This window comes from Cognatundibacterium curvum, from assembly GCF_014284235.1.
In the GTDB taxonomy this organism is placed as follows: Bacteria; Pseudomonadota; Gammaproteobacteria; order Burkholderiales; family Burkholderiaceae_D; genus Undibacterium; species Undibacterium curvum.
Window position 1 is genome coordinate 1 of record NZ_JACOGD010000002.1, and the last position, 57,671, is coordinate 57,671.

Genomic DNA, 57,671 nt, shown 5'->3' on the forward strand with positions numbered 1-57,671 from the left:
CCTACAAAGCCGGGATGAAACTGATTGCAGCAAATGGGGATGTGGATATCAAGGCGCTGGAAAAAAGCATTCATGTGCTGGCCAGACTGCGCATCACAGAAACGGCACAAAGCATCACCATCAACGCGAGTAAAGAAGTGCTGATCAATGGCGGCGGCAGCTACACCCGCTGGAATGCGGCTGGGATAGAAGACGGCACCAGTGGCGTGTGGAGCGCGCATGCGGCGGGACACAGTCTTAGCGGGCCGCAAAGTTTAGCCCAGGTCGTACAAAGCTGGCACGGTCTGCCATTTGATCGCGAAGCCGTGTTCCATGATGTGGCCGGCAATCCCGTGCCAGCTCAGGAATTTCAGCTCACACATATGGATGGTGGCGCAGCCGCCGTTCAGACCAGCCCCGACAATGGCAGCACCCAGACCCAGCAGGCACTGGGACCGGATGCCTATCTGGTGCGTTGGACAGGAGGTAAGCAATCATGACTCAGTCAGATGCAGTTCCCGACAATATCAACCCCAACGATGAATGGGTGGATTTCACCTGGGGCGTCGATGGCAGTGCCCAGGTCGCGGTGCAAATGACACCCATCAAAGACCGCAGCAAAGTGCGCATGCGCATACCGCCTGCCAAGCTCATCCCCATCGTTTTTTTACCCGGCATCATGGGCAGTAATCTGCGCATGACACGCAGCCGCCAGCAATTAATGGAGCGAAAAAATAACAGCGCCTGGCGACCGGATGCGATCAAACCATTTGATACACATGACTTTCCGGCCAAGGAAAGACAACTGCGGCTGGACCCCGATGCGACCGAGGTGGATTACTATGAAATGACGAATGCCAATGGCGAGTTTGATGCCACCGGCGACCTCACAGAAAGCTCGGATAAACGTCACAGTAATGTACCCGATGATCTGCCAGATATCGGCCTGTTGCGCTCCGATCCGCATACCGGCAAAGTCTTTTTCAGCGCCGCCCAGAAGGCGCGTGCACGTGGATGGAGCGAGGTCATGTTTGGCTCTTATGGTGACATCCTTAAGCTGATGGAAGCGCAGCTCAATCAGATCCTGGAAACCCGCGATGGCAAGCGTCAACCCAAAAAGAGCTGGTTAGATAACAATCCCTTCCTGCATCGCGGCGGCGAGGTCTTAGGGCGTGCCGGGTTCAAGATGGGCAATGCCAACCTGCCTCCGATAGAGGACGAAGAAATCCTCAAAATAGGCGAGTGCTGGTATCCGGTACATGCCATGGGCTACAACTGGTTGAGAAGCAATGGTGAGAATGCCAAAGTGCTGGCTCAGCGCATCCGCGACCTGATCAACAATTACCAGCAAAAAGGACGCGACTGTCCGGGTGTGATCCTGGTCACGCATAGCATGGGCGGCTTGCTGGCACGTGCCCTGATCCATCCTGATTACGGCAATATTGCCGACAAGGTGCTGGGTATTTATCACAATGTGATGCCCACCGTAGGTGCGGCGGCCGCCTACAAACGCATGCGCGCTGGCTTTGGCGGAGAAGGTAGCGGTCTGGTCGCCTCGGTCGTAGAAAAAGAACTGGGTAACAATGCCCCCAAATGTGTGGCTGTACTCGCCAATGCGCAGGGTGGGCTCGAACTGCTGCCATTTAACTCTTATGGCAAGCACTGGCTCAAGGTCGTGGATGCCGATGGCAAGGAATTAGGTAGCTGGCCAGCGGAAGACGCTGTTCAGGAAGTCTATACCGACAATCAGGCCTGGTGGCGCTTGATTAATCCTGACTGGATTGATCCCGCGCAGCAAGTAAGTAAAGATCCTAGTCAGGGAGGGAAGACTGCGAAACAGATTGGAGCTAATGCGACCAACAATCGAATCGAACGTGCACGTGATTTTTCTGAAGCGATTGCCCAAACCTTCGCCAAACCCAGCTATGCGAGCTATGGAGTAGGAAACTTTTATCCCGCCTGGGGGAACATCGTATGGCAAGTCAGCAAGGGCAATCCTGTCAGCGCCGGTGATCCCAAACAATGGACCCTGCTCAGTGATACCGGCAACGGCACTGTGATGGTCAAAGGGGTCGATGGTCAGCCGCTAAGCCTGAGCATACAAGCGCCGCAACAACTCGGTGATGGCACCGTCCCCAGTGAACGAAGTGCAAAACGGGTACAAGCCCAGCTCTGCTTTGAACAAATAGGATATGACCATCAGGGCAGTTACCAGAACAGCAGTGTGCAGGACTCCACCCTGTACAGCATCGTCAAAATCGCCAGTGCCTATCAGCCAGCCTGGTGGGCCAAACCCAATTACAAGGAAAAACCATGAGCCGCCATCCACGTATAGAAGCCTTGTTCTCCCAAACCAAACTGCTTGGTTTTGGACGCTATGTATTGACGGTGCCTGTCGATTCGCGTCTGAGCTTTGGCTATGACATTCCTACCTTGCCGAATCAAGCGCAAAACCTTAATAAAATCATTGAAGCAAAGGTTGCGGAAATCAAAGCCAAATATAAAACGGCTGAGGTTAACTATGTGGGTCCGGGGCCTGCACCACATGTGACATGGATCAGATCATTTGAGGACAAATACGCAAAAGCATCAGGTTTGGAGGGATTTGATATCTACTATGTGTTGCCGCCTCATATTTTTAACCCTGGTGATGCCGTCTCGTCAGGCGAACGCAGTTATGAACAAGTGCTGGCACACACCCTGCATGTCGCCAGGGCACTGCGTTTGCGCCAACCCGATGAACTGCCTTTGGAAGAAGGTTTATGCCACGAATATGCATTTCAACGGCTCGCGGGTGCCCAGCATAGCCTCAGTAGCGCCGGGCTACATATGGCCGCCTTGCCCGATGTGGTGTTCAGTGTGCTCAGCAATACCAATGCCAGCACCGAAGGAGAAAATGGCTATGGACTGATCCAGCTCATGGAAAATCAAAAGAAAAAGCTGGGTCGTGATTATCCCAAAGTCACCGTGTTACGTGCCGCCAAACGCAAGGTACACGACTGGGAAGGCGAAGAAACGCTGCTGCGCGATGAGGATGGCTCACATCAATTCCGTTGGATGCTGGTCGATAAACGCGCCAGCGTCGCTTACCCCGCCTGGTTAGATGTCACGCTATACGACAAAGTCAGATACGACATGATAGGTGGTGCCGACCAAGCCTCGCTCAGCGATGAAGAGGCCTTAGCCCTGTGGGACAAATTGCTGGAGAGCCTGAAATTCCGCGTCGCGGTGCCAGGTGCTCCGGATTCGGCAGTGCAATTCAAAGGAGTGTTCTGATGTCAGATACGATTTCTACACAACGTCGCTTGCTACTCAACACCCTGCTGCTGAGCCTGACTGCTTCCAGGGCGACAAAAATCTTGGCGATGCCAGTGTCATTGCCAGCATTCGCAACTGTGCCTGCGGCGACTACGACGAATCGCTTATGGAAACCCATGCCTTCCGCTAAGGGCAGCCTATGGGACTGAGCCGCCATCCACGTATAGAAGCCTTGTTCTCCCAAACCAAACTGCTTGGTTTTGGACGCTACGTATTGACGGTGCCTGTCGATTCCCGTCTGAGCTTTGGCTATGACATTCCTACCTTACCAAATCAGGCTGAGAACCTTAAAAAAATTGTCGAGGCCAAGGTAGCCGAAATTAAGGCGCATCACAAAACGGCTGAAATTAATTATGTTGGGCCAGGGCCAGCACCACATGTGACATGGATCAGATCTTACTCAACCATATACGCCAAAGAATTAGGCTTAGAGGGATTTGATATCTACTATGTGTTGTCGCCACATATTTTTAACCCTGGTGATGCCGTCTCGTCAGGCGAACGCAGTTATGAACAAGTGCTGGCACACACCCTGCATGTCGCCAGGGCACTGCGTTTGCGCCAACCCGATGAACTACCGTTGGAAGAGGGTTTATGCCACGAATATGCATTTCAGCGACTCGCGGGGGCGGAAGGCAGTATCTCCAGTGCGGGGCTACATATAGCAGCCTTGCCTGATGTGGTCTTCAGTGTATTTAGTAATACAGGCGGAAGCGTTGATGGAGAAAATGGCTATGGACTGATCCAGCGGATGGAAAATCAAAAGAAAAAACTCGGTGCCGACTATCCAAAATGTACCTTACTGCGTGCTGCTAAACGCAAGATACACGACTGGGAAGGCGAAGAAACCCTGTTTCGTAATGAAGATGGTTCACATGATTTCCGCTGGCTGGCAATCGGTATCCGGAATAGCGTCGCCAGACCTGCCAAATTAGACGTCACGCTATACGACAAAGTCAGATACGACATGATAGGTGGTGCCGATAAAGCCTCACTCAGCGATGAAGAGGCCTTAGCCCTGTGGGACAAATTGCTGGAGAGCCTGAAATTCCGCGTCGCGGTTCCAGGTGCTCCGGATTCGGCAGTGCAATTCAAAGGAGTATTGTGATGGCAAATACGATTTCCACACAACGTCGCTTGCTACTCAACACCCTGCTGCTGAGCCTGACTGCTTCCAGGGCGACAAAAATCTTGGCGATGCCAGTGTCATTGCCAGCATCCGCAACTGCGCCTGCGGCGACTACGACGAATCGCTTATGGAAACCTTTAGCACCTGCGAATGTGCTGCACTAATGTGCGCGTTGCTGTACCAGTATCCAGGGTTTGACCACCACTGTCCATAACTGAGCGTTTTGCTCCAGCCAGAGCTGGGCCTGGCTGTCACTGACTTTCGCTACCTGTCCGGTTTGCAGCAGGGTGGCGAATTCGCTGGCGCGGTCGTCGGCCATCATGGCGGCGACTTCGACCAGATCCAGTTCACTCGCTACGGCGATCACTTGTCCGGTCGCGAACTGGCGCTGTAATTCCTGCCAGGGATAAGTAGCAGTTTCCTGATTGATTTTTGTTCGTAATAAAGCGGATTCGGAAGTTGTCATGGTGTTTTTATGCATATTAAGCAGTTTTGCTGCACGGGATGTGCAGCCACATGCTGCAATTTTGCCTCAACTTGCCCGAAAGCATAAAAAAAACCGGTTTTTTAGCGTAAAAATGGTATTTTCTTGCTGCTGAGTATGGAATTCTCCATTCGCCTGTGTGCCATCGCCTCCTTTACGCTCGTCATGACCTTACAACGCCAACTTTTGATTGCGATTTCCCTGCTGTTTCTTGTGGTTTTCCTGGTGGTGGAGGGCCTCAGTATTGTGACTACCCGCAACTATCTGCAACAACAACTGGCTTCGCATGCGCAGGATGCCGCGACTACGCTGTCCAAGTCCTTGGAAAAAGCCATGGCCAGCAAGGACAGCACCCTGGCCGAGGTAGAAATTGCCTCGATGTTTGACCGAGGCTATTACCAGAGTATGCAGGTACTCGATAACCAGGGCCGTCCATTTGTCAGCAAAGAGTTGAGCAGTGACAGGGCGCAGACACCGGGCTGGTTGCCGGATTTACTCAATATCCGCTTACCAGCGGCAGAAGCCTTTATCAGCTCTGGCTGGCGTCAGCTCGGTAAAGTGGTGGTGCTTAGTCATCCGGCCTATGCCTATGCTTATTTATGGCAAAGCATGAAAACCATCGCGCTGTGGATGAGCGTCATGTATCTGGTGGTGCTGGCGCTGAGCATGCTGATGCTCAGACTGATATTGAGACCGCTGGAAAAAATTGAAGCGCTGGCGCATGCCGTGCAGGAAAAACGCTTCGAACCGATAGCGCTGCAACCGCGCGCGCCTGAATTGCAAAAAGTCGTCACCGCGATGAATCAGATGGCGCAGCGTATCTCGCATGTACTGGATCAGGAGCGTGCAAATGCCGAGCAGTACCGGCGTGCCGCATTTCAGGATAGTGTGACCGGGCTGGAAAACCGCCAGGGCTTTGACCTGCGTCTGAATCAGTTGCTGGCGCAGGATGAGCGCAGTGATCAGACCTGGCTGGCGGTATTCGAACTGGATGGGCTCAAGACCCTGAATCAACGCCAGGGTTACGCACGCGGTAATGACTTGTTGGTACAACTGGCGCAATGCCTGAAGCAACAGCTGCATCCTGAACGGGATTTCGCCGGCCGCATGGGTGGTGCCGCGATCGCCTTGGTGTGCACCGGTGTGGATGCGGCGCAGATGCAGGAAAAGCGGGTGCAATGGCAACAAGGCTTGCAGCAATTAGTGGCTGCTGTGGATCACAGCGTACAGCTGAGCGCGGCCATGCTGGCGTGTGCACCGGGTCAGAACCGCAAAGAATTACTGAGTCAGGCCGATCTCTTGTTGGAACAATCGCGGCAACAGGGGCAAGGCAAGATCATCTGTGCTGAGGAAGTCCCGGGCACACGTATCGTTGAGGGCTCACAAGCCTGGCGTTTACTGATCGCCAATGCCTTACATGAAAATCGCTGGGTACTCTACACCCAGCCGGTGGTGCAGCTGGACAGCCGCCAGCAAACCCAGCATGAATTGTATGTGCGTTTGCTGGATGAGAAAGGCAGTGTGCTGACTGCGGCGGAATTCATGCCTATGGCCGTGCGTCATCAGCTGACTGCAGAGATCGATCAGGCCGTGATCAGTCTGGCTTTGCAGGCGATTCAGGCTGAGCCGCAGCGTTTCAAGGCGCTGGCCGTGAATGTGTCTATGGCTTCGGTCAGCCAGCCTGCATTCTGTCTGTGGCTGGCGCAAGCCTGTCAGGCGGCAGCGCCTTTGCCTGTGCCTTTGTATCTGGAACTCAGCGAATTTGCCTGTGTCAAACAACGTGCCGAGAGCCGCCAGTTCTTCCGTATGTTGCGTGAGCTGGGGCTGGGCTTTGGGCTGGATCATGTCGGGCTGGACCCGCTGGCCTTGCAATTGATACGCGATAATCCTCCGGATTACATCAAGCTCGACAGCGGGCTGATTGCACAGATGGCGACTCAGCCGGACATCTTTGTCCACGTCGAGGCACTGGTGCGTTTTGCGCAGTCACTTGAGATTCCATGTATCGCGCAGGGCATAGAGGATGAAGCGCTGATCGATCTGCTCAGGCAGGCGCAGGTGGAGGCGGGCCAGGGCTATGTGTTTGGCATGCCGGAGAAGCTGGAGCGCCGTTTTCAGCCTTATTTGTGAGTCTCAACGTGCTTGTGAGCGCGCGCTGCATAGCCTACATGCGCCGTTCACGCTCCATTTTTTCTATCACTTCCTTCCACAAGCGCACGGTGGAAGCTGCGCCTTTGCGGTTATTCCCACCCAGCCATAAGTCATCATCATTGAAGCTGTAGACCGGAATCAGATCGCTGCGCTGGGATGCGGGCTGGACCTCATCGACCAGATTATCCAGTATCCAGGGGTCGGCATTCAGGGTCGGGTAATAGGCCAGTACCATATGGGTTTCACCGATCTGGGTGGCGCGCACATAGGTGATGCGCATTTTGTCTGCTGGCACCCCTAGCTCCTTGAGCGTCATGTATTTGGCAATCGCATAATCCTCGCAATCGCCACCGGCTGAGCCGACAAATTCCACCGGCGTGGCCCAGTAATCGGCTTGATTCCAGTGCTCCTGATCGGTGAAATACGGTACCCGGTTATAAAAATCATTCACGCGGCGCAGTATCGTCATGGCGGGCTGCACATCGCTGGCTTGCTGTAAGCTCTTGCTAAAGTCTTTACCGGCAGTCGCACGGAATTGATGCACGGCCTGCTGCATTTGTAATAAGCGTTTGGGTGCTTCTGCTCCAAAGCGTTGCCTGACGTGGTCGAGCAAGCCTTTGGAAAAATCGACCAGTCCTGAATAGGCGGGGGTACTCAGCATCAGCAGCGCTAGCAAACCAGCGCACAATAGCACGCCAGTCAGCCCCGGGCTACGCAGGCGTCGTGATCGTGGAAGGCATAATTTCAGGGCTGCTGGCATAGGAAAAGTAGTGATGTCATCAGCCCGGTTAGTGTGTCAGCTGCGATTTATGCTTGCGCAGTGTCGTCGGAAAAATGGACCTGGCCTTTCAATGCCGTGATCAGATCCGCCGTTAAGGCAGCGGCATCCTTGTCTTTCACGCTGTAGCGTATACAAGTTTGCTGCGCATAGCTGACCTCCAGGATTTGTGCCTGATATTTGTCCAGCCAATGGCGTGCCTGAGATTCGTCGGCATAGGCGACTTCCAGACTTGCTTCACGCCGGCTCTCGACTGCGATTAACTGCGCCTGTTTAAAGGCTTCAGAAATCGCCTGCCCATAGGCGCGCGTGAGCCCACCGGCACCGAGTTTGATTCCGCCCCAGTAGCGCACCACGACCGCCAGGACATTGGTCACATCTTTATGCACCAGCACGTTATACATGGGTTTAGCCGCTGTGCCTGAGGGTTCACCGTCGTCATCCAGACCGGATTCCCCGGCACAGATCAGCGCCCAGCATACATGCACCGCACCCGGATGGGCACGGCGCAGGCCATCCAGCGTCTGACGTGCTTCTGCGCGGCTGTGGAGGGGATATAGCTGACCGAGAAAACGGCTTTTTTTGATTTCAATTTCCGCAAAAGCGGGGGCGGCAAGTTGATGCATACTCAGCGATGCTGGCAATGCGGCGCAGCACGCCGCAGTACCTGTTATTGAATGACGAAATTGACAAAGAAGACGTCAGTCACGCCATTCTTTTCTTTGGTTTCCAACACTTTATTGACTCTTTCCTTGATCTCTTCGATCAGGTCGTGTTTGCCATCAGCAGACTGAATCTGGGAAGATTCTTTACCGCTCAACAGCATGATCATATTGTGTCTGACCATAGGCATGACAGCCTTGATCTTTTCTGCCACTTCCGGACCCGCCACCTGCAGTGTGACACTGACTTGCAGATAACGGTCAAAACTGGACAGATTCACGGTGAACGGTTCCAGCGCAGCCGTAGCGGCACCACCGGCACTGGCACTCGCGCTGCCGCCGCCGGAATTGGCAAAGGCGGCTGGCGTCAGGCTGCACAACACGCACAGCAAAGCGGAACAGAACAGTTTCAGAAATGAGAATTTTTGCATGGTTTCACCTGGAAGCGACACAAAGAAAGCGGGGCTCAGCCAGAAAACAGCCGGAAAACAGTTTCCGGCCGAAGCTGTACAGTATGCCCCGCCAGCTTTATACCGTCAAAGGTTTGTAGCGGATACGCTTAGGTTTGGCACCTTCTTCACCCAGACGCTTCTTCTTGTCGGCTTCATATTCCTGATAGTTACCATCAAAGAAGACAACCTGAGAGTCTCCTTCAAACGCCAGAATATGAGTAGCGATACGGTCCAGGAACCAGCGGTCATGTGAGATCACCATCACGCTGCCAGCGAATTCCAGCAAGGCGTCTTCTAATGCGCGCAGGGTTTCCACGTCCAGATCATTGGATGGTTCATCCAGCAGCAGCACATTACCACCTTGCAGCAGGGTTTTGGCCAGATGCAGACGGCCGCGCTCACCACCGGACAGATTGCCCACGATTTTTTGCTGATCGCCACCTTTGAAATTGAAGCGGCCCAGATAAGCGCGCGATGGCATTTCGAAGCGGCCTACGGTCAACAAGTCTGCACCATTGGCGACATCTTCAAACACGGTTTTGGTATTGCCCAGATCTTCACGCGACTGATCCACCAACGAGATTTTAGCAGTCTGACCCAGCACCACTTCACCGCTGTCCGGCTGTTCCAGTCCCTTGATCATTTTGAACAAGGTGGATTTACCGGCACCGTTAGGGCCGATGATACCGACGATGGCGCCAGGTGGAATCTTGAAGCTCAGGTTATCGATCAGCAGACGGTCGCCAAAGGCCTTAGAGACATTCTTGAATTCGATGACTTCATTGCCCAGACGCTCAGCTACCGGAATAAAGATCTCCTGGGTTTCATTGCGTTTCTGGTATTCGTGCTCGCTCATCTCATTGAAACGGGCCAGACGTGCCTTGCTCTTGGCCTGACGCGCTTTCGGATTCTGACGTGACCATTCCAATTCTTTTTGCAGTGCTTTCTGGCGCGCTGATTCGGTCGCTTCTTCCTGCTTCAGACGGGCTTGCTTCTGATCCAGCCAGGAAGAGTAGTTGCCTTTCCACGGAATACCGGCGCCACGGTCGAGCTCCAGTATCCATTCAGCGGCATTGTCGAGGAAGTAGCGGTCATGCGTGATCGCTACGACAGTGCCCGGGAAGCGGCACAGGAATTGTTCCAGCCAGTCCACCGATTCTGCATCCAGATGGTTGGTTGGTTCATCAAGCAGCAGCATGTCGGGTTTCGACAACAGCAGACGGCACAGTGCGACGCGGCGTTTTTCACCACCAGACAAGACGCCGATTTTGGCATCCCAGGCGGGCAAACGCAGCGCATCCGCTGCCATTTCCAGCTGCAGTTCGACATTGTCACCCGCTGCAGTCGAGATGATCGCTTCCAGTCTGCCCTGTTCTTCAGCCAGTGCATCGAAGTCAGCATTTTCCTCTGCATACGCGGCATACACTTCTTCCAGTCTGGCTTTGGCAGCGAATACTTCGCCCAGGGCCGACTCGACTGCCTGGCGCACCGTCTGCTCCGGATCTAACTGCGGTTCCTGTGGCAGATAACCGATGTTCAGATTCGGCATAGGGACGGCTTCACCCTGAATATCGGTATCCAGACCTGCCATGATTTTCAGCAGCGAGGATTTACCTGAGCCATTCAGCCCGAGCACGCCGATCTTGGCACCCGGGAAGAAAGACAGCGAAATATCTTTCAGGATCTGACGTTTAGGCGGCACGATTTTGCCGACGCGGTTCATGGTATAGACGTAATTAGCCATTTTTCTGTTGTTTTCCGTGTACAAATGAATGAACGCAAGGATACCTCATTGCCGCTCTGGCTGACAGGTTTTCCCTGATCTGTATCAAATTTGTGCTGCGCACCAAATTTGATCTAGCACAACTTGTCGCATTCTGCAGACGCCTACACTTGGTTCATCAATTTCGACAACCAAGGAAAACAAAATGAAAAAGCTCGCATTGGCTCTCTCTCTCGCAGCAATCGGTTTGACCGCAACCCAGGCAATGGCAGCAGAACAAAGCCCATGGCAGGTACGTGCACGTATCGTCAATATCTCGCCAGCGAATGGCTCTGATCCTGTTGGTGGCGTTGGCGCAGCAGATCTGATCACTGTCAGCAAAAAAACGATTCCTGAAGTGGATATCAGCTACTACTTCACACCAAATATTTCTGCAGAACTGATCCTGACTTACCCACAAAAACATGATGTGGAACTGGCTGGCAAAAACATAGGTGCTTTCAAACACCTGCCACCAACCTTGACTGCAAAATACCATTTTGCACCAGAAGCACAATTCAGCCCATATGTAGGCGCTGGTGTGAACTACACCCGCATCTCTGATGTAAACCTGCTCAACGGCGCAGCAGATCTGGAAAAGAGCAGCTTTGGTCTGGCTCTGCAAGCTGGTATCGATTACAAACTGGATAAAAACTGGTCTCTGAACTTTGACGTGAAAAAAGTACAGATCCGCAGTGATGTGACTTTGTCTGCAACTGGCGCGAAAATCAGCGCAGTGAAAGTAGATCCATGGCTGGTCGGCGTAGGCGTAGGCTATCGCTTCTAAGCCTGTCCCTGGGACATCGGATAAAAAGCCGGCAACTGCCGGCTTTTTTTATACTGCATCTGTGGTTCCGCATTCAGAATGGCTGATCAACAGCCACGCTAGGCCCGGTGAACCAGCGCGGGCCTTGCTCGGTCATATAAAAATGATCTTCCAGCCGCACGCCGAATTCACCTTCTATGCAGATCATCGGTTCATTGGAAAAGCACATGCCTGCTGCGAGCGGACGGGTATTGCCGCGCACCAGATACGTCCATTCATGGATGTCGAGCCCGATGCCGTGGCCGGTACGGTGTGGCAAGCCCGGTAAGGCGTAGTCGGGGCTCATTCCAGCGGCGGCCAGCACACGACGCGCGGCAGCATCCACCGCTTCGCAGGCGACACCCAGTTGTGCGGCATGGAAGGCGGCTTCCTGTGCTTCTTTTTCCAGGTTCCAGATGTTGCGCTGACGTGCGCTTGGTTGGCCAAAAACATAGCTGCGTGTAATGTCGGAATGGTAGTGCTGTACTTTGCAGCCGGTATCGATCAGCACATTATCACCTTCGCGCAGAGTCTGTACCCCATCCGGGCCATGTGGAATCGCGGTCAGTGCGCCGAAGCTTACGATACAGAAGGTCGATGGACCAGCGCCATAGGCACGGTGTGCGCTGTCGATAAAATCGCTGACTTCAGTAGAGGTAATCCCTTCCCGTAAAATACGCGCCGCCCGTCTTTGTACATCCAGGGTGATTGATTTAGCCGTTTGCATCAGGGCGATTTCCTGCGCGGACTTATGCATACGGCATTCAGCGGTGATCACCACGCCATTGATCAGCGGCTGCTCAGGCAGCGCCTGACGTAAGGCATCTGCCACGAAGAAAGGCGTACTTTCGTCGATGGCCAGCGGGCCACGGTCACAGCCCAGATCCTTAAGCCACTGACTGACCAGCAGGGCCGGGTTTTCTTCTTCCTGCCACAAGCGTATGGCAGCCTGTTCACCCAGCGTTTCACGCAGCTTGGATTCTTCAAATGCCGGTGTGACGAAGACGACCTGAGCATCCGGCGTCAGGATAGCTGCTGTCAGACGTTCGCTGGGATACCAGCGCAAGCCAGTGAAATAATACAGACTGCTGCCGGCTGGAAGCAGCAGCGCGGCGATGCCCTGTTCGCGCATCAGCCGCGCTGCTTTGTTGACGCGGTCTTGGAATTCTTGCGGCGTAATGGGCTGCACTTGCGACAGCACAGGCTGCAACTGCATGCGCGCGTGGATGTCGGCTAATTCGAGGGCGGCGCTGGAGCCGCCAATTTGTGAGGATGGCATGGTCGTATCGGTAGCAGAAAAACGGATGAATTCAGCACAGCTTACCTGTGACTCAACAAGTTGTCTTGCCGTGTTTGCCGGTCTGGGGTGTGGAAATCCGCATAGCAGCGCAGGCCGCACGCTTACTCGCGTATTGCTTCTATGCTGAAGCGCAGTGTGATGTCATCGCTGACAAAGGGTACGTAACGGCCTAAATCAAAATCACTGCGCTTCACGGTCGCCTCGCCATTGGCGCCGCAAGCCTGTTTCAGGTACAGCAGCATGAAGCGGCAATGAAAATGAGTGATCTGTAGTGTCACAGGCCGGGTTATGCCCTTGATGCTTAACTGGCCTTCAACCTGGCGCAATTGTTCGCCTTCAAACAGTAGTTTGTCGGATTGAAAACGGATAGCCGGGAAGCTGGCTACGTCAAAAAAACTGGCAGAACGCAGCGTTTTATCGAATAAGTCTGAGCCGGTATTAACCGAGGCAGCACCGATACTCAGGTCGATACTGCCACTTTTAGCGCCGCCATTCTGGCCAGCTTCAATTTGTATGCTGCCGCTGTTTTTATCAAAGCGTCCGCTCTGACGTGCCAGGCCCCAGTGCAGATACTCGAAACTGGAAAAAGTATGTTCGCTGTCGATACGATAACGATCTGCTGCCAGCAGTGGTGTGCTGACAGCGATCAGCAGCGCGATGAGCGGCAACTGCCATAAACTAACATGTGAGCGCAACATCCCGGCCTCCATCAGTTTTTATTCCTGAGTGGCAGCCGTGAGTTTGCGCGGCAGGCGTATCAGGCGATCAGGGTTTGATAAATTTGAGCGTCATACGGTCACTTTCACCGATAGACTCATAGTTTGCGCGGTCTTTGTCTTTGTTGGCATAGGTCGGTGGCAAAGCCCATACGCCGCCTTCGTGATCGGCCTTATCTTTGGGATTGGCATTGATCTCGGAACTGCCAGCCAGCTTGAAGCCAGCGCGTTCTGCCAACCTTATCACATAACTCTGATGCACATAGCCGCTGCTGGCTTTCTCATCCTGAGTGCGGGATGCCGGCAAACGGTGCTCTACGATACCGAACACACCGCCGGACTTCAGACTACGGTAAGCGCTGTTAAATATCTCCTGCACATTCGCTTCGCCAGCCGGTATCCAGTTATGGATGTTACGGAAGGTCAGTACCATGTCCACGCTGCCAGGCGCGGCGTAGCTGATTTTCTTCGGTGGTTCAAAGATGCCGGTGCTGACCTGATCATAGATGGCCGGATTGGCATCCAGTTTCTGACGCAGACGCGCATACGCACGTTTGCCATATTCACTGTCCGAGGCCGGATCATTGGCGGCTGCGATCAGCTTGCCGTTTTGGCGCAGATAAGGCGCCAGGATTTCGGTGTACCAGCCGCCGCCGGGTGACAATTCAACCACCGTCATGTCGGGACGGATACCAAAGAATTGCAGGGTTTCCAGCGGGTGGCGCGCCGGATCGCGTGCGACATTGGCCGGGCTGCGATGGCTGCCACTGATAGCGGTTTGCAAAGCCTGATCGGCATGGGCTGACAGGCTGATAGTTTGCAATGCGGTGCCGAGCAGGGCGGCGCTGAGTAACAGTTTGTTCATGGAAGTCTCCGGTGGGCTGAGTGGCTGTCTGACCGTATTAGTGCTCAACAGTTCCCGGCGGCGGCACAAAGGTCTGTCCCTGTCCATGTTGAATACTGTGCTCAGGGCGCCGACACCACGATATCTTTTTTCATTACGGCCAGTCTGGCCAGCAAGCGGTTCTGGGTAGCGAAAGGGATATGGTTTTTGTGCATCGCCGCTTGTAAGTCCTCGACCAGTGCATTGAAAGCCGCACTTTTAATCCCGAGTTGTGCATGCACAGTCAGCATGTCGTCGCCGCTGTATTGGCAGGGGCCATCGCTGACCACGCAGAGCTGTTCTTTTAACAGTTCCGCCAGCCGCTTCATATTGGTTTCTTTAAATTGCGGACTGATGCGTGCATCCTGCTGAATTTCGACGATGAGCTGATCGACCACGCGGGCAATACCGGGGCTGCCCCCCAGCGCCTGATACAGGTTGTCGGTTTGGGTCTGCGCCGACGCGCTTAGTGTGAAACTCAGGGCACTCAGGCCAGCGATAAAAAAACGACGCATACGCGATCCACTTATTAGCTATTTAGTTGGCGAGTTGCAGGGACAAATACCAGCCCTGTTGATTCCGCGGATTGAATACTGTGATGTCGCCCAGACTGACATAGGCCAGCGTCAAGGACAGCTGCTTATTCGGGAAATAAGCCAGGAACACATCTTTTGCGGCTTTCTCACGATCGATCACCAGATTCGACGGGCGTTGCCGGTATTCGGCACCGGCTACCCAGTGTGGGCTCAGCAAATAAGCGACGGAGACTTCAGGCAGAATCTGATAGCTTTGCGATTGCGGCCCACCGAAACCCAGCAAGCCTAGCTGATTGCCTTTGCTCAGGCGCAGGGTGCCGTTGAGTAAGAGGCTGTTGGCTAACAGCAGTTTGGTCGCAGACACATAGTAATCCACGCCCTTACTGTCAGTCGCACCTAGCTGTGTCACAGACGTGACGCCTAAGGCAGACAGTCCTTCGACAGCCCGCGTTTGTTTGAACATCGCGCCGACCGCCAGCTGCGGCCGCCAGCTGTCCTGATCGGCAATCAGGTCGCCGCTGAGTTTTAGCTTGATACCCACGATATCCTGGCTGAGTCTGAGCTGGTCCAGCGGTGCTTCACTGCCAGTGAATTCCTGCCTTGCCAGCGATACCTCCAGCTTATCGTGCCAGCCCAGCGCGACGCCGCTGCTGCGCAGACGATAATCGCGGGTGTTTAGCTGAGTCAGGAAGGCAGTGGCACCTGCACTGTCTTCGCTGCCATAGCCTGCGATCACAGCCCAGGGCACCAGGCCGCCACCGGCCGCGCCTTCTGCCTGACTCACTCCGGCAGTTGCGAGCAGTTTGCCGCGGTCAGAGACGGGTAAATCCAGCGCATGAGCCGTATGGTTCAAGCCTGTACTCAGTAAAGTCGCCACACTCAGTTGAAAAAGTTGAAGTCTGCTCATAGTGGTCATCAGCGCGTCATCGCGATAGCTTAATCTTAGTTGATTTTAGGAAATGATGCTTTTTGTATGGTTTTTCATCGTATTTTGTTGCATCTGCCGCATAAAGTAGAAAAAAGATGTGAAATCCAGATTTTTACTGTCTTTGCGGCAACACTCCATAGTATGCTTAGCGATTTGTGTGAATTTGTAACAAAGTTGGTTGTTGCCGGATTACTCTGGTCACTTGCAGAAACGAGACAGAGTGCGCATGATAAGGCTCATGCGGAGCTTCGGTGATCCACAGTTAAAAAGAAATAACGAAAACAAGAACGTCACACCCTAGTCGCTATCCATTCTTTATGAGTCGCTCCTCTTTACGCCGCGAGTTAGTTATCCCTATTACGGTGCTGGTCATCAGTGTATCCGCGGCGATTGCCTGGGTATCGATGAAGGCGGGTACGGATGCGGTCTACACGCTGACCCAGCGGGTACTGGTTGATATGGTCAACCGCATCAATGTCGCCTCGGAAAAACACCTGGATGGCGCCCTGATTGCACTGGAATCAGTTGCGCCGAGTTCGGCCAGGGTACCGAAAGAGCATGACTTCCCGGTTGATCTGCACGTGCTGGAGGATAAGTTCTGGACCGCCAGCGGTTTATTCATGGATGTGAATAATTATGTGTATTTCGGCGGCAAAGATGGCCGCTTTGTCGGGGTTTATCGTATATCCCGCAGTGAAGTACAGTTGTTTTTACGTGAACCTGATTCCGATCACCGTGATGTCTACCGCGTCACAGCCATCGGCGACCGCTCGGTCAAAATCCGTCAGGATCAGTTTGATCCGCGCAAACGGCCCTGGTATCAGGCGGCGATGAATTCGGAGGCACCGGTCTGGTCCAAAATTTACAATAACTTCTCATTTCATTATCCGACCATTACGCTGGCTAAATCGGTATTTCAGAAAAATCATGAGTTTGCCGGCGTGGTTGCGACTGACGTAACACTTAAAGAATTGTCGAGTTTTCTGAGTCGCCTGGAAATCAGTAAAAACAGCGTGGCATACATCGTCGATGCCGATGGTTACATCGTGGCGACTTCCGGTAAAGAATTGCCGGAACGCGTAGTGAATGGCTTGCCTGAGCGTATGCGGGCTTCGGATATGAAAACCAGCCTGATCAGCGAAACCTTTAAAAAAGTCGGCAACCGGGCGCTGACCCAGCAGGAAACCCTGTCGCTGGAACTGGAGCAGGGAACGGTAGATGTCGCAGTGTCTCCGCTCGGCAATAAGCAGGGACTGAACTGGCAAACCGTGGTCGCGGTGCCGCGTGCCGATTTCATGAACACCATTAATCAGGGTTTTTTCCAGAGCGTGGTGATCGCAATAGCCTGCATTATTTTTGCGCTGACCATAGGCCTGACCATCGTAGAACGCGTGATCCGCGATATCCGCAAGCTGACCGCAGCGGCAGAAAAATTCGGTAATGGCGAACCGATGCCGAAAATGGATATACGCCGCACCGATGAAATCGGGATACTGGCGGAAACCTTCAGCGAAATGGAGAACAAGCTGCGTTTTGATAAGCTGACCCAGGTCGCCAACCGTGAATCGCTGTTTGCACAGATTACCCATATCCAGCGCATGGCGGAAGACAATCCTGAGCAGATTCAGGGCTACACCTTACTGTTCGTTGATCTGGACCGGTTTAAATTTGTGAACGATAACTATGGCCATGACGCAGGCGACAAGGTGCTGGTGATCACCGCCGCCAGATTGCGCGCTGCGGTGCGCGATAGCGATGATGTGGCGCGTTATGGCGGTGATGAATTTGTGTTGCTGATCAAGGATGTGCGCAATGCAAGCGATATTCACCATTTGGTCGACAAAATCTCTGCGGTGGTGGAAGAGCCGATTGCACTGGAAAATGCTATGGTGGATGTGGGTGCCTCTATCGGCTGGGCCAGTTATCCGGAAGATGGCGATGATTACATGCGTCTCATCAAAATTGCTGACAGTCGCATGTATAACCGCAAACGCGACCGCAAATTACAGCGCGTGAATCGGGCTTAAATCTTTGCAGGCTTAACACCTGTTCTTCAGGCTAAGTCCTGGTTCTTCTGCAGCTGTGCGGCACGCTGTTCCCAATCTTGCTTCCAGGCCGGTAACTGGCTGGCTGGCATCGGTTTACTCAGGAAATAGCCCTGTACCTGATCACAGCCCAGCTCCCTGAGTAGCTGCATCACCTGCTGATTTTCCACCCCTTCTGCGACTACCCTTAGCTGCATATTATGAGCCAGATCGATGGTGGATTTGACGATGCGGCTGTCGGCATTATCCTTATCCATTTTCAGCACAAAAGACTTATCAATTTTCAGCTCATTGACCGGCAGCTGCTTCAGGTACGCGAGTGAAGAGTAACCGGTGCCGAAGTCATCTATCGACAAATCCATGCCCATCGCGTGCAGATTATCCAGCGTCTGATGGGCACGAACAGGATCATCCATAATTGCGCTTTCTGTGATCTCCAGACAAAACTGTGCTGTTGCAAGCGCATGTTTATCGAGTATGGCTGCAAATTTTTGCGGTAAATCCTGATCCATTAAATCCATGGTGGAGATATTGACCGACATTTTCAGAGCGATATCCTGTGCCTGCCACTGCTTCAGAGTCTGCGCCGCCTGGTCCATGATCCAGTGCGTCAGGCTGCGGATAAAGCCGGATTGTTCGGCAAACGGGATGAATTGATCAGGAAATACCATGCCACGCTCAGGATGGACCCAGCGTACCAGCGCCTCTACCCCGATCAGCTTATAGTCAGACAGGCTGACTTTAGGCTGCACCCACAGCTGAAACTGATTTTGTCCCAGCGCTGCGCGCATATCTGACAGTAGTGACAGATTTTTCTGGCTGGATTTGTCGATCTCAGGCGAGTAAGTGACGGCACCCTGACGTGCGCGTTTAGCCGCATACATCGCGACTTCGACCCGGCTCATCAGACTGGCTGCGTCGCTGGCATGGGCCGGATAGGCGGCGATGCCGATGCCGGCACCGATATCCACATTTTGCTCACCAATCGCGATCGGACGTTCAAACGACTGTGCGATAGCGCGTGCAGTCTGTTGTGCTTCTTCCAGTGTACTGGCTGGCAGCAGTACCGCGAATTCATCACCACCGAGCCGGGCCGGCTTCGGTTTTCCTGCACCCAGCTGCTGGCTCAGACGCTGCGCGACTTCGGTCAGCAACTGATCGCCAAACTCATGCCCCATCAGGTCATTTACATATTTGAAACGGTCCAGATCCAGCATCAGTACATGCACCGTATCGCCGCGTGTGGCAGCCGCAGCCAGTGCATCATTGAGCATGGACGTGAACAGCGCACGATTGGGCAAATGCGTGAGCGTATCCCAGTAAGCCAGCCGGCTGATTTCTTTTTCACGGGTGGCGATCGCATCGCGCATATGGCTGAAGCTCTTGGCCAGAGCGCCGATTTCATCACTGCGCCGTATCGCAATTTCACCTTGATAATTACCTGCTGCAAAGCGCCTGGCCGTGTCCGACAACTGGCGTAAAGGGTTAGTGATACGGCGTGCGGTGACGGCACTGATGATGATCGCCAGCAGGGTAGCCACGATGCTCAGTATCAGCAGATTGCGTTGCAGCAGTTTATACGGTGCCACCGTATGGCTGAACGATAACTGCAGTACCGCGACAGTACGCTGGCCTTCACTGGCATTCATATCGACCAGTTGTGAACTGTATTCATCCTGATCAATTTTCGTGGTCGTGATCAGCTTATTGGAAGGCAGCGCGCGTGGCAGTGCTGCAAGCAGCTGTTTGCCCTGAGCTTCAGTCAGACTGGTGCTCTGCATTTCCCAAGCACCGTCTTTGGCAGCGCTGACAATACTGACCTCTAACGGAGACAGTTCGTGCATTTCCCTGACCAGCACCTGATCGACCGGTACCGCCAGTGCGACCCAGCTGATTGCCACCGGTGCCAGTATCGGTACCATCACCAGCTGATAAGGACGGCCATTCAGACTCACGATGTTCGCTGCCCCTCCTTTATTACTGGCGGCATGCATCAGCTGCTGTACCCGGTCTTGCATCCCATGCGCCAGCGTATCGCTGCTGGCAGCGATAATTTTTCCATCCAGTCCGACCAGCATAGTCAGATCTGCATTGATACGTTCGCCATGATTCAGCAGTGCGGATACGATGGTCTGGATGTCGTTACTGCTGATGGCGTCACGCAGCGCATAGTCCTTAGAAACGACGGTCGCAGCCTGTACCAGATTCTGTGCATTTTTTTCTATGAGTCGCTGAAAGAAGTTTTCATTTGTATGCAGTTCTTTGTTTAGCGCCTGGCGCGCATTTTTATCTATCGCCTGGTCGATAAAGCCATACGCAACCAGTTGCAGCACCAGCAGCAGGCTGATGAAAAGCGCAATGATTCTTGCTTGCAGGCTGTGAAAACGCATAAATTCTCTCGTGGTTGAAATACTGGCGGAGGTATGGGTTTGTTTAGTCAAATTTGCCGTTCAGCCGGACTTGATGCGGCGTTCCCTCTGCGTCTGTCTGCCAGCTTTGTTGTATACCTTCCGAACCGGGTGCCATTTTGTAATGCCAGACCTTCAGCGTGTATTTGCCACTGGGCATATTTGCTAATGTGGCTAAGCCTTTAGCATCCGTTTTAGCAAAATACGGGGTGTTCACGACCTGCACATAAGCGATCATCTGATCATGGATATTGCAACCAATGACCACTGTACCCGCTGTGTCGAACACCACCGGATTGCTGGGTTTTCCTGAATACAGTTTCAGTTCAAAACGTTTGGCGGCGGAAAAGGAATAAGCATGGTGCTTGACCGTATCATTGTTCGGGAAGCTGACCGCGCTGCCGACCGGAATCACACTGACTAAAGGCAGGAATTTGCGGTCTTTTTGTTCTATGGTGTAGCTGCCTGCTTTTACCGGCGGATTGCCATTGACAGCTTCCGCGCTGACGACGGCGTTCTCCACCGCTTTTCCTTCGCTGTCCAGAATTTGTACTAATCTGTTGGCATGGGCTGTCTGCATGCCAGCCATCAGCAGCAGCCCAGTCAGTATTGCTGGAAAGCAGGGCGCAAAGCATAAGCGTGGTAGTAACATAGCGGTATCTTTCGTGAATAAGCTGGCGTGTGACGACAGTAGCGCTGATTGCGAAACCATCGTTGTTGCTATATTGCATCGGATTAAGGCTGCGTAGCGGTGCAATACCGGGATAGAAAATGTAATATGAAAACAATTTTAGCCTAAGTTTTCCGCACGCACTGCAGGAATGTCAGCATGAACTCATTTATCAAGCATCTGGTGGAAATCACTGGTCACCGTGACCATGATCTGCTCAATATCTCCGTTGCCTCTTCCCTGCGTGAATTGCTGCTGGCAGAGCAGGCGACTGTGTTTGAGGTGGCGAGTATGGGCGGCCATACGGTGATGCGCCCTAAGATACGCATCACAGCTGAAGGTACGGACGTGCTGGAGCAAGTGACAGATGCGGATGATCTGTTCCCCGAGCAGATCAGCGGCTTATGGCAGGGTCTGGAGCAGAAGCAGGGCGTGATCCGGGTCACGCAGGATGGGCAAGACTTGTTGTGGCTGCCGATCTGGATCAATGACAAGTTGCACACCTGTCTGCAACTCAGTCGTCCTCAACAGGCCGAAGAGCCGGTCATGGAAGTCGTCCATGGCATGTTGATTGTGTACCGGAATTTCCAGAATCTGTTGGATTACAGTGAGCGCGATTCACTGACCGGACTGCTGAACCGTAAGACTTTCGACGACAGTTTTTCCAAGGTCTTACGCACCAACTTGAGAGAAATGACGCCCCTGGAGGTCACTGAGGATGCACAGCAGTCAGTGGTGAAGCCGGAAACCGAAAGACGTGAACAGGATGCGGAAAAATTCAACTGGCTCGCAGTGCTCGATATTGATCACTTTAAGCGTGTGAATGATCAGTTTGGTCACTTATACGGCGATGAGGTATTGATACTGATCGCCAACCTGTTACGTAACTCTTTCCGCCCGAATGACCGCTTGTTCCGCTTTGGTGGTGAGGAATTTGTGATCCTGCTGCGCTCAGTCACGAAACAGGATGCTGACCAGATTTTTGACCGCTTCCGCCAGACGGTCGGGAACCATCACTTTCCGCAGGTAGGTACCGTCACCGTCAGCATAGGCTATGCCAAGATCGACTTATTTGAACCTGCAGTCGCCATTGTGGGGCGCGCGGATCAGGCGCTGTACTATGCCAAAATGAATGGACGTAACCGCAGCTGTTTCTACGACAGCCTGGTTGCCAGCGGTGATTTACATCAGGAACAGGCCAACGACATTGCCGAATTCTTTTGAATCCGGCGTCTGTGCTGCTCTTTCTTATTCTGCCGGACGGCGTGCGGTGGTCAGCATCACCACACTGCCCAGGATAATCGCCATCGCCAGCATGGCATTACCCGATAAATGTTCACCACCGAATGCTACTCCCAGTGCCACCGCTATCACCGGATTAACATAGGCATAGCTGGCCGCCAGTCCGGCCGGGACTTTGGACAACAGATACATATACGCAGTAAATGCGATCAGCGAACCGGCCACCACCAGATAAGCCCAGGCGCTGAAGGCTTGCACGGTCAGCGGCCCTGTCATTTTTTCCCCGCTGAGCAGGCTGACGATAAACAGGAAAGCGCCACCGACCAGCATTTCACTGGCGAAGCCCATGCCCCCCTTGGCCATCTTCAGTTTTTTCTGCGACAGGATAGAACCTACATCCCAGCACAATATCGCACCCAGCAGCAGGAAAATCCCGGCTGGCTGCGCCGCAAAACCATGATCCGAGGCCAGCAACACCGCCCCCACAAAGCCAGACACGATGCCCAGCCATTCACGCCGGCGCGGCCAGTCACCGAACAGGCCGGACAAGCCGGACAAAATCATGGGCGAGCACGCAATAAACACCGCAGTCAGGCCGGACGACACATATTGCTGTGCACAGGCGGTCAGACCTGTGCCACCACCCAGCATCAGGATGCCGACGATACCGCCATCGCGCCATTCGCGCAGCGTGGGCTGCGGCGCTTTACGCCATAACTGCCACAGATACAGCAAACCGCCCGCCACCAGAAAGCGCGTGCCTATCATCATGAACGGCGGAAAAGCGGTGAGTGCGACCTGAATCGCGAAATAGGTAGAGCCCCAGACGATATAGACCGTCAACAGGGCTGTCAGGACAGATTTTGGTAAGTGACGCATACAGGCTTTCTTGAATTATTCACGATATTTTATGCTGCTCAGGTACGGTTTTAAATGGATGTTCTAAGGGAAATCAGCTACATTTCTTTTAAATTGACTGAAATAACCCGGTTTTCCCATGAAAATAGAATTAGATCTGATGGACGCCAGAATTCTCGAGATTCTGCAGGAAGATGCACGTGTCACGCTGGCTGAAATCGGACGCCGCATTCATCTGAGCCAGCCTGCGGTGGCGGAACGCATACGCCGCATGGAAGCCGATCAGGTGATTACTGGCTATCATGCGCGGGTGAATCCTGAAGCTTTAGGCTATGGCATCACCGCCTTTGTGCGTATCGCCAGCCGTTCCAGTGATGTGTCGGTGCCGCAGATTGCGGCTCAGGTGCCGGAAGTGGTGGAATGCCACTCCATTACCGGCGAGGATTGTGTGATCGTCAAAGTAGTGGCACCGTCGGTCCGTGAGCTGGAGCGTGTGATCACATCGCTGGCACGCGGCGGCGTGACCTCCACTTCGCTGATCCTGTCGTCGTCGATAGAACGGCGCGCCATCAAACCTGCGGAGTAGTCATGGAACTGCGCCAGTTACGCTATTTTGTCGCGATTGTGGATCATGGCTCGCTGTCACGCGCGGCACGCGTGCTGCACATCGTACAGCCAGCACTGACGCAGCAAATCCAGTCGCTGGAAGAAGAATTGGGTGCCATCTTGCTGCACCGCTCAGCGCAAGGCATGCAGGCGACCGATGCCGGTAAGCTGTTTTACGAACATGCGCAAGCCATCCTGAAACAGGTCAGCGATGCCAGAACTGCGGTGGCGCAATCAACCGATAAACCACGTGGTACGGTGGCGCTCGGCATTCCGCAGAGTGCCTCCGGCGCGCTGGCTTTTCCTTTGCTCAAAGCGGTACGCGAGACTTATCCCGACATCCATTTTCAACTGACCGAAGAATTAACCGGCAATCTGACTGAGCAGCTGCGTTCAGGACGGCTGAATCTGGCGATATTGTTCGATGACGGGCAGCTCAACGGCTTTCACAGCCGCCCGCTGGTGCATGAAGAGATGATGTATATCACGCGCAGCGGCTCGCAATTTGCCTCGCGCCGTAAAAGCATCAAGCTGGCGCAGGTATTGCAGGTGCCGCTGATTTTACCTAGCCTGCAGCATGGTGTGCGTCCGCTGATAGAGCAAGTGGTGCGCGAACATGGGCAGCAGATCAGTGAGGTGATAGACATCACTTCGATTGCGATTTTGAAGTCGGCTTTGATGGCTGATATGGGCGCGACCATCTTGCCGGTATCACCGATGCTGGCGGAAATTCAGCGTGGAGAAATGCAGGCCTTACCCATCAGCGATGCGCAACTGTCGCGTACGGTCAGCCTGTGTGCATCGAAAAATATCCCGCTCACCAATGCCGCCATGGCGGTTGAAAAACTGGTCATCGAAGTGAGCCGTGAACTGTGTCAGAGCGGCGTCTGGCTAGGCACCCGGCTGCCTGCGAATGCGCACTGAGTCTGGTCCTAAGCTGGTGACAAGGCGTCTTTCTTTTTTGCCTGCAGACGCCAGACACAGGCGGGCGGCAGATTGCGCCAGACCCGGCTTACGCGCTGCCATTGCAAGTCGTCGGTATCGTTCAGAGCAAACGGTGGTGCCAGTCCATAACTGAACTGGATAACAGCGCCGCCATTCTGTACAAAGCGGATATAGGTGCTGCTCAATAAGCGCGCCTGCGCCGCGGGTAAAGACTTAAACGGTAAGGACGAAACCAACAGGCTGCTGCCGGGATCTGGCGCGGCCTGCGGCAGAAAATGTTCTATGCGTTCGCGTCGTATGTCCAGATGCGGGAATTTTTTTCTGAGTACCTGAACCAGCTCTGGCGCACACTCGACGACTTGCAGGCGTTCGCTGCCGAAGCGATTCAGTAATGCGCGGGTCAACGCACCGCTGCCAGCCCCGACTTCAATTACCCACCCGCTTGCGCCACAGGCTGCGGCAGCCTGCGCCATGGACTGAGCCAGATGGCGCGAGGATGGCCACAGCGCACCGACTTCGGCCGGTGCTGCCAGCAAGGCACGCAAGAAACTCAGTGTGGTATTCATTCCGAGGCTGTGAGCGTCGCCAGTGCCTGCGCCAGATCGGCCTGCAAATCGGCCGCATGTTCGATCCCGACGGAAATCCTGAGCAAGTCCGGTGTCACGCCTTTTTCCAGCCGTATCGCTTGCGGAATCGCAGCATGCGTCATCGACCATGGATGGTTGATCAGGCTTTCCACGCCACCCAGGCTTTCGGCCAGTGTGAAAATCTTTAAGGCCTGTACAAAACGGCGCAAGCCCGCATCATCGGTATCGAGACGGATAGAAATCACGCCGCTCTGACCTTGCGGTAACAGTCTTTGCGCCAGCGCATAACGCGGATGGGAGGGCAGGCCGGGATAGATCACGGCACGGATGACCCTTGTTCACATCGGAGCGCGTCAAAATCACTTCGGCACCCATGGCCTTGAGTTGCTGGATTTTTTCTGTGCTCATTTTATCCGGCACCACCAGCTTGATGCGGTAGCCTTTGCGCACCGCCACCAGCGCCAGACCGAGGCCGGTATTGCCAGCGGTGGCTTCAATGATGGTGCCGCCGGCACGCAGCTGACCGCTGCGCTCTGCCGCTTCTATCATCGCCAATGCTATCCTGTCTTTGATCGACCCCCCCGGATTCTGGCTTTCCAGTTTGACATACAGCTCACAGGGGCCGGTATCGATATTTTGTAAGCGCACTACAGGTGTGTTACCGATTAATGCTAAAACGGGATCAGTCGACTTCATTGCATACCACTTTACAAGTTAAGCGCCTTATGGCGACAGGAAAGCGGCAAATCTTAGCAGTGACAAGTTGACTCTGATAAGGAATTAATTCTCACATCTAAGTTCATAAAACGTATAAAACCAGTCGCCTGTTTCAAAGCTGGGCGTGCTGAGCTTACAGTATGGATGAGAGATTGCAGCCTGCGTCGCAGGCATGACAGTAAGCCTGCCGGATCTGCACTAAGCCAGCAGGCATAAGCATTTCCGGCAGGTGGCGTGATTTTCAGTGACCGTGCAGATGATCAGTTTTCGGACTGTTGGCGGTGTAGCGCAGACAGCCCGATCAGGGCCGGATAGGCTTCTGTGATGACATAGACCGGGATCGCAGCCAGGTAGTCACGGAAGCGTCCCTTGTCTTCAAAACGTGCACGGAAACCCGATTGCAGCAAATAGTCACCCAGGCGCGGCACAATACCACCGCCGATGTAAATGCCGGCGCGTGCACCCAGCGTCACTGCCAGATTGGCAGCCATCGTGCCCAGCATCTCACAGAAGATAGACAGTACCTCGCTGCAAATCGCACATTCGCGTTGCAAGCCGCGTTGCAGAATGTCGGGCGCTTCCAGTGGTGCGACAGTAGCCTGTTGCAGTTCAGCCAGAGCACGGTAAATCAGCACCAGACCGGGGCCGGATAACAGGCGCTCGGCAGATACATGCGGAAATTCGCGCCATGCAAATTCGAGTATCGCGACTTCTTTTGCGTTGGCCGGGGTAAAGCTCGCATGGCCACCTTCACTGTGCAGCGGCAGCCAGCGTTCGCCCGCAGGAATCAGGCCGGATACACCGAGTCCGGTACCAGCACCCAGCAGTCCTATTGCGCTGCCAGCTAAAGCCTGATGACCACCGACCTGAAAATATTGGTGTGGCTGCAGATGCGGCAGAGACAGCGCGAGTGCGGTGAAATCATTCACCACATCGAGCCGCTCCAGGCCGAACTGATGGCGGGTTGCGCTGATAGAAAATTCCCAGTGATGATTAGTCATGCGGACCTGGTCACCATGCACAGGATTGGCAATCGCGATCCCCGCATGACGCAGCTCATAGGCACCGGCCGCCAGGCTGGCAATGTCTTGCAGATAGCTGTGCAATGCGGCTTCCAGACTGGGGTAGGCGGCGCAAGGCAGTACTTTGACTGCCTGCAGTTTGCCATGCGCAGTTTCTATCGCGAAGCGGGCATTGGTGCCGCCGATATCGGCCAGCAGCAAGGGATAGGACGGGGTAGCCATTTCGGCATGAGTTTCGGTATGCGCTTGGTTATGAGCGATATGTGCTGACATCGTAAACTCCGCTTACTTCAGGCTCTGTTCCGATACCGGATCGAAGAAAACAGCTTTAGACAAATCAAAAGCCAGACGCATAGGCTGACCCGGCATGGCAGCTGCACGTGGATGGGTGCGGCAGGTCAGACGGGTGGCATTAAAGCTGGAAAACACCAGCGTATCTGGACCGGTTGGCTCGGTCAGATCGACGATGCAGTCGACTTCGGTAGGATGATGTGCATCACTGCAATTTGCACCAGTTGTTGCACTATTGCTTGCGCTATGTTCAGCCCGTCTGGCGCTGGCCGCATCGGTCACATGTTCGGGCCTGATACCGAGTACGATTTCGCCGTTGGCCGGGGACAAACGCTGGATTGCAGCTGCTTGCGCTGCCGGTATCGGTAATAGCGTAGAGCGACCCTGATGTTCAAGAACAAAATGTAGTTGCTGCTGTTCCTGCTGCACTTTGCCACGTATGAAATTCATAGAAGGTGAACCGATAAAGCCAGCCACAAACATATTCGCAGGGCGGTCGTAAATATCCTGCGGACTGCCAAACTGCTGCACTACGCCATCGCGCATCACCGCAATTTTGTCACCCAGGGTCATGGCTTCAACCTGATCATGCGTGACATACACGGTGGTGGTTTTCAGGCGCTGATGCATGAGTTTGATTTCAGCCCGCATTTCCACACGCAATTTAGCATCCAGATTAGATAAGGGCTCGTCAAACAGGAACAGCGAGGGATTGCGCGCAATCGCACGTCCCATCGCAACCCGCTGGCGCTGGCCGCCGGATAAATGCGCGGGTTTGCGATCCAGCAAATGGGTGATCTGCAAAGTCTCAGCCACGCGGTCTACGATTTTCTTTTGTTCTGCGACGGCGACCCGGCGTATACCTAAACCGAAAGAGATATTTTCACGTACCGTCATGGTCGGGTACAAGGCATAGGACTGAAACACCATCGCGATATCACGCGACTTGGGCGGCACCTCATTGACGCAGCGATCACCGATATAAATTCCGCCTTCGGACACGGTTTCCAGACCGGCGATCATATTCAGTAAGGTAGATTTGCCGCAGCCGGAACCACCGACCAGGATCAGAAACTGACCATCTTCGATATCGAGATTAATCCCTTTCAAAATCTCCGCACCATTCGGGTACACCTTGCGTACATCGCGGATAGATAAGCTTGCCATAAATTGAGTCTCCTTCAGATCTTGCTTTGTTTATTCAGTTTGCATCACGGCAGCTTGCTCAGCCTTTGACTGCACCGGCAGTCAGGCCGCGTACAAAATATTTTCCAGCCAGCAGATACAAGCCCAGCGTAGGCAGTGCTGCAATGATGGCGGCCGCCATATTCACGTTATATTCCGTCACGCCGGTCGAGGTATTGACCAGGTTATTCAGCGCTACCGTGACGGGTTGCGCATCGGTGCCGCCAAACACCACGCCGAACAGAAAGTCATTCCAGATCTGGGTGAATTGCCAGATAAAGCAGACCATGAAAATCGGCAGCGATAAAGGCAGGATCACACTGCGGTAAATCCGGAAAAAACCAGCGCCATCGATACGCGCTGCTTTCACCAGTTCATCCGGTACGCTCACGTAGTAATTGCGGAAGAACAGCGTAGTAAATGCGACGCCATACACGATATGCACCAGCACCAGACCTGCAGTGGTATTCGATAAACCGGCCAGTCCGAGCAGACGTGCCATCGGCAGAATCACCACCTGAAACGGGATGAAGCAGCCCACCATCAGCGCAGTGAACACGATTTCCGAACCGCGGAATTTCCAGTGCGCGAGTACATAGCCATTGACGGAACCGATCAGGGTGGAGATCAGCACTGCCGGGACAGCCATCTTGACCGAGTTCCAGAAATACGGCGCCAGTCCTTCACAGCTGACGCCGGTACAAGCACCACTCCAGGCTTTTTGCCAGGCTTGCAGATTGAGCTGAGCCGGGAAGTCGAGCAGATTACCAGCCCGGATTTCGTCCAGGGTTTTGACCGACGTGGTCAGCATCACATACAGTGGCGCCAGGTAATACAAGGCACACAGGATCAGTAACAGATAAATCAACAGACGGCCTATACGGCCTTGAGAATCAGCGCGCACGGCCAGCCTCCTTGGTTTCCAGATAAATCAGCGGTACCAGTACCGCCAGTACCGTCATCAGCATCATCATGGCCGACGCCGCGCCGAGGCCCAGTTGTCCGCGTGTGAAAGAAAACTGATACATGAAAATCGCAGGCACATCCGAGGAAGTACCGGGTCCGCCTGCCGTCAGTGCCATCACCAGATCGAAACTCTTGATCGCAATATGGCTGAGTACCAGCAAGACACTGAAGAACACCGGACGCAGTGCCGGTATCACGATCTTGCGGTAAATCACAGGCAGGCTGGCACCATCGACCATGGCAGCCTTGATGATGCTGTCATCCACACCGCGTAAGCCAGCCAGAAACAAGGCCATCACAAAGCCTGAGGATTGCCACACACCGGCGATCACTACGGTGTAAATCGCCATATCAGAATCTACCAGCCAGTCCATGGAAAACTGGGTATAGCCCCAGTCGTGCAGCATTTTTTCCAGACCGAGTCCGGGATTCAAGATCCATTTCCAGGCAGCGCCGGTCACGATAAAAGACAGCGCCATCGGATACAGGTAGATGGCGCGCAGTGCGCCCTCGAAGCGGATTTTTTGATCCAGGAACACCGCCAGCAATAAGCCTGTAATCAGGCAGATCATGATAAATAAGCCGCCGAATATACCCAGATTGGCGGCGGATACCCACCAGCGATCCAGATCAAACAATGCGCTGTATTGCTCCAGACCGGCGAAGCTGTAATTCGGCATCAGCCTGGATTCTGTGAGTGACAGATAGGCCGTGAAGGCGATAAAGCCATATACAAACAGCAGCGACGCAAACACGGTAGGGGACAACACCAGTCTGGGTAACCAGCGGTCACCCAGATGTGCCAGCCGCCGCGTGAGCGGCAGACTGACGGAGGATGAAACAGGGGAAGACGGAAGGCGGACCGACATACTCAAATTCTCCGGGACTGTAGCGGCACATGTGTGCGCTGCGTCTGTCACGGATGACAAACGCAGACGATGTGCTGCTACCTGAACTGATGGTTGCTGCTGCCTTGTACCTAATACCTGATATCTGGTACAGCGCAGCAGCGGGACCTGCTTATTTGGCTTATTTAGCTTTTGCGGCCTTGACCAGCGCCAATGCTGCAGCCTGCGACGTCATGCCGGAGTTCATAAAGCGTGCCACCACGTCCTGAATCGCACCGGCTTTGGCCGAGTCTATCGCCATACCATGTGCGAAGCTAGGTACCAGGCCGCCAGATTTGCTGGTCGCATCCATGTCATCCATAGATTTCAGTGCACAGCTGTCAAACTTGGCGCGTGATACACCGGCACGGGCCGGGATAGAACCTTTGTTCAGGTTGAAGACTTCCTGAAATTCCGGACTCATCACCGCATTTGCCAGCGTCAGCTGGGCTTTTTGCTGATCTGTGCCTTTGACATTAAACATCGCCAGCGAATCAATATTGAAAGTGAAGGCTTTTTCCGTGCCCGGTGCTGGCAGACACAGGTAATCTTTGCCTGGCTGTTTGCCTGCTGCGCTGAATTCACCTTTGGCCCAGTCCCCCATGAACTGCATACCGGCTTTGCCATTGATGATCATGGCCGTTGCCAGATTCCAGTCGCGACCAGCGGCATCTTTGTCGATATAGGTTTTGATCTTGGCCAGCGTATCGAAGGCTTTAATCATGGTTGGGCTATTGAGGCTGGCAGGATCGAGTTGTACCAGTGCTTTCTGATAAAACGCAGCACCACCTACGCCCAATACCACGGATTCAAATACGGTGGCGTCCTGCCAGGGCTGGCCGCCATGCGCAATAGCGATCAGGCCGGCTTTTTTAATTTTGTCGGCAGCGACAAAGAATTCATCGAAATTAGTTGGCGCCGTGGCACCGGCTTTTTTCAATACCTCAGGATTCACCCACAGCCAGTTGACGCGATGAACATTGACGGGGACTGCTACATAATGGCCTTTGTACTTCATGACGTTCGACACCACTTTCGGCAGGCTGGCATCCCATTTGCCTTCTGTCGCAGCAACGTCGATATTGGCCAGCACACCTTCTTTGCCCCATTCCTGTATCGACGGGCCTTTGATCTGTGCTGCCGTTGGTGCGCTGCCCGCAATCACACGTGCCTTGAGCGCGGTCATCGCATTTTCACCACCACCACCGGCCACAGCGAAGTCTTTCCAGCTCACGCCTTTGGCTTCCATCAGTTTTTTCAATTCAGCGGCGGATTTGGCTTCACCACCGGATGTCCAGTAATGCAGCACTTCGACTTCTGCTGCCATGCCGGACAAAGGGAGGGCCAGCAAACTGGCAGCAGCCAGCGTGGCTTGTACGATTTGTTTGAGTTTCATGTGTCTTATCTCCGGATGTGCGCATCCTGTCGGGATGAAGGTATGCGCCTCTGTATGCAAGTGGCGTCAGTCTGGTGGCGCCGGGATCAGATTTCAGTTCACAGCAGCCTGGAGTGGCTGCTTCAGAACCAGGTTTCCAGCTGAATACCTACCGAGGTGCCGCTGGTGTTATTGCCATACACCGGGCCCGAGTTATTGCTGGCGTTGACCGCTGCCGTCGCCGCATTATTCCATTTGCCATAGGTGACAAAGGCGCGCAGTTCAGGACGTGACCAGTAGCTTTCACCCATGGTGATGGTTGGTGCAATGGTGAGTTTGGTCAGACGCAGGGCTTCGCCGCCATTGGACTGGGTCACGCGGCTGGTGCCGAGTTCGGCCTGCAGTTTCAGATTTTGGGTGAAGGCATATACCGGACGCGCGCCTAAGGTAGTCCAGGTCGAGGAGCCGCCGGTATTCGATTTGTCACGCTGCATCAATGCCACGAATTCCATGCTGAACTGACGGGTAGGCTGTATCACCAGATCATTGAAGATACGCAGACGGGTGACATCCGAACCCAGCAGGGTGCTGCCTGAGCTGCCGATACGGTCACAGCAAGGACCACCGACACCGGTGCCTGGACCTACGCCATACTGAATACCGACGGTATTGCTGCCGCCAAACACTTTGTCCTGCTTGTGGAATACCGATAATTGCCAGCCATTGTGACGGTCTGTTCCTTGCGCACTGATCAGCGATAATGCCGCATCGAGTGTGCCATCCTGATTCACTGGCAAGCCTTCGTAAGTCAGGTTTTGACGCAGTGCTGCATCGCTGCTCAGTTGCTTGCCGGTTTTCGCATCAAACACATTGCTGTCATTGTCTTTAAAAATCGCATAGCTGAATTTGCCCGGACCCAGACCGATTTTGTCGAAACCGCCACCGGTACCGTTCAGATTGATGTATTGCAAGTCCAGCATGTGGATATCAGGACGGAAGTAATAACGCTTACCAAGCCAGGCCACACCGCCATTCAGGAAATCCAGACCTTTCGCTTCCATATAGGCTTTGGCGATTTCCGGTTTGGCATTGCCGAAGTCAGAGCCGTTTTTATACGCGCTCAGCCAGACGGTGCCAACGAAGCTCACACCATTGGCGGACTTCGCGAGTTCTTTGGTATAGCCACCTTCGAAGTAGCTGTCGCATTCATTGCCGAGGCGGTATTTCATGGTATTGCCGCCAAGGTCGAAGCAGCTTTGCGGGCCTTTTTCTGAACTGCTGCCGACACCGGCGCGCAGATAGCCGTGGAATTCACCTTCCGCTTCGCTGGCCTGTGCCATACCTGCACTCAGGGCGAGCGCGATCATCGCGGACATACCGCGCAGTTTGCTGGTTTTCATGTTGTCTCCGTCTTTTTTATCTATATATTTTGGGGGTGCTACAACAAAAACCATCATGCGGAACGTAGGGACAGAGAGGACTGCATGCTGGTTTTTGTTGTGGCAGGCAGACATTAACAGCCCGGTCAATGTGATACCAGTCAACTGTGGTGTAAGCCGGGATGAAGGCTTAAGTATTTGATTTATATGGGAAATATAATTTCCGGCGAATTGGGGCGCTTACATAACTTTACAAAGCGCGCTGCATACGGCCATACGCAGTCGGCCTAAATGAGCGTCTTACACAGGGAAAATCGCTGCTCCCGCCTGTGCAATGCTTCGCAAGACAGGCTCACACTTCTTTACAAAGACCTATGCTTTTTTACCTCGGTAAGCGGGCTGGTTTGCGCTATAGTCTGTGCCGAGACAAAGAAGGATCCGAACGGTGCAAACAGAACAAAAAAATTTCTTGCCCGCGGAGGAAGGTACACGCATGCAGCAGTGCAGGCCCAGCCGCTGGCGCCGTCTGTTCATGCCATGTCTGCTGGCAGTCAGCTGCACGGCAGCACAGGCGCAGTCCGTGCAGGTTCTGCATTGGTGGAAATCCCTCAGCGAGCAACAGGCAGTCAATCTCCTGACCACGAAGCTGGCGCAGGATAATCTGCAATGGCGCGATGGCCTGGTGCCCAGTGGATCGGGCGTCGGTGCCAGTATCGTACTCAAGAGCCGCATCCTGGCTGGCAATGCGCCGGAAGCCGCGCAGCTCAATGGTGTGTTGGTGTCCGAATGGGCGGAGCTGGGTTTGCTGCTTGATATCGATAGCGTGGCCCAGTCCGGTAAATGGGAAAAAAACCTGTTCCCTAAAGTCTGGAATCTGATCCAGGTGAAAAATCATGTGGTTGCTGCACCGCTGGGTGTACACCGCATCAATACCCTGTTTTATAACAAAAAAGTCTTCAGCAAACTCGAGCTGGAACCACCTGCCAGCTGGGAAGAGTTTGATCAGCTCATCCCCAAATTGCAGCAGGCAGGTATCACCCCGCTCGCACAAAGCAGCGAAATCTGGCAAGTCGCGACGCTGTTCGAAACCGTGTTGCTGTCTGTGTCCAATCCGGCTTTTTATCAGGATGTATTCGTGCGTAAACAGCCGTCAGCCTTTATGGATGCGCGCTTCGCGCAGGCGCTGAAACGCCTGCGTCTGTTGAAAAAAGCCATGCCGAATCCTGTGCCTGATAAATTGTGGATGGATCTGAGCCGCCAGCTGGCGGATGGACAAGCTGCCATGCTGATCATGGGTGACTGGGTCAAGGGTGAACTCAATGCATTGGGGCAGGGAACCGATGTCGGTTTTTCTTGCCTAGCCGTGCCCGGTACCGCTGCTTACCATATCTATGATGTGGATACCCTGGTCATGCTGGCCAAAGATAACAGCAAGCGCAGTGCTCAGGAAAAGCTGGCGCAATGGGTGGTCTCACCTGCCCTGCAACAGGAATACAATCAGGTGAAAGGTTCGATACCGGTGTTGAGAAATGCCGATACCGGCAAGATGGACAGCTGCGCCAGAAATGCCTGGAAAGTGTTTTCCGGCGGCGCCGCGGCGCAGGTGCCCAGCTTTGCACATCGCATGGCGACCGATGAAATTTCCAGAGATGCGATGATGAATGAAATCCATCGTTTCTTTATGGATGATCAGATGACCGTGGGAGAAGCACAGAAACGCATGGCGACCATGGTGCGTGCACTCCCGAAAAATAAAGCAGGAAATGATGCGCAAGATACTAATCGTTGATGATGACCAAAAAACCCGCAGTTTGCTGAAAACCTATCTGGAAAAAAACCAGTACGAAGTCAAACTGGCCCATAACGGTGAGTCATTTCTGACTGAATTCCAGCGCTATAGCGAAGAGTTATCGCTGGTGATACTGGATGTGATGCTGCCCGATACCGATGGTTTCGCGCTGTGCAAAACAGTGCGTCAGAAATCGAATATTCCCATCATCATGCTGACCGCCAGCTCAGATGACACCGACCGCATCGTCGGGCTGGAGCTGGGCGCCGATGATTACATTGCTAAGCCATATAACCCGCGCGAATTGCTGGCGCGTATCAAGGCGATACACCGCCGGGTCGGCTCGGAAACCGCCGGTGCGCCGCGCTTTTACCGCTTTGCTGGCTTCACCATGGATACCGTCGAGCGTTCGGTAGTGGATGCGGCGGGTGAGCTGATTGCGCTGACCGGCATGGACTTCCAGTTGCTCAAATATTTTGTCGAGCATCCTGGCGATATTCTGGACCGCAATGTACTTAGCGAAGAAACCCGTGGCCGTGATGCGGGTCCGCTGGACCGTTCACTCGATGTGCAAATCAGCCGCCTGCGCCTGCGTTTGCATGATGATGGCAAACAGCCGCAATTGATCAAAACCGTACGCGGCGCTGGCTATGTGTTTTCAGCCGATGTCAGCTCAGGCGGCGCGGCATGAGTCATCCTGGCAATCAGGATAGTTTCGCTGCGCGCTGTCAGCGCAGGCTGACGCGCTGGATGCCGCAATCCTTACTGGGGCGCCTGAGTCTGGTGATGCTGGCTGGTGTGATGCTGGTACAGTTTGCCGGGAATGCGATCTGGGCCGCACAGATGCGCAGTGAAGCACGTACTGAAGTGCGTACTGCGGCCGAACATCTGGGACATAGCGCCGCCAGCAGCCTGCGCTATTTTCTGAGTTTGCCAGTCAATTATCGTGGCCTGGTGATACAGCAATTTCGCGAAATGGGCGGCACCCGATTTTTTGCCAATCTGACGGATGGACCAGTGAGTATGGCACCGTTTGCCGATGAGGAATTATCGACACTGGCGCTGCAACAGGTACGCAAAGTGATACAGCAGGAATTACCTGCGATCCGCCAGTTGCAGGTCAGCTTCGCCTGGCCGCAGGATCTACGTTTTTCTCAGGATGGCACCGGGATCAGCGATGTGCCGGATAAGTGGGTAGAACACATCCTGGTCACCCGGCCGAAACCGGCACCGATTATGGTGATACAGGCGGAACTGGACAGCGGCAACTGGTTGTATCTGGCAACGCTGATGCCGAATCCTTATTTTTTGAATGGCAGCGATCCGTTTTCCGGTGACCGCGTGCTGCTGCAAGTGCTGACCTTGCTGGCGGTATTTGTGTTGTCGTTGTTGGTAGTGCGCTGGATCACGCGTCCGCTGGCGGCCTTGTCCTCGGCGGCGGATGCCTTTGGTCAGGGCGATAGCGTACCTGCGCTGCCCGACACCGGCAGCAAGGAATTCCTGAATACAGCACGTGCTTTTGCGCTGATGCGTGAACGTATACAACGCTATATCGAAGACCGCGAACGTTTATTTGTCTCGATTTCGCATGATTTACGCACGCCGATTATGCGTTTGAAATTACGTGCCGAATTGCTTGACGATGATGCGACGCGCAGTGAGTTTCATGACGATCTGGATGAGCTCGATATGATGGTTAAAGGCGCACTGCAATGCGTGAAAGACAGTGATATCCATGAAAATCCAACTGCCATCAGACTCGATGCGCTGATCGGCCGCATGGTCAGGGATGTCAAGCTGGGCGGCCATGCGATTGCGTTTGAAGCCAGCGGTATCTCGGTGGTTGCTAAACCACTGGCACTCAAACGTGCGATCAGCAATTTGCTGAATAACGCTCTGCATTACGGTAAAGATGTCGGTATCGCTGTGCATAGGACAGAGACTTATGTCGATATTGCGATCCGTGATCATGGCCCCGGTGTGCCGGAACAGGCACTGGCAACTTTATTTGATCCCTATGTCAGATTAGAACATGGGCGCCAAAGCAACCAGTCCGGCATGGGGCTGGGACTGGGCATTGCGCGTGACATCGTGCAGGCGCATCAGGGAGAATTGATTTTGCAAAATGCGGCAGGTGGTGGTTTGCTGGCTTGCATACGACTGCCTGTGCAAGTGCTGCCGGATAGTGCACAAGATTAAGCAACTGAGTTGCTGGTGCCAGCCTTGTATGCTGAAATTGTTGGCATACATGGCGGGCTATCAAAAAAAATGATAGCCCTATTCAAATTCTGTATTTTCCATACTGGCATCACTGGCCTACACTGTTCTTACAGCAGATTTCAAAGGAAGTCGGGAAAGCGCTGCAGCGAAAATTTCGAAAGCTTTCTTTGATATCTTTAGAATCCGGACCAGAGAAAATACTGTAAAAATTTTAATGAGTTTTTGCAGCACAGTCACGTTAGCCCGCGTAGCTATCGAGTTTTGTCCCGGATTCGAATAAAATGGCTGCTATCTCAGCCAACGCAACTAACCTGTACCCGATACCTCGCTACAGGTGATGAACAAATTTGTGTCTTACCGGACGCTCTGCATGTTCTTTGCGATCAAAAATCACAAATTTTGGAGCCACTATGTCATCCGACACCACCATGGGGTCTGCTGGACTTTCGTCCGCCTCAGGCGCAAGCCCATCCACTACAGCAGCAACAATCCCTTCAGCAACGTCAGCTCATCCTGCCGCCACACCCGTTTTGCACGATGTGCAGCTCGATGATAAATACACATCAAACAGCGGAACGATTTTCCTATCAGGCATACAGGCCTTAGTCCGTCTGCCGATGATACAACGCCAGCGCGATCTGGCTGCAGGGCTGAATACGGCCGGTTTTATTTCCGGTTATCGCGGTTCCCCGCTCGGTGGTCTCGATGAGACTTTGTGGAAAACCAAAAAATTATTAGAACAAAATCACGTACAGTTCGTACCGGGTGTGAATGAAGATCTGGCTGCAACTGCCGTCTGGGGCACCCAGACTGTCGATCTGATCGGCCCGGCCAAATACGATGGCGTGTTTTCTATGTGGTATGGCAAAGGCCCGGGCGTGGACCGCTGCGGCGATGTGTTCAAACACATGAACCATGCCGGTACCGCCAAACATGGCGGCGTATTGCTGGTAGCCGGTGATGACCATGGCGCTTATTCCTCTACGCTGCCGCATCAGTCCGACCATATTTTTTCCGCCTGCATGATCCCTATGCTGTATCCCTGCAATGTGCAGGAATACCTGGATCTGGGCTTGCATGCCTGGGCCATGTCGCGTTTTTCCGGCTGCGCCGTAGGCTTCAAGGCACTGGCCGATACGGTGGAATCCACCGCCTCGGTCGATGCTGATCCCTTCCGTTTGCAGATACAGATACCGCAGGATTTTGTGATGCCGGAAGGCGGCCTCAATACGCGTTTATCGCTTGATACGCTGGGCATACAGGCGCGTAAGCAGGAAGCGCTGATGCAGGATTACAAAATCTATGCAGCGCTGGCCTATGCGCGTGCCAACAAGCTCAATCACACCACTATCGACAGCCCGAATGCCAAGCTGGGTATCGTCGCCTCCGGCAAATCTTATCTGGATGTGCTGGAAGCGCTGGAAGAACTGGGCATCGATGAACAATTCGCCGCTGACATTGGTATTCGCCTGTATAAAGTGGCGATGCCGTGGCCATTGGAACCGGATGGCATACGCGAATTTGCGCAAGGTCTGGATGAAATTCTGGTGGTGGAAGAAAAACGCCAGATGGTGGAATACCAGCTCAAAGAACAGTTGTATAACTGGCGCGACGATGTGCGTCCGCGCGTGATCGGTAAGTTCGACGAAAAAGGCGAATGGGTACATCCGCGCGGTGAATGGCTGTTGACGTCGAAAGCAGATTTTTCTGTGGCGCAGATTGCACGTGTGATTTCTTCACGGATTGCGCGCTTCCATACCAGTGACCTGATCAAGGCGCGTCTGGCCTTCCTGGAAGCGAAAGATGTGGTGCTGACCAAGCAGGTCAATACCCCGGCTCGTCCGGCTTACTATTGCTCGGGCTGCCCGCACAATACCTCGACCAAGGTACCGGAAGGCAGTCTGGCGCTGGCCGGTATCGGTTGCCACGTGATGGCGACCGCGATTTATCCTGAACACAATAAGCTCACGACTCACATGGGTGGCGAAGGCGCGCCGTGGATAGGTCAGGCCGCTTTTTCCAAGTTACCGCATGTGTTCCAGAACCTGGGTGACGGCACCTATTTCCATTCCGGTTACCTGGCCATACGCGCGGCAGCTGCCGCCAAAGTGAATATCACTTACAAAATTTTATATAACGATGCGGTCGCGATGACGGGTGGCCAGCCGGTCGATGGCACCATTACCGTGCCTATGATGGCGCAGCAAATGGCGGCCGAAGGCGTCAAGCGTATCGCCTTGGTGACGGAAGATTTATCGCGTTACAGCGACCGTTCCCAATTGCCGGAAATGGTCACATTGCACGACCGTAAAGACATGGATGCGGTACAGCGCGAATTGCGTGAAATTGAGGGCTGCAGCGTGCTGATTTACGATCAGACCTGTGCCGCCGAAAAACGTCGTCGTCGCAAAAAAGGTGAATTCCCTGACCCGAATCAGCGTCTGTTTATCAACGACGCGGTCTGCGAAGGCTGTGGTGATTGCGGTGTGCAATCCAACTGTACCTCGCTGATGCCGCTGGAAACAGAATTCGGCCGCAAACGTGTGATCGACCAGTCTTCGTGCAATAAGGATTATTCCTGCGTCAAAGGCTTTTGCCCCAGCTTTGTCACGGTAGAAGGCGGCAAGCTGCGCAAATCAAAAACCGGCACTGCGAAGAACGATGATTTCGGTGCTTTGCCTGAGCCTCAACTGCCAGCCTGCAGCAGCGCTTATAACATCCTGCTCAATGGTATAGGCGGTACCGGTGTGATTACCGTCGGTGCCTTGCTGGGTATGGCGGCGCATCTGGAAGGTAAGGGCGCATCGGTGCTGGATATGACCGGTATGTCGCAGAAAAACGGCTCGGTGACTTCGCATATCCGCATCATCGAACAGGCTGGCAAACTGCGTGCGCAACGTATCGCAACCGGTGAAGCCGATCTGATCCTGGGTTGCGACATCCTGACCGCTGGCGCGCATGATGCGATTTCCAAAATGCGTGCAGGCCGTACCCGTGCAGTGGTGAATACCCATGAACAGCCTACCGGCGCGTTTGCCAAAAATGCAGACTGGCAGTTCCCGCTGGAGTCGGTCGAACATCTGATCGATGAATCGGTAGCTGGCAAGGTTGATTTCATCAATGCGACCCGTCTGGCCACCGCGCTGATGGGTGACTCAATTGCGACCAATCTGTTCATGCTGGGGTTCGCCTATCAAAAAGGCGCGATCCCGGTATCGGAAGCCGCGCTGATGCGTGCCATAGAACTCAATGGCGTTGCGATAGAATCCAATAAAAAAGCCTTCCTCTGGGGCCGTCGCGCTGCGCTTGATCTGAAGCGGGTAGAGGCAGTTGCGTTCCCAGCTCAGAAGGTGGTGCTGCAGATGCCAGAGAGCCTGGACAATCTGATCAGGCGTCGCGTGGACTTCCTGACCGCGTATCAACATGCAGGCTATGCGGCGCAATACAGCGAGCTGGTACAACGTGCGCGCAATGCCGAAAGTGCACTCGGCAAAGGCAATGCCTTCAGTACGGCAGTAGCACGTTATTACTTCAAACTCATGGCTTACAAAGACGAGTATGAAGTCGCGCGTCTGTACACCAATGGCGAATTCACCGACAAACTCAAGCAACAGTTTGAAGGCGATTTCAGTCTGCAATTCCATCTCGCTCCACCTTTACTGGCCAAGAAAAACGCCCAGGGTCATCTGGTCAAGGCAAAGTATGGCTCCTGGGTGTGGCAGGCATTTAAGCTGCTGGCAGGCCTGAAAGGCTTGCGCGGTACGGCACTCGATGTGTTTGGCTACACCGCTGAACGACGTGCTGAGCGTGCCCTGATCAAGGATTATCAGGAAATGATCGCTGGCCTGATCAGCCGCTTATCGGCAGAGAATCTGGAACAGGCGGTGGCGCTGGCCAGCCTGCCGGAGAAAATCCGCGGCTTTGGTCATGTGAAGGAAAAAGCCATGCAGACTTACTATGCCGAGCAGGCCCGCCTGCAAGTCAAGGCCGAAGTGGTGGAATTGCATCGCGTAGCCTGATCAAGCGCTAGTTCTGGTAGCAAAGACTGAGTACAGATGCGCCTTTCCGGCGTTTTCAGGCCGCTAAGGCGCATCAAAGCTCAGACTTCTGATTTCACTTTTACACAGAGCCGCTCACTGAGCAAAGGCGGATGAAAATGCGCAAGCAGATACCATCACCCCTTTTAATTTCATATTGACGTTAACGTTAACGTCATATAACTTAGCTGCATAATTCAGCAGCAAGTTGTCAGTCCAGGATGCTTAGTGCACACTCACTCCTTGAGCTGACAGCTTGCCCAACTACCGTTGAGGATGACATGACAGACCTGTCCGTAGCCCAAAACCTGACCGAATACAAACCTGCGAATAAAGTGCGCTTTGTCACTGCCGCCTCCCTGTTCGATGGCCATGACGCCTCGATCAATATCATGCGCCGCATCCTGATGGCGAATGGTGCCGAAGTGATTCATCTGGGCCATAACCGCTCAGTCGAAGAAATCGTCACTGCCGCCTTGCAGGAAGATGCGCAGGGTATCGCGATCTCCAGCTATCAGGGTGGTCACGTCGAGTATTTCAAATACATGATAGACCTGCTCAAACAACGCGGCGGTGCCCACATCAAGGTGTTTGGCGGCGGCGGCGGCGTAATCGTGCCGGATGAAATCGCCGATCTGCATGCGTATGGCGTGACCCGTATTTTCAGCCCGGAAGACGGCCAGCGCATGGGCCTGGTCGGCATGATACTGTCCATGATACAAGCCTGCGACATCGACTTGTCCGGCTATGCACCGGCCAGCCTGCAAGTGCTGCAGCAAGGCGATATCGTCGACAAACACAGGCCACTGGCGCAGCTGATTACCGCGCTCGAAAACGACCAGGTCAAACCGGAATTACGCGAAGCGCTGCATAAGGCCGCAGAACAGACGCGGGTACCGGCATTCGGTATTACAGGTACCGGCGGCGCCGGTAAATCCTCGCTGACTGATGAATTAATCCGCCGTATCCGTCTGGATCAGGATGACCAGCTGAATATTGCGCTGATTTCTATCGATCCTTCACGCCGCAAATCCGGCGGTGCTTTGCTGGGTGACCGTATCCGTATGAATGCGATCAACCCTTGGGCCGGTCAGCATCGCGTGTTTATGCGCTCGCTGGCGACGCGTGAAGCCGGTTCAGAAATTTCCCAGGCTTTACCCGACGTGATTGCGGCGTGCAAAGTGGCTGGCTTTGATCTGGTGATCGTGGAAACATCGGGTATCGGTCAGGGCGATGCAGCTATCGTGCCGCATGTGGATGTGTCCATGTATGTGATGACGCCGGAATTCGGTGCCGCATCGCAGCTGGAAAAAATCGATATGCTGGATTTTGCCGATTTTGTCGCGATCAATAAGTTCGACCGCAAAGGTGCACAGGATGCCTTGCGCGACGTGGCCAAGCAATACCAGCGCAACCGTGAATTGTGGAGCAAAAAGCCAGACGAGATGCCGGTGTATGGCACTCAGGCTTCGCGTTTCAATGATGATGGCGTGACTGCCTTGTACCAGGGCATATTGCCGGCACTCTCCAGCCGTGGCTTGAAAACCCAGCCCGGCAAACTGGCTGCGGTAGAAGTACGCTATTCCAGCGCCAAAAACGTGATCGTGCCACCGGCGCGTGCACGCTATCTGGCAGAGATTGCTGACAGCGTACGTGGCTATCACAAAACCACCCGCACCCAGGTCAGCTTTGCACGCGAACGCCAGCAATTGCAGGAAACCAAACGCATGCTGAGCAAGGCCGGTAAAGGCGATTCGCTGAACAGCATCGACGAGCTGATTACCGAACGCGACAATCATTTGTCTGCTGAATCGAAAAAGCTGATCAGCATGTGGCCAGATATGCAGCAGGCCTATTCCGGCGATGAATATGTAGTCAAAATCCGCGACAAGGAAATCCGTACCCGCTTAACTTATCAGTCTTTGTCTGGCACGACGATTCGTAAGGTATCGCTGCCACGCTTTGCCGATCATGGTGAAATCCTGCGCTGGCTGATGCTGGAAAATGTTCCCGGCTCTTTCCCTTACACCGCCGGTGTTTTTGCATTCAAACGCGAAGGTGAAGACCCAACCCGTATGTTTGCGGGTGAAGGCGATCCTTACCGTACCAACCGCCGCTTTAAACTGGTATCGCAAGGCATGGATGCTAAACGTCTGTCGACCGCGTTTGATTCGGTCACGCTGTACGGTGCCGATCCGGCGCTGCGTCCTGATATCTACGGCAAAATCGGTAACTCTGGTGTGTCGGTGGCGACGCTGGATGATATGAAGGTGCTCTACGATGGTTTCGATCTGTGCGATCCGGCGACTTCGGTCTCCATGACCATCAATGGCCCGGCACCGACTATCCTGGCTTTCTTCATGAATACCGCGATAGATCAGCAAATGGATAAATTCCGCGCCGATAACAAGCGCGAACCGACTGCCGACGAAGCCGCCAAAATCCGTACCTGGGTCTTGATGAATGTACGCGGCACGGTACAGGCCGATATTCTGAAAGAAGATCAGGGTCAGAATACCTGCATCTTCTCGACCGAATTCTCACTCAAGGTGATGGGCGATATTCAGGAATACTTCGTGCACCATCAGGTACGTAATTTCTACTCGGTCTCGATCTCCGGTTACCACATCGCCGAAGCCGGTGCTAATCCGATTTCCCAGCTCGCATTCACGCTGTCAAATGGCTTTACCTTTGTCGAAGCCTATCTCGCCCGTGGCATGCACATCGATGATTTCGCCGCAAATCTGTCCTTCTTCTTCAGTAATGGCATGGACCCGGAATACACCGTGCTGGGCCGGGTAGCACGCCGTATCTGGGCGGTGGCAATGCGCGATAAATACGGTGCCAATGAACGCAGCCAGAAACTGAAATACCATATCCAGACTTCGGGCCGCAGTCTGCATGCGCAGGAAATCGACTTCAACGATATCCGTACCACGCTGCAGGCATTGATCGCGATTTACGATAACTGCAACAGCCTGCATACCAATGCCTATGACGAAGCTATCACCACGCCAACGGATGAATCAGTCCGTCGCGCACTGGCGATACAGCTGATCATCAACCGTGAATGGGGCCTCGCGAAAAACGAAAACCCGATACAAGGCAGCTTCATCATCGAAGAACTGACCGATATGGTGGAAGAAGCCGTGTTGCAGGAATTCGAGCGTATCGCCGAACGTGGCGGTGTGCTGGGTGCGATGGAAACCGGCTATCAGCGCGGCAAGATACAGGAAGAATCCATGCATTATGAACACCTCAAGCATGACGGCACCCTGCCTATCATCGGTGTTAACACCTTCCGCAATCCTAAGGCGGGTGAAACGCCACAAAAGATAGAACTGGCGCGTTCAACCGAAGAAGAAAAACAGTCGCAGCTGACGCGTCTGGCTGACTTCCATCAACGCCATGCTGCCGTCGCACCACAGGCACTGGCTGCATTGCAACAGGCCGCAATCGACAATGAAAACGTATTTGCCCGTCTGATGGACGCCGCCCGCGTGTGTTCATTGGGTCAGATCACGACCGCCTTGTTTGAAGTCGGCGGTCAGTATCGTCGCAATATGTAATCCTGCGGCGCAGTACCGTCAGTAAAAATCCCGGACCTGTGCCGGGATTTTTTGCATTTATGCGTGCATACTGTACTTAAGGCCTGTTAGCATTTAAATTGCACACGTAATTTAAATGTTAACAGGCTCTAGTTTTCAACGAATAAAAACAGGAGCAGGAACGCTATGACTAGTCGACCTATGCAGACTTATCAAGGCAGTTGTCACTGTGGCGCGGTGCGCTTTCAGATAGAGACTGATTTTCCCGAACTGACCATGTGCGATTGCTCGATTTGTCGCCGAAAAAATGCGCTGATGGTGAAAGTGCATGAGACGCAGTTTCAACTGATCGCGGGTGCAGAGGCGCTGACGGAATATCAGTTTCATACCAAGACAGCGCGGCACTTCTTTTGTAAAGTTTGCGGTATCTATCCTTTTCATCGCAAACGCGTTACGCCCGATCATCTTGGCATCAATGTCCATTGTCTGGAGGGCTTTGATCCTGAGGGGATACCGCAACGGCAGGCGGTTGGCGCCGCTATGCTGTAAGCGCAGCTTGCTGGTTATGTTTTGTCCTTTGTGAGTTTTCTATGCTGAGCCCAGTCCTGATTTTTCCCGGGTATGCCAATTCTGGCCCCGGCCATTGGCAATCCTTGTGGCAGGCTGCGTATCCGCAGTGTCAGCGCATCACAATCCCAGACTGGATGCGGCCGCAACGCGAGGTCTGGGTGGCTGCACTCGAAAGGGAAGTGGCGCGCCTGGGTCCAGATGTGCTGATTGCCGCGCATAGTATGGGCAGCCTGACGGTCGCTCACTGGGCGGCGCAGACCAGCTTGCGTATCCGTGGCGCTTTGCTGGTGGCGGTGCCTGATCCGCAAGGGCCAGCGTTTCCTGCCACGGCCAGTGGCTATGAAGACTTGCCCAGTCTGATTTTGCCTTTTCCTGCGCATATCATCGCCAGTCGGGATGATCCGTATGCCAGCATGGCATTTTCTCAGCAGTGCGCGCAGCGCTGGGCTTGTGCGCTGACCGATCTGGGACAGGCCGGTCACATCAATGCCGGGAGTGGTCTGGCCGACTGGCCGCAAGGCTGGCAAACCCTGCAGGCGCTGTCGCAGTCCTGATGTTGCAAGGTAATCACAGCCAGCGTCAGACTTGGCTGTTCCTTGACGCACGGCAAGGTATATACTGCACTGAATGACTGAACACTGAGTAAGACCGATTAATTGCAGGGAGACCGTATGACCACCGTATTTGTCAGCTCCACACCGTTTGATCTCGCCGTGCATCGCAAACGTCTGAGTGAGGAATTCACACGAGAGGCCGCTGCGTATTTTGGCGCTACCCTGACTTCGGCTTTGCCGGAAACCCCGATCGAAGACCGCTTACGTCTGGTACGCAGTGCGAAAGCCTATATTGGCGTGTTTGGCATGGTATTTGGTGATGTCGACGCGACTACCGGGAAATCCTTGATACAGCTGGAATACCTGGAAGCGCAGTTGTATTGCGTACCAACCCTGATTTACCTGATCGATGAAGATGAACATCCTATTTTGCCTAAGAATGTGGATACCGGCATTGCCGCGCAATGGCTGGCCGACTTCAAGGCGCAGCTGAGTCAGTCGCATGATGTGCGTTTTTTTGATTCTCCCGATGATCTGGTCGCTAAAATTCATAATGACTTGCACCGTGTGCTGAGCCCGGCGCAGAAAACGGCTCCGGCAGCGGCTCCCGTTTCTGTCCCTGCTCCTGCTCCTGCCCCTGCCCCTGCACCGGTCGCACCTGTCACAGTCGCAGCAGTGGTGACACCGCAAGCGCAGCCTGCCAGTCTCACCGCAGCAGTACCGGAGACGGCAGAGGCGGCCCCGGTGCCGGCAGTGAAGAAGAATTCGCAGCGCTATTTACTGACTGAGCCGCGTTTTGCATTTTTTAAATCCAAGGTGTTACCGGTACTGCCACCGGATTTTGATGATGTGCCGCTCAAGGATGCGCTGGAATTACTGTTGGCCAGTAATACGCTGGCAGCCGCTTCCAGTCTGGCCCGTGGCGCGATGATACCGCTTGAGGATGCGGTGGAAGTGATACGCAAAATGGAACTGATCATCATCGACACTATCTATAAACAAAAAAACGGCGGCTGAGAGCGGCATGCTGAGGCCTTGACCGCCTCAGCCTTTGCCGCAGTATTCTGCTCGGGCTTTGGCGGGGTAGGGCGGCTGTACGGTTATACTGGCGCCTGTTTAATGTTTTGAAAGTATGTATGTCCAGTTTCCCGGCCTGCCCGCAATGTGGCTTAGAAAATACCTATCCCGACGGTGATAACCTGGTGTGTGCAGATTGTGGTTTTGAATGGCCGGCGCAGGCTGCTGCCAGTGAAGATGACAATGATGAGCGCATCGTGAAAGATTCCGTTGGCAATGTCTTGTCCGATGGTGATGCAGTGGTGCTGATCAAGGATTTGAAAGTCAAAGGGTCTTCCACCACCCTCAAACAAGGTACCAAGATCAAGAGCATACGCATCGTTGGCGGCGACCATGAAGTCGACTGCAAAATGGATGGCGGTAATTTCATGCTGAAAGCCTGTTACCTGCGTAAAGCATAACAAGACACATCCGTATTCATCCGCGTACATCTCACCAGCGCTCAGACTGCCGCCTGCTACAGTCCGCGAAAGTTGACTAAGGCTGCGCTGATCGCTGTCACCACACTGTCCCAATCGCCTGCTGCCGTCTGGCGGAACAAGCGCGTTTGCGGATACCACGGACTGCCTGGCGACCGATTCAGCCAGCGCCAGTCTGGCTTAAACCAGGGCAGCATCAGCCAGCAAGGCTTGCCTAAGGCCCCCGCCAGATGCGCGACAGCGGTATCGACGCTGATCACCAGATCCAATTGCTGTATCAAAGCAGCGGTATCGGCAAAGTCATGCAGCTCCGCTGAGTAGTCCTGCAAAGGTCGCTGGGGATAAGCGCGGTTCCATACTTCTGTCCCATCCTCTGCACTGTGCTGCGTTTTTTGCAGACTGATCCAGTCTATGTCTGGTAATTCAGCCAGGGGAAACAGACAACGGATATCTGCGATTGAGCGGTCCGCGTCATTTTCAAATGCCGGATTGCCCTGCCAGGCCAGACCAATACGCAAGGGTCTGGGCGCTGTTTGTGTGAACCGCTGCTCCCAATGTTGGCTTAGCGCCGCAGGCAGCGATAAATAAGATGTTCCAGCCGGGATGCTGTCAAAGCGGGTTTGAACATGGCCGGGCAAGCTCATCAATGGCAGCCAGCCATCCCAGTCTGCTTCTTCGATAGTGGCAGAAAAATCAAGCAACGCATCCGGCGTGGCAGGATGGGCAGGATGGCCAGCTTCAGTCAGTTCAGTCAGACCCTGCATCAGGCGTATCAAGGTGCGATCACAGACCAGGCCCAGACTGGCGACACCTTCCTGCCTTAGCTGTGGCAGATAGCGACAAAACTGAATCAGGTCACCGGCACCGCCTTCCTGTGTAATCAGCACGCGCAAACCGCGCAGTGACTGTCCGGTAGCCAGGCGTTTTGTGTGTGCATAGCGGTTCAGCTGTTGCCAGGGGCGGGCTTCCCAGTGCTGCCAGCCTTCCTGCATGCGACCTTGTCTGAGCAGCAGATAACTCAGATTGAAGCGCGCGGGTAAATTGTCCGGTGCCAGCGCAATGGCATGGCGGTAGGCTTCCTCAGCTTCTACCTCACGATATTGCACCGTGCGCAGCATGCCGTAGTGCGACCAGCCAGTGGCGGAGGTTGGCTCTAGCTGTAAGCCCTGTAGCAGATGCAGCCCGGCTTCCTCAAAGCGTTTCAGTTGCAGCAGCACATGCGCGAGCTGAAAACTGAGTTGTGCAAGCGGTGCCAGTTGCACCATCGCTTGTTCATAATAATTTGCCGCCGCAGGCCAGTCTTGCTGCTGTTCAGCGAGCCAGGCCAGGTTGGCCATGGCTTCGCCGTTATCGGCTTGCAAGGACAGCACTTTGCGGAAGGCCAGCTGTGCTGTCAGCAGATCACCGTCTGCAATACAGGCATGGCCTTCACGCAGGTAAGCGGCGATATCGTGGTCAGGCATGGCGCACATAGGCAAGTTCAGCACAGCGTCCGGGCAGTTCAGGATGCTGGCATGGTAATGCCGTACTCACTGACTGGCAAGCTGCACGCTGTCGTGCACAGCTTAGTACACGTCGCGCAGATAGCGGCCCTGATCGCTGAGCTGATCCAGCAGCTCTTCACCCAGCACATCGAGCAAGGTCTGATGCACTTCACCCGCCATACCCTGCAAGCTGCCACAGACCAGGATTGCAGCACCTTGCGCGACCCAGTCAGCCAGCAACTCAGCGCGTTCGCGTAAGGCATGCTGTACATAGCGGCGCTCAGCCTGATCGCGCGAAAAACACAGATCCAGTTCCGGCAGCCAGCCCTGAGCCTGCCAGTCCAGAATGTCGGACTGATGGAAAAAATCCTTGCTACGCTGACGTTCACCAAAAATCAGCCAGTTCTGTTGTTGACCTTTGGCGATGCGTTGTTTCAGATGTGCGCGCAGACCTGCCAGTCCAGTGCCATTGCCGATCAGGATCAGGCGCTCTGTGCCCGGGGTATGGAATTGCGGATTGCTGCGTATGCGCAGCTGTATGGCTTGCCCGACTTCTGCATAGGCGGTCAGCCAGCCGGAACCCAGGCCCAGACTGCCATCATCCTTTTGCAATTGCCTGACTAGCAACTCCAGTCCGCCATCGCCCGGCAGTGAGGAAATTGAGTATTCACGGTGCGGTAAAGGGGTAGCTTCTGCACCATTGTTCGTCAGTCCCGGCGCGGGCTGCGGGCCGATTTCGGCAATATCGCCAGCCTTCCAGCTGACCGTGTCACCATTGTCACCCGCTTCACCAGCCGGTGGCGTGAGCCTCAGATGAAACACAGGACTGCCCTGGCTGTCCGGGTTCAGACATTGACGCTGTTGCAGCGTCCAGTGTTGGTAGTCCGGCGTGCTCCAGTCGGCCAGTTCAGTATGGCCGCTGAGTTTGCCCAGATAATGCTGCCAGTGGCGCAAGGCGGCTTCATCGCCATTATCGACTTCAATCAGGTCGCATAAAGGCGTGGCTCCCCGATGCGCAAACCAGTGCGCCAGCTGATGGCCAAATGCACAGTACTGGCTGTAGTGACGATCGCCAAGCGCGAGCAGGCCAATTTGTAAGTGATGCAGATCCAGTTGTTGTGGCAGCAGTTTGCGACAAAACTGATCGGCATTGTCCGGCGCATCGCCTTCACCGGTGGTGCTGACGATCAGCAGCAGACGCCGCGTCTGTTGCAACAGCGCAGGGGTCAGCTGGTTCAGGCTCAGGATCTGGCTGGGCAGTCCGGCCTGCTGCAAATGTTCTGCGGTTTTTTGTGCCAGACTCAGTGCAAAGCCGGTCTGACTCGCATAGCCGATAAGGATGCTTTCCTCACTGCCTGCAGCATCGCTGCTGTGTTGCTGGCGTCGTTCGGCCAGCCAGGGGCTGATCCAGCTGGCCCAGCACAGGCTCAGATAGCTGCCGGCGATCAGCGCCACACTGAGTGGACGTGGCGCAGCCTGGCTCAGTGCCACAGCACCGGCCACGCCGCTGGCCAGACTGAGGTGTCCGGCACTGAAGAGTTGCTTAGGAAATTTCATTATGTATCCAGCATGGCCTGCATGGTGCGACTGAGCTGCACTTGCAGCCCGCTTGCGGACCGGCTCATGAGGCAACAGACAATTTGATGGCTGTTCGCATAGTCCAGCGCAGCCTGCTCACCCATCACGGTGAAGGCGGTAGCCAGCGCATCGGCGATCATGCATTCCTTGTGTAAAACGGTGACCGAGATCAGACTGTTATCGACCGGATAACCGCTGCGCGGGTCCAGGGTATGCGAATACTGGCGTCCATCCTGCTCAAAAAACTGGCGATAACTGCCCGATGTTGCGATGGCTAAGCCGTGCAGCGCGACCAGTCCGTCCCAGTTTGTCTGGGTCGGGTATGCTGCACTGGCGGGTGGCGTTTCTATGCGCACCCACCATGGCATCTGATCCGGCTTGATGCCATAGCCGCGCAGTTCGCCGCCCACTTCCACCAGATAGCTGGGGATAGCATGCCGCTCCAGAAATCCAGCTACCTGATCGACTGCAAAGCCTTTCGCAATCGATGACAGATCGAGGCTCAGGCTGCCGGGTTGCAGCAGTTCGCGCCGTAGCCGGTTCAGTTGCAGGTCGCGCCAGCCAGGCTGTGCCAGCACCCCAGCGATGGCTGCTTTAGACGGGCGGCGCGCAGGCTGATGACGATTTTCTGCCGGGCCAAAGCCCCAAAGATTGACCAGCTTGCCTGCGGCCGGGTCATACGCGCCTTCGGTTTGCCGTGCGAGATAGATGGCGTAATCCATCACATAACAAAACTCCGGAGCCAGCGTGCACACGCTGCCAGCCGCGGCCTGGTTGAAGCGTGATAAATCTGACCCGGCTTCCCAGTGGCTCATTTGCTGCACCACCAGATCGAGTTCCTGTTGTATCCCGTTTTGCCAGAACGCCGCCTGCTGCTGTGGCTGGCTGGCAGGCAGATAAAACTGCACCTGCCAGCTGCAGCCCATGCTGCTGCCTGACAACTGCAACAGACGCAGCTGTGCAGGCAGCGCCGGTGGTTCCGGCGCATCCAGAGGGATGAACACGAGTCTCATGCGCAGCTGTTTATTGAGGCAAAACTTCCAGTGTCACCACATAGCTGGAGACGCGGCTCTTGGCCGGAGCTACCGTCGCTTTGTCGTCTTTCACTTCCGCTTCCAGCCATTGCAGGCCAGGCTGGGTCCAGCTCACACTGAACTGGCCATTGGCATCGGTGACATAGGTTTTGTCATTCAGCTTTTGACGGTAACGCGCACCACCGGGTATCACTTCCACACTCACATTGGCAGCAGGTTTACCGTCCAGCAGTAAGCGGAAGGTCGCATTTTCACCAAACACCAGATCATTCGGATGCGTCACAGCGCTGAGTTCCAGACCTTTACCGGAAATCTCCAGTGCTTTGCCGCCCGGTTTGCCGTTCGTGACGATGGTTTCGACACGACCGCTACGCTGGGTCACTTGCAGATCAGTCACTCCGGCCGGGATTTCCTTAGCAAAGGTCTCGGCACTGCCGCGCCAGCGTTTAGGCTGACCATTTTCTTTATAGGAGGCGAACAGACCATCGCTGTAAGTACCGATTTTATAGGTGCCGGTTTGTTTGAGTTGCACATCGAAGCTACTGCGGAAACGGCCACTATAGCTGTTTTCCGGTGTCAGTTTGCTGCCATCCGGTGCAGTAATTTGCAGCGTGTCCAGCTTCATGGCGACGTGATCAAATTCAAACACATTGGTGGCAGCCGCGGCATCGAAGCTGACCCACGGGGCATTACCGGATACCACGGTGGAAGTCGGTACCAGGAAAGTACGGTGCGCCTGAGCAGACAGGCTGGCGCAGGCCAGCAGAGTAAAGGCACTCAATTGACGTAAGGTGATCATGCTGCTGCTCCTCAGGATTTGATGTTAATGCTGATGGCGCCCAGTTCATGGTTGCCCTGCGCTTTGAAGTTGACTTCTTTACCTTGCCACTGGAACGGGACTTTCACCACTTCACGGCCACCGCCTTCACGTGCGGCTTCGACCAGCAGGTTGTAGTCACCAGCTGGCAGTTTAGCCAGCACGCCTTTGTCGCCGGCAAAACTTAGGCTGTGTTCGCCTGTGGTGCGGGTCGCACCGCTCAGGCCGTCAACCGGCATCTCCAGTTCGCGTCCGCTGCGACGCCACCATTGGCGCATATCCTTGAGCCATTTCGTGCCTTCGTTATTGCGTTTTTTCAGGTCATACCAGACCGCCAGATTGCCAGCGAAAGTCTGATCCGGTTTTTCTATCCAGATCGCGACATAGGGTTTGTGGTATTCCGCCACATTCAGTTTGGGGACTTCGACCTTGACGGTCAGATCAGCCGCGTGGGCGACTAAGGCCTGGCTGCCAAGCAGGGCGGTGATCGCAAATGGACGTAAATTCGGACGTAAATTCGGACGCAAATTTTGCAGCGTCGCAGTAGAGAGAGAACGCATAGTTAACCTTGATAAACAAGTCAATAACAAGACTGTTGCACCATCACGGCTGGGGTGGACTCATGCCTGGCAATGTCAGGGTGCGGCTTAGTTTGATCGTTAAACGCAGACTGCCGTTGAGCGATCAAGCTGCCAGTCTAATGGATAAAAATAACTGCAAGCAGTAAAGGCGTGACCAGACCCAGTGCCACATAAGGCCAGGTGCCGCGCCGGTTGGCTGCATGCATTTTCAACAAAAATAAACCGGTAATACAAAAAATCAGACAGGCCGCAGCAAACAGATCAATAAACCAGGTCCAGGCGCTGCCGGTATTGCGGCCCTTGTGCAAGTCATTCAGGTATGAGACCCAGCCACGGTCAGTGAGTTCATATTCGACCGCACCACTGTCCAGATCGATGCGCAGCCAGGCATCGCCACCCGGACGCGGCAGCGGTAAATACAATTCTTCCGGTGACCATTCAGGGACGGCACGTGCGCTGTGGGTATGGAATTCCCGGTCCAGCCATTGCGTCACAGCGCCAGGTAACGCAGCTGGTTCTTCGCCGCTCAGGCTGTGTAATTCAGCGCGTAAGGCGGCAGGTAAGCTGGCTGAGAGCTGGGTCACCACTGGATGTGCTTCGATCTGCGCGGAATGATTCAGGGTGATGCCCGTGGCAGCAAACAAGATCATCGCGACCAGGCAAATTGCAGAGCTGATCCAGTGCCATTGATGCAGGTGACGCAGCCAAAATGCGCGTTGTTGATGGGATGAGCTGGAATTCGGCACTGAATACTTCCTGAAATCTTAAATGATAATGATTCTCAATTATACATTGAGTTTTTCTAATTTCTCACAATAAATGAAAAAGCTGATTTGCTGGGAATCAAATTGTTTGAATTTTGTAATCAATCAGACCCAAGACCCTTGCCCCCGTAACGCGCACTCATGAGCAAAAAGCACGCATCCCTGGCTGGCTCCGGTATCAGATTGAACTGTTGCCTTACCTGCTATTTTGCCCGGCAGGTAAATCCTTGCATGGTAAAATCGCGCCTCTTCTTTTATTCACCAGTTCAATCAACTATGAATGTTGTGATACTCGCCGCCGGCATGGGCAAACGCATGCAATCTGCTTTACCAAAAGTCTTACATTCGGTCGCTGGTAAGCCCTTGCTGCAACACGTGATTGACACCGCACGCAGCCTCAATCCTGCTTCCATTTGCGTGATTTACGGTCATGGTGGCGAGCAGGTGCCGGTTGCGGTTGCTGCAGCGGATCTGAAGTTTGCCAAACAGGAGCCACAACTGGGTACAGGCCACGCAGTGGCGCAAGCAGTACCGGTACTGAATGATGCGCATCCTACTCTGGTCTTATACGGCGACGTGCCGCTGACCACCGCCGCCAGTCTGCAGCGCCTGATCGATGTGGCGGGTAATAACAAGCTGGCGATTTTGACCGCAGTGATGGCAGACCCGACTGGTCTGGGCCGTATCATTCGTGAAGATGGCAAGATTGTGCGCATCGTTGAACAAAAAGATGCGACCGCCGCAGAGCTGGCGGTTAGTGAAATTAACACCGGCATCATGATCGTGCCTACGCCGCAATTACGTCACTGGCTGACTACTTTGTCGAATAACAATGCGCAGGGCGAATACTATCTGACCGACATCGTGGCGCGTGCCGTAGCGGATGGCGTTGAAGTTGTGTCGGCACAGCCCGACGATGTGGTGGAAACTTATGGCGTCAACAGTAAGGTACAACTGGCGGAACTGGAACGCAGCCATCAGGCACGCGTTGCCAGAAAATTGCTGGAACAGGGTGTGACCCTGCTCGATCCGGCACGTATCGATGTGCGCGGCACGCTGACTTGCGGACGTGATGTGAGTATCGATGTCGGTTGCATTTTTGAAGGTGAAGTCCATCTGGAAGACGGCGTATCGGTCGGTGCATACAGCGTGATCCGCAATGCGCGCATCGCGGCAGCGACCCAGATCAAACCGTTTTGCCATATTGAAGAAGCCAAGGTCGGTGCGGCATCGCAGATCGGTCCTTATGCGCGTCTGCGTCCCGGCACCGAGCTGGGTGAAGATGTGCATATCGGTAACTTCGTGGAAGTCAAAAACAGCCAGATCGCCGCCCATTCCAAGGCGAATCATCTGGCGTATGTGGGCGATGCCGATGTGGGCAGCCGTGTCAATATCGGTGCCGGTACCATCACCTGCAATTACGATGGTGCGAATAAATTCCGTACCACCATAGAAGATGATGCGTTTATCGGCAGCGACACCCAGCTGGTCGCACCAGTCCGCGTAGGCAAAGGTGCTACGCTGGGTGCTGGCACGACGCTGACCAAGGATGCGCCAGCCGGTAAGCTGACCGTATCCCGTGCCCGTCAGCTGACCATCGAGAACTGGCAGCGTCCGGTCAAAATCAAGAAATAAGCACCGCGCGAGTACGACGCGGTCTTGCGCCTGCAGATGCCAACACCTTGCTGGCATCTGCAGCGATGAGCATGTCATTCGGCCACTTGCGGTGCAATATGGCGTCATCCCTGCGCGGGAATGACGATCATCCGCCACTCCAAAACAGGCTCCCTGATCCAGCTAAATTCTTGCTGATCGCTTTTTTTCACAGATGAAAAATCTGCACCTGCGCCACTTCACTCTCCTGCTGCATTTATACTGAGCGATTCCGGAGATGATGCATGTCAGTGACTACCCCTACCCAACTTTGTCTGCAAGGTGCACGTGATACCTTGCCCATGCTGGTCGGCGCGATGCCGTTCGGCGTGATTTTTGGCACGCTGGCCGCCGCCAGCGCGATGGCTCCGTGGCAGGGGCAATTGATGTCGCTGCTGGTGTATGCAGGTTCCAGCCAGTTTATTGCGATCGGTCTGGTGGCTGGGCATACCAGTATGTTGCTGATCTGGCTGACGACATTTTTTGTGAATCTGCGTCATATGCTGTATGCCGCCAGCCTGTTGCCACTGGTTGCACATCTGCCTTTGCGCTGGCGCTTGCTGCTAGGCGCCTTGCTCACCGATGAAACCTTCGCCGTGGTGTCCGCACGTTTGCAGCAGTCAGACGGAACAGCAACGCCCTCCAGTCTGCGTCACATGCACTGGTATTTTCTGGGGTCTGGGCTGGCGATGTATCTGAACTGGCAATTATGGACGCTGGTAGGCTTAGGCTTCGGCAGTGTGTTCCCGCAGATGCAAAACTGGGGGCTGGACTTCGCGATGGTGGCGACCTTTATTGCGATCATCGTGCCACAACTGCGCCGTTTCCCTTATCTGGCGGCGGCATTGGCGGCTGGCAGTCTGTCCTATCTGTTACAGCATTTACCGTATAAATCCGGTCTGCTGATCGCGGTGGTATCCGGCGTGTGTGTCGGCATGCTGGCCAGCCGTGCTGCCACCGCACAGGGAGACGCAGCATGAATTACACTTGGATGGTGATCGGTATGGCGCTGGTCACGCTGTTTGTGAAAGCAGTATTTTTTGTGTTGGGCGACCGGGTTGCTTTTCCTTTGTGGCTAAGCCGCGCGCTGGCATTCGTACCGGTGACTGTGCTCACCGCGATTATTGTGCCTATGATTTTGTCTCCTCACGGCAACGGTTTGGAAATTCATCTGGAAAATCCGCAGTTATTGGCTAGTCTGGTTGCAGTGGCAGTCAGCTTGTTGAGTGGCAGGCAACTACTGACGATCGCCAGTGGGCTGACTGCTTTTTTCATGCTGCAGTATTTCCTCCTGCATTAAGCCCGCCGCCAGCTGCACTGAGGCTGGCTTACCACAGAGTCAGTGTAGACGCGGGTTTTAAGGCTGACGGACACGCCTAGAAAGGCAATTGAAAGCTTGCTGTCCGTAGCATGGGTGCGGTGATATGGCAGCCATGTCACCTCAGAATCATAATTACCAGGAGATCCATGATGAAAAAATGTCTCAGCGCTTCCGCGCTGTTATGCCTCGCGGCCGCAGGCCAGGCGCAGGCACAGACCAATGTGAGTATTTACGGCCTGATCGACGCCAATGTGTCTTACAACAATGCGGGCGATGCGAGCGGCGGCAAGCAATTCAAAGTTAACAGCGGTGGTATGAATACCTCGCGCTTTGGCTTCCGTGGCACGGAAGACCTGGGCAATGGTCTGAAAGCCGTATTTCAGCTCGAAGGCGGCGTCATTCTCGATACCGGTGCTTCTGATGGCGATTTGTTCGGACGTCAGGCTAATGTTGGTTTGCAGGGCGATTTTGGCCGTATCGTTGGTGGCCGTTCGTATAGCACCAGCTACGATTTCATCCTGCCTTTCGATCCTATGGGTTATGCGCCGCAATATTCCTGGGCGACTTCTGCCGGTGCAACTGGCGCCCGTAAAGATGGTTTGCTGACCACCGCTTCCAATTTGCTCAAGTATCAGTATGACGGCCAGGGCTATAAGCTCGGTGCTACTTATGCCTTCGGTGAAACGGCAGGCAATACCAGCGCCGGTGCCAAGTATGTATTGGGTGCCAGCGCCTTTGATGGTCCGTGGGCCGTGGTAGGTACGTATGAACAGAATAATGCAGCGCTGGCTGCGAATGGCCAGTACGACCAGTCGAAAGCATTTCAACTGGCTGGTACGTATTCTGTGGGTGAAGTGAAAACCTTCGTCGGCTACCGCAACTATAAAAAATCCCTGGCCAGCGGCGCTGCAGAACAGCAGTCCGATATGCTGTGGCTGGGTGTCAGCTATGGTTTTGCTCCGAACTGGAATCTGACTGGTGCTTACTACACCCAGAACATCAAGAACGTGGCGGCAGGTAAGGATGCCGATCCGAGTTTGCTGTCTGTGCGTGTGAAGTATGCATTTTCCAAACGCACCGATCTCTATGTGGCAGCTGGCTATGCCAAAGCCAAGAACGGCCAGCTGACCGGTGTGTCGCGTGATGACGCAGGCTTTGC

The 57,671-nt window shown here is 54.2% G+C and carries 53 protein-coding genes (1 of these 53 running past the window's edge); 25 read left to right on the forward strand and 28 right to left on the reverse strand.

Annotation, left to right across the window (positions count from 1 at the left end; genetic code table 11):
- The 6 genes from H8K43_RS03150 to H8K43_RS03175 form a co-directional block, all read left to right on the forward strand.
- Nucleotides 1-479, forward strand: a 479-nt coding sequence (locus tag H8K43_RS03150) for a DUF2345 domain-containing protein (protein WP_186902534.1), incomplete at its 5' end; no start/stop codon positions are given.
- On the forward strand, nucleotides 476-2,296 hold the full coding sequence (locus tag H8K43_RS03155) for an esterase/lipase family protein (RefSeq protein ID WP_186902535.1): 1,821 nt from the start codon (nucleotides 476-478) through the stop codon (nucleotides 2,294-2,296). The genes H8K43_RS03150 and H8K43_RS03155, both read left to right, overlap by 4 nt.
- Nucleotides 2,293-3,255 (forward strand): T6SS immunity protein Tli4 family protein, encoded by a 963-nt coding sequence (locus tag H8K43_RS03160; protein WP_186902536.1) that lies wholly within the window; start codon nucleotides 2,293-2,295, stop codon nucleotides 3,253-3,255. Before H8K43_RS03155 ends, H8K43_RS03160 begins: the two co-directional genes overlap by 4 nt.
- Nucleotides 3,255-3,446 (forward strand): hypothetical protein, encoded by a 192-nt coding sequence (locus H8K43_RS03165; protein WP_186902537.1) that lies wholly within the window; start codon nucleotides 3,255-3,257, stop codon nucleotides 3,444-3,446. Before H8K43_RS03160 ends, H8K43_RS03165 begins: the two co-directional genes overlap by 1 nt.
- The gene (locus H8K43_RS03170) at nucleotides 3,437-4,405 is read left to right on the forward strand and encodes a T6SS immunity protein Tli4 family protein (protein ID WP_186902538.1); all 969 of its coding nucleotides are present in this window, start codon (nucleotides 3,437-3,439) and stop codon (nucleotides 4,403-4,405) included. Before H8K43_RS03165 ends, H8K43_RS03170 begins: the two co-directional genes overlap by 10 nt.
- Nucleotides 4,405-4,590 carry a hypothetical protein gene (locus H8K43_RS03175; RefSeq protein WP_186902539.1) on the forward strand — a complete coding sequence of 62 codons (186 nt, stop codon included), beginning with the start codon at nucleotides 4,405-4,407 and terminating at the stop codon, nucleotides 4,588-4,590. The genes H8K43_RS03170 and H8K43_RS03175 overlap by 1 nt, the downstream gene beginning before the upstream one ends.
- Here H8K43_RS03175 and H8K43_RS03180 read toward each other — a convergent pair.
- Nucleotides 4,587-4,892 (reverse strand): DUF2288 domain-containing protein, encoded by a 306-nt coding sequence (locus H8K43_RS03180; protein WP_186902540.1) that lies wholly within the window; start codon nucleotides 4,890-4,892, stop codon nucleotides 4,587-4,589. The genes H8K43_RS03175 and H8K43_RS03180 overlap by 4 nt on opposite strands.
- Nucleotides 4,893-5,027: 135 nt before the next feature.
- On the opposite strand from H8K43_RS03180, the gene H8K43_RS03185 reads away from it, so the two are divergent.
- The gene (locus H8K43_RS03185; RefSeq protein ID WP_186902541.1) at nucleotides 5,028-7,040 is read left to right on the forward strand and encodes a bifunctional diguanylate cyclase/phosphodiesterase; all 2,013 of its coding nucleotides are present in this window, start codon (nucleotides 5,028-5,030) and stop codon (nucleotides 7,038-7,040) included.
- A gap of 34 nt (nucleotides 7,041-7,074) precedes the next feature.
- Here the strand turns inward: H8K43_RS03185 and H8K43_RS03190 are convergent, their stop codons facing one another.
- The 4 genes from H8K43_RS03190 to ettA all read right to left on the reverse strand — a co-directional run bounded on the left by H8K43_RS03190 (nucleotide 7,075) and on the right by ettA (nucleotide 10,697).
- A complete protein-coding gene (locus H8K43_RS03190) occupies nucleotides 7,075-7,722 on the reverse strand; it encodes a transglutaminase-like cysteine peptidase (RefSeq protein ID WP_186902542.1) in 648 nt (215 codons plus the stop codon).
- Nucleotides 7,723-7,868: 146 nt separating this feature from the next.
- Entirely contained in the window at nucleotides 7,869-8,465 is a 597-nt protein-coding gene (locus tag H8K43_RS03195; RefSeq protein WP_186902543.1) for an IMPACT family protein, read from the reverse strand.
- Between the two features lie 44 nt (nucleotides 8,466-8,509).
- Nucleotides 8,510-8,932, reverse strand: a complete 423-nt coding sequence (locus H8K43_RS03200; RefSeq protein ID WP_186902544.1) for a flagellar basal body-associated FliL family protein — start codon at nucleotides 8,930-8,932, stop codon at nucleotides 8,510-8,512.
- 97 nt (nucleotides 8,933-9,029) lie between these two features.
- Nucleotides 9,030-10,697 carry an energy-dependent translational throttle protein EttA gene (gene ettA, locus H8K43_RS03205; protein ID WP_186902545.1) on the reverse strand — a complete coding sequence of 556 codons (1,668 nt, stop codon included), beginning with the start codon at nucleotides 10,695-10,697 and terminating at the stop codon, nucleotides 9,030-9,032.
- Between the two features lie 184 nt (nucleotides 10,698-10,881).
- Here ettA and H8K43_RS03210 point away from each other — a divergent pair, with 184 nt between their 5' ends.
- The gene (locus tag H8K43_RS03210) at nucleotides 10,882-11,502 is read left to right on the forward strand and encodes an OmpW/AlkL family protein (RefSeq protein WP_186879452.1); all 621 of its coding nucleotides are present in this window, start codon (nucleotides 10,882-10,884) and stop codon (nucleotides 11,500-11,502) included.
- 73 nt (nucleotides 11,503-11,575) lie between these two features.
- On the opposite strand, the gene H8K43_RS03215 is transcribed toward H8K43_RS03210, so the two are convergent.
- The 5 genes from H8K43_RS03215 to H8K43_RS03235 all read right to left on the reverse strand — a co-directional run bounded on the left by H8K43_RS03215 (nucleotide 11,576) and on the right by H8K43_RS03235 (nucleotide 15,862).
- Complete coding sequence (locus tag H8K43_RS03215; protein WP_186902546.1) at nucleotides 11,576-12,799, reverse strand: M24 family metallopeptidase; 1,224 nt, start codon at nucleotides 12,797-12,799, stop codon at nucleotides 11,576-11,578.
- Between the two features lie 122 nt (nucleotides 12,800-12,921).
- Nucleotides 12,922-13,518 (reverse strand): YceI family protein, encoded by a 597-nt coding sequence (locus H8K43_RS03220; RefSeq protein WP_186902547.1) that lies wholly within the window; start codon nucleotides 13,516-13,518, stop codon nucleotides 12,922-12,924.
- A gap of 67 nt (nucleotides 13,519-13,585) precedes the next feature.
- Nucleotides 13,586-14,401 (reverse strand): class I SAM-dependent methyltransferase, encoded by an 816-nt coding sequence (locus tag H8K43_RS03225; protein ID WP_186902548.1) that lies wholly within the window; start codon nucleotides 14,399-14,401, stop codon nucleotides 13,586-13,588.
- 101 nt (nucleotides 14,402-14,502) lie between these two features.
- On the reverse strand, nucleotides 14,503-14,934 hold the full coding sequence (locus tag H8K43_RS03230; protein ID WP_186902549.1) for a group I truncated hemoglobin: 432 nt from the start codon (nucleotides 14,932-14,934) through the stop codon (nucleotides 14,503-14,505).
- A 22-nt stretch (nucleotides 14,935-14,956) separates the two neighbouring features.
- Nucleotides 14,957-15,862, reverse strand: a complete 906-nt coding sequence (locus H8K43_RS03235) for a DUF3034 family protein (RefSeq protein WP_230403642.1) — start codon at nucleotides 15,860-15,862, stop codon at nucleotides 14,957-14,959.
- Between the two features lie 338 nt (nucleotides 15,863-16,200).
- Between H8K43_RS03235 and H8K43_RS03240 the strand changes: the two genes are divergently transcribed.
- Nucleotides 16,201-17,910 (forward strand): sensor domain-containing diguanylate cyclase, encoded by a 1,710-nt coding sequence (locus H8K43_RS03240; protein ID WP_186902551.1) that lies wholly within the window; start codon nucleotides 16,201-16,203, stop codon nucleotides 17,908-17,910.
- A gap of 26 nt (nucleotides 17,911-17,936) precedes the next feature.
- On the opposite strand, the gene H8K43_RS03245 is transcribed toward H8K43_RS03240, so the two are convergent.
- Nucleotides 17,937-20,318 (reverse strand): putative bifunctional diguanylate cyclase/phosphodiesterase, encoded by a 2,382-nt coding sequence (locus H8K43_RS03245; RefSeq protein ID WP_186902552.1) that lies wholly within the window; start codon nucleotides 20,316-20,318, stop codon nucleotides 17,937-17,939.
- 43 nt (nucleotides 20,319-20,361) lie between these two features.
- Nucleotides 20,362-20,988, reverse strand: coding sequence for a methylamine utilization protein (locus tag H8K43_RS03250; protein ID WP_186902553.1), 627 nt, complete (start codon nucleotides 20,986-20,988; stop codon nucleotides 20,362-20,364).
- Between the two features lie 177 nt (nucleotides 20,989-21,165).
- Here H8K43_RS03250 and H8K43_RS03255 point away from each other — a divergent pair, with 177 nt between their 5' ends.
- Nucleotides 21,166-22,230: a GGDEF domain-containing protein gene (locus H8K43_RS03255; protein WP_186902554.1), complete on the forward strand. Its 1,065-nt coding sequence runs from the start codon at nucleotides 21,166-21,168 to the stop codon at nucleotides 22,228-22,230.
- Nucleotides 22,231-22,254: 24 nt separating this feature from the next.
- On the opposite strand, the gene yedA is transcribed toward H8K43_RS03255, so the two are convergent.
- The gene (gene yedA / locus H8K43_RS03260) at nucleotides 22,255-23,127 is read right to left on the reverse strand and encodes a drug/metabolite exporter YedA (protein WP_186902555.1); all 873 of its coding nucleotides are present in this window, start codon (nucleotides 23,125-23,127) and stop codon (nucleotides 22,255-22,257) included.
- Nucleotides 23,128-23,245: 118 nt separating this feature from the next.
- Here yedA and H8K43_RS03265 point away from each other — a divergent pair, with 118 nt between their 5' ends.
- Together H8K43_RS03265 and H8K43_RS03270 are read left to right on the forward strand one after the other, a co-directional pair.
- Nucleotides 23,246-23,692 carry an Lrp/AsnC family transcriptional regulator gene (locus H8K43_RS03265; RefSeq protein ID WP_186902556.1) on the forward strand — a complete coding sequence of 149 codons (447 nt, stop codon included), beginning with the start codon at nucleotides 23,246-23,248 and terminating at the stop codon, nucleotides 23,690-23,692.
- 2 nt (nucleotides 23,693-23,694) lie between these two features.
- Nucleotides 23,695-24,636, forward strand: a complete 942-nt coding sequence (locus H8K43_RS03270) for a LysR substrate-binding domain-containing protein (RefSeq protein WP_186902557.1) — start codon at nucleotides 23,695-23,697, stop codon at nucleotides 24,634-24,636.
- A gap of 8 nt (nucleotides 24,637-24,644) precedes the next feature.
- Here H8K43_RS03270 and H8K43_RS03275 read toward each other — a convergent pair whose 3' ends face one another.
- The 9 genes from H8K43_RS03275 to H8K43_RS03315 form a co-directional block, all read right to left on the reverse strand.
- A complete protein-coding gene (locus H8K43_RS03275; protein ID WP_186902558.1) occupies nucleotides 24,645-25,223 on the reverse strand; it encodes a class I SAM-dependent methyltransferase in 579 nt (192 codons plus the stop codon).
- Complete coding sequence (locus tag H8K43_RS03280) at nucleotides 25,220-25,564, reverse strand: PLP-dependent transferase (RefSeq protein WP_222610952.1); 345 nt, start codon at nucleotides 25,562-25,564, stop codon at nucleotides 25,220-25,222. Before H8K43_RS03280 ends, H8K43_RS03275 begins: the two co-directional genes overlap by 4 nt.
- Nucleotides 25,461-25,940 carry a pyridoxal-phosphate dependent enzyme gene (locus tag H8K43_RS03285; RefSeq protein WP_186902559.1) on the reverse strand — a complete coding sequence of 160 codons (480 nt, stop codon included), beginning with the start codon at nucleotides 25,938-25,940 and terminating at the stop codon, nucleotides 25,461-25,463. Before H8K43_RS03285 ends, H8K43_RS03280 begins: the two co-directional genes overlap by 104 nt.
- 281 nt (nucleotides 25,941-26,221) lie before the next feature.
- Nucleotides 26,222-27,256, reverse strand: coding sequence for a glucokinase (locus H8K43_RS03290; protein WP_230403643.1), 1,035 nt, complete (start codon nucleotides 27,254-27,256; stop codon nucleotides 26,222-26,224).
- Nucleotides 27,257-27,268: 12 nt separating this feature from the next.
- Nucleotides 27,269-28,441 (reverse strand): ABC transporter ATP-binding protein, encoded by a 1,173-nt coding sequence (locus H8K43_RS03295; protein WP_186902560.1) that lies wholly within the window; start codon nucleotides 28,439-28,441, stop codon nucleotides 27,269-27,271.
- A 58-nt stretch (nucleotides 28,442-28,499) separates the two neighbouring features.
- Entirely contained in the window at nucleotides 28,500-29,363 is an 864-nt protein-coding gene (locus H8K43_RS03300; RefSeq protein WP_186902561.1) for a carbohydrate ABC transporter permease, read from the reverse strand.
- Nucleotides 29,353-30,294, reverse strand: a complete 942-nt coding sequence (locus H8K43_RS03305) for a carbohydrate ABC transporter permease (protein WP_186902562.1) — start codon at nucleotides 30,292-30,294, stop codon at nucleotides 29,353-29,355. The genes H8K43_RS03300 and H8K43_RS03305 overlap by 11 nt, the downstream gene beginning before the upstream one ends.
- Before the next feature lie 160 nt (nucleotides 30,295-30,454).
- Nucleotides 30,455-31,708: an ABC transporter substrate-binding protein gene (locus H8K43_RS03310; protein ID WP_186902563.1), complete on the reverse strand. Its 1,254-nt coding sequence runs from the start codon at nucleotides 31,706-31,708 to the stop codon at nucleotides 30,455-30,457.
- Nucleotides 31,709-31,830: 122 nt separating this feature from the next.
- Nucleotides 31,831-33,087 (reverse strand): maltoporin, encoded by a 1,257-nt coding sequence (locus H8K43_RS03315; protein WP_186902564.1) that lies wholly within the window; start codon nucleotides 33,085-33,087, stop codon nucleotides 31,831-31,833.
- Nucleotides 33,088-33,646: 559 nt separating this feature from the next.
- Between H8K43_RS03315 and H8K43_RS03320 the strand changes: the two genes are divergently transcribed.
- The 9 genes from H8K43_RS03320 (at nucleotide 33,647) to H8K43_RS03360 (ending at nucleotide 47,262) form a co-directional block, all read left to right on the forward strand.
- On the forward strand, nucleotides 33,647-34,855 hold the full coding sequence (locus H8K43_RS03320; protein WP_329604472.1) for an ABC transporter substrate-binding protein: 1,209 nt from the start codon (nucleotides 33,647-33,649) through the stop codon (nucleotides 34,853-34,855).
- Complete coding sequence (locus H8K43_RS03325; protein WP_186902566.1) at nucleotides 34,830-35,546, forward strand: response regulator; 717 nt, start codon at nucleotides 34,830-34,832, stop codon at nucleotides 35,544-35,546. Before H8K43_RS03320 ends, H8K43_RS03325 begins: the two co-directional genes overlap by 26 nt.
- On the forward strand, nucleotides 35,543-37,054 hold the full coding sequence (locus tag H8K43_RS03330; RefSeq protein ID WP_230403644.1) for an ATP-binding protein: 1,512 nt from the start codon (nucleotides 35,543-35,545) through the stop codon (nucleotides 37,052-37,054). The genes H8K43_RS03325 and H8K43_RS03330 overlap by 4 nt, the downstream gene beginning before the upstream one ends.
- Nucleotides 37,055-37,485: 431 nt before the next feature.
- A complete protein-coding gene (locus tag H8K43_RS03335; RefSeq protein WP_186902567.1) occupies nucleotides 37,486-41,094 on the forward strand; it encodes an indolepyruvate ferredoxin oxidoreductase family protein in 3,609 nt (1,202 codons plus the stop codon).
- A 299-nt stretch (nucleotides 41,095-41,393) separates the two neighbouring features.
- A complete protein-coding gene (icmF, locus tag H8K43_RS03340) occupies nucleotides 41,394-44,681 on the forward strand; it encodes a fused isobutyryl-CoA mutase/GTPase IcmF (protein ID WP_186902568.1) in 3,288 nt (1,095 codons plus the stop codon).
- 165 nt (nucleotides 44,682-44,846) lie between these two features.
- Entirely contained in the window at nucleotides 44,847-45,209 is a 363-nt protein-coding gene (locus tag H8K43_RS03345) for a GFA family protein (RefSeq protein ID WP_222610953.1), read from the forward strand.
- A 41-nt stretch (nucleotides 45,210-45,250) separates the two neighbouring features.
- Nucleotides 45,251-45,784, forward strand: coding sequence for an RBBP9/YdeN family alpha/beta hydrolase (locus H8K43_RS03350; RefSeq protein WP_186902569.1), 534 nt, complete (start codon nucleotides 45,251-45,253; stop codon nucleotides 45,782-45,784).
- Between the two features lie 117 nt (nucleotides 45,785-45,901).
- Nucleotides 45,902-46,801, forward strand: coding sequence for a DUF4062 domain-containing protein (locus H8K43_RS03355; protein WP_186902570.1), 900 nt, complete (start codon nucleotides 45,902-45,904; stop codon nucleotides 46,799-46,801).
- A 119-nt stretch (nucleotides 46,802-46,920) separates the two neighbouring features.
- Nucleotides 46,921-47,262 (forward strand): zinc ribbon domain-containing protein YjdM, encoded by a 342-nt coding sequence (locus tag H8K43_RS03360; protein WP_186879422.1) that lies wholly within the window; start codon nucleotides 46,921-46,923, stop codon nucleotides 47,260-47,262.
- 56 nt (nucleotides 47,263-47,318) lie between these two features.
- Here H8K43_RS03360 and H8K43_RS03365 read toward each other — a convergent pair whose 3' ends face one another.
- The 6 genes from H8K43_RS03365 to H8K43_RS03390 form a co-directional block, all read right to left on the reverse strand.
- The gene (locus H8K43_RS03365; RefSeq protein ID WP_186902571.1) at nucleotides 47,319-48,743 is read right to left on the reverse strand and encodes a tetratricopeptide repeat protein; all 1,425 of its coding nucleotides are present in this window, start codon (nucleotides 48,741-48,743) and stop codon (nucleotides 47,319-47,321) included.
- A gap of 102 nt (nucleotides 48,744-48,845) precedes the next feature.
- Nucleotides 48,846-50,321 (reverse strand): sulfite reductase subunit alpha, encoded by a 1,476-nt coding sequence (locus H8K43_RS03370; protein WP_186902572.1) that lies wholly within the window; start codon nucleotides 50,319-50,321, stop codon nucleotides 48,846-48,848.
- Nucleotides 50,321-51,355, reverse strand: coding sequence for an FAD:protein FMN transferase (locus tag H8K43_RS03375; RefSeq protein ID WP_186902573.1), 1,035 nt, complete (start codon nucleotides 51,353-51,355; stop codon nucleotides 50,321-50,323). The genes H8K43_RS03370 and H8K43_RS03375 overlap by 1 nt, the downstream gene beginning before the upstream one ends.
- Nucleotides 51,356-51,365: 10 nt before the next feature.
- Nucleotides 51,366-52,175 carry a DUF4198 domain-containing protein gene (locus tag H8K43_RS03380; protein ID WP_186902574.1) on the reverse strand — a complete coding sequence of 270 codons (810 nt, stop codon included), beginning with the start codon at nucleotides 52,173-52,175 and terminating at the stop codon, nucleotides 51,366-51,368.
- 11 nt (nucleotides 52,176-52,186) lie between these two features.
- Entirely contained in the window at nucleotides 52,187-52,753 is a 567-nt protein-coding gene (locus tag H8K43_RS03385) for a DUF2271 domain-containing protein (protein WP_186902575.1), read from the reverse strand.
- A gap of 137 nt (nucleotides 52,754-52,890) precedes the next feature.
- The gene (locus tag H8K43_RS03390; protein ID WP_186902576.1) at nucleotides 52,891-53,520 is read right to left on the reverse strand and encodes a PepSY-associated TM helix domain-containing protein; all 630 of its coding nucleotides are present in this window, start codon (nucleotides 53,518-53,520) and stop codon (nucleotides 52,891-52,893) included.
- Between the two features lie 294 nt (nucleotides 53,521-53,814).
- Between H8K43_RS03390 and glmU the strand changes: the two genes are divergently transcribed.
- From glmU to H8K43_RS03410, 4 genes are all read left to right on the forward strand, one after another.
- On the forward strand, nucleotides 53,815-55,173 hold the full coding sequence (gene glmU, locus H8K43_RS03395) for a bifunctional UDP-N-acetylglucosamine diphosphorylase/glucosamine-1-phosphate N-acetyltransferase GlmU (protein ID WP_186902577.1): 1,359 nt from the start codon (nucleotides 53,815-53,817) through the stop codon (nucleotides 55,171-55,173).
- A gap of 263 nt (nucleotides 55,174-55,436) precedes the next feature.
- On the forward strand, nucleotides 55,437-56,171 hold the full coding sequence (locus H8K43_RS03400; RefSeq protein ID WP_186902578.1) for an AzlC family ABC transporter permease: 735 nt from the start codon (nucleotides 55,437-55,439) through the stop codon (nucleotides 56,169-56,171).
- A complete protein-coding gene (locus H8K43_RS03405; protein ID WP_186902579.1) occupies nucleotides 56,168-56,491 on the forward strand; it encodes an AzlD domain-containing protein in 324 nt (107 codons plus the stop codon). Before H8K43_RS03400 ends, H8K43_RS03405 begins: the two co-directional genes overlap by 4 nt.
- A 170-nt stretch (nucleotides 56,492-56,661) precedes the next feature.
- A protein-coding gene (locus tag H8K43_RS03410) for a porin (protein ID WP_408058488.1) crosses the window boundary here: on the forward strand, nucleotides 56,662-57,671 show its 5' portion. The gene runs 46 nt beyond the window's last position; only the first 1,010 of its 1,056 coding nucleotides appear in the window; it begins with the start codon at nucleotides 56,662-56,664; its stop codon lies off the right edge, out of view.

Bases quoted from the DNA above. Each gene is read 5' to 3' on its own strand.
- H8K43_RS03155 (WP_186902535.1), top strand. From the start codon at position 476: ATGACTCAGTCAGATGCAGTTCCCGACAATATCAACCCCAACGATGAA.
- H8K43_RS03160 (WP_186902536.1), top strand. From the start codon at position 2,293: ATGAGCCGCCATCCACGTATAGAAGCCTTGTTCTCCCAAACCAAACTG.
- H8K43_RS03165 (WP_186902537.1), top strand. From the start codon at position 3,255: ATGTCAGATACGATTTCTACACAACGTCGCTTGCTACTCAACACCCTG.
- H8K43_RS03170 (WP_186902538.1), top strand. From the start codon at position 3,437: ATGGGACTGAGCCGCCATCCACGTATAGAAGCCTTGTTCTCCCAAACC.
- H8K43_RS03175 (WP_186902539.1), top strand. From the start codon at position 4,405: ATGGCAAATACGATTTCCACACAACGTCGCTTGCTACTCAACACCCTG.
- H8K43_RS03180 (WP_186902540.1), bottom strand. From the start codon at position 4,892: ATGACAACTTCCGAATCCGCTTTATTACGAACAAAAATCAATCAGGAA.
- H8K43_RS03185 (WP_186902541.1), top strand. From the start codon at position 5,028: ATGGAATTCTCCATTCGCCTGTGTGCCATCGCCTCCTTTACGCTCGTC.
- H8K43_RS03190 (WP_186902542.1), bottom strand. From the start codon at position 7,722: ATGCTGAGTACCCCCGCCTATTCAGGACTGGTCGATTTTTCCAAAGGC.
- H8K43_RS03195 (WP_186902543.1), bottom strand. From the start codon at position 8,465: ATGCATCAACTTGCCGCCCCCGCTTTTGCGGAAATTGAAATCAAAAAA.
- H8K43_RS03200 (WP_186902544.1), bottom strand. From the start codon at position 8,932: ATGCAAAAATTCTCATTTCTGAAACTGTTCTGTTCCGCTTTGCTGTGC.
- ettA (WP_186902545.1), bottom strand. From the start codon at position 10,697: ATGGCTAATTACGTCTATACCATGAACCGCGTCGGCAAAATCGTGCCG.
- H8K43_RS03210 (WP_186879452.1), top strand. From the start codon at position 10,882: ATGAAAAAGCTCGCATTGGCTCTCTCTCTCGCAGCAATCGGTTTGACC.
- H8K43_RS03215 (WP_186902546.1), bottom strand. From the start codon at position 12,799: ATGCCATCCTCACAAATTGGCGGCTCCAGCGCCGCCCTCGAATTAGCC.
- H8K43_RS03220 (WP_186902547.1), bottom strand. From the start codon at position 13,518: ATGTTGCGCTCACATGTTAGTTTATGGCAGTTGCCGCTCATCGCGCTG.
- H8K43_RS03225 (WP_186902548.1), bottom strand. From the start codon at position 14,401: ATGAACAAACTGTTACTCAGCGCCGCCCTGCTCGGCACCGCATTGCAA.
- H8K43_RS03230 (WP_186902549.1), bottom strand. From the start codon at position 14,934: ATGCGTCGTTTTTTTATCGCTGGCCTGAGTGCCCTGAGTTTCACACTA.
- H8K43_RS03235 (WP_230403642.1), bottom strand. From the start codon at position 15,862: ATGAGCAGACTTCAACTTTTTCAACTGAGTGTGGCGACTTTACTGAGT.
- H8K43_RS03240 (WP_186902551.1), top strand. From the start codon at position 16,201: ATGAGTCGCTCCTCTTTACGCCGCGAGTTAGTTATCCCTATTACGGTG.
- H8K43_RS03245 (WP_186902552.1), bottom strand. From the start codon at position 20,318: ATGCGTTTTCACAGCCTGCAAGCAAGAATCATTGCGCTTTTCATCAGC.
- H8K43_RS03250 (WP_186902553.1), bottom strand. From the start codon at position 20,988: ATGTTACTACCACGCTTATGCTTTGCGCCCTGCTTTCCAGCAATACTG.
- H8K43_RS03255 (WP_186902554.1), top strand. From the start codon at position 21,166: ATGAACTCATTTATCAAGCATCTGGTGGAAATCACTGGTCACCGTGAC.
- yedA (WP_186902555.1), bottom strand. From the start codon at position 23,127: ATGCGTCACTTACCAAAATCTGTCCTGACAGCCCTGTTGACGGTCTAT.
- H8K43_RS03265 (WP_186902556.1), top strand. From the start codon at position 23,246: ATGAAAATAGAATTAGATCTGATGGACGCCAGAATTCTCGAGATTCTG.
- H8K43_RS03270 (WP_186902557.1), top strand. From the start codon at position 23,695: ATGGAACTGCGCCAGTTACGCTATTTTGTCGCGATTGTGGATCATGGC.
- H8K43_RS03275 (WP_186902558.1), bottom strand. From the start codon at position 25,223: ATGAATACCACACTGAGTTTCTTGCGTGCCTTGCTGGCAGCACCGGCC.
- H8K43_RS03285 (WP_186902559.1), bottom strand. From the start codon at position 25,940: ATGAAGTCGACTGATCCCGTTTTAGCATTAATCGGTAACACACCTGTA.
- H8K43_RS03290 (WP_230403643.1), bottom strand. From the start codon at position 27,256: ATGTCAGCACATATCGCTCATAACCAAGCGCATACCGAAACTCATGCC.
- H8K43_RS03295 (WP_186902560.1), bottom strand. From the start codon at position 28,441: ATGGCAAGCTTATCTATCCGCGATGTACGCAAGGTGTACCCGAATGGT.
- H8K43_RS03305 (WP_186902562.1), bottom strand. From the start codon at position 30,294: ATGTCGGTCCGCCTTCCGTCTTCCCCTGTTTCATCCTCCGTCAGTCTG.
- H8K43_RS03310 (WP_186902563.1), bottom strand. From the start codon at position 31,708: ATGAAACTCAAACAAATCGTACAAGCCACGCTGGCTGCTGCCAGTTTG.
- H8K43_RS03315 (WP_186902564.1), bottom strand. From the start codon at position 33,087: ATGAAAACCAGCAAACTGCGCGGTATGTCCGCGATGATCGCGCTCGCC.
- H8K43_RS03325 (WP_186902566.1), top strand. From the start codon at position 34,830: ATGATGCGCAAGATACTAATCGTTGATGATGACCAAAAAACCCGCAGT.
- H8K43_RS03330 (WP_230403644.1), top strand. From the start codon at position 35,543: ATGAGTCATCCTGGCAATCAGGATAGTTTCGCTGCGCGCTGTCAGCGC.
- H8K43_RS03335 (WP_186902567.1), top strand. From the start codon at position 37,486: ATGTCATCCGACACCACCATGGGGTCTGCTGGACTTTCGTCCGCCTCA.
- icmF (WP_186902568.1), top strand. From the start codon at position 41,394: ATGACAGACCTGTCCGTAGCCCAAAACCTGACCGAATACAAACCTGCG.
- H8K43_RS03345 (WP_222610953.1), top strand. From the start codon at position 44,847: ATGACTAGTCGACCTATGCAGACTTATCAAGGCAGTTGTCACTGTGGC.
- H8K43_RS03350 (WP_186902569.1), top strand. From the start codon at position 45,251: ATGCTGAGCCCAGTCCTGATTTTTCCCGGGTATGCCAATTCTGGCCCC.
- H8K43_RS03355 (WP_186902570.1), top strand. From the start codon at position 45,902: ATGACCACCGTATTTGTCAGCTCCACACCGTTTGATCTCGCCGTGCAT.
- H8K43_RS03360 (WP_186879422.1), top strand. From the start codon at position 46,921: ATGTCCAGTTTCCCGGCCTGCCCGCAATGTGGCTTAGAAAATACCTAT.
- H8K43_RS03365 (WP_186902571.1), bottom strand. From the start codon at position 48,743: ATGCCTGACCACGATATCGCCGCTTACCTGCGTGAAGGCCATGCCTGT.
- H8K43_RS03370 (WP_186902572.1), bottom strand. From the start codon at position 50,321: ATGAAATTTCCTAAGCAACTCTTCAGTGCCGGACACCTCAGTCTGGCC.
- H8K43_RS03375 (WP_186902573.1), bottom strand. From the start codon at position 51,355: ATGAGACTCGTGTTCATCCCTCTGGATGCGCCGGAACCACCGGCGCTG.
- H8K43_RS03380 (WP_186902574.1), bottom strand. From the start codon at position 52,175: ATGATCACCTTACGTCAATTGAGTGCCTTTACTCTGCTGGCCTGCGCC.
- H8K43_RS03385 (WP_186902575.1), bottom strand. From the start codon at position 52,753: ATGCGTTCTCTCTCTACTGCGACGCTGCAAAATTTGCGTCCGAATTTA.
- glmU (WP_186902577.1), top strand. From the start codon at position 53,815: ATGAATGTTGTGATACTCGCCGCCGGCATGGGCAAACGCATGCAATCT.
- H8K43_RS03400 (WP_186902578.1), top strand. From the start codon at position 55,437: ATGTCAGTGACTACCCCTACCCAACTTTGTCTGCAAGGTGCACGTGAT.
- H8K43_RS03405 (WP_186902579.1), top strand. From the start codon at position 56,168: ATGAATTACACTTGGATGGTGATCGGTATGGCGCTGGTCACGCTGTTT.